This window comes from Mesorhizobium sp. M1312 (assembly GCF_040318115.1).
Lineage (GTDB): Bacteria > Pseudomonadota > Alphaproteobacteria > Rhizobiales > Rhizobiaceae > Mesorhizobium.
On sequence record NZ_JAMYLQ010000035.1, the window covers coordinates 1 to 54,851 of the forward strand.

General features: G+C 62.7%; 59 protein-coding genes. 37 read left to right on the forward strand and 22 right to left on the reverse strand.

What is annotated here, in order from left to right; genetic code table 11:
- The first annotated feature begins 160 nt into the window (after window positions 1–160).
- Entirely contained in the window at window positions 161–886 is a 726-nt protein-coding gene (locus NKH36_RS29260) for an SDR family oxidoreductase (protein ID WP_352963251.1), read from the forward strand.
- A gap of 35 nt (window positions 887–921) precedes the next feature.
- Window positions 922–1,989: an ABC transporter ATP-binding protein gene (locus tag NKH36_RS29265; RefSeq protein WP_352963249.1), complete on the forward strand. Its 1,068-nt coding sequence runs from the start codon at window positions 922–924 to the stop codon at window positions 1,987–1,989.
- Window positions 1,990–2,034: 45 nt separating this feature from the next.
- On the opposite strand, the gene NKH36_RS29270 is transcribed toward NKH36_RS29265, so the two are convergent.
- The 3 genes from NKH36_RS29270 to NKH36_RS29280 all read right to left on the reverse strand — a co-directional run bounded on the left by NKH36_RS29270 (window position 2,035) and on the right by NKH36_RS29280 (window position 4,692).
- The gene (locus tag NKH36_RS29270) at window positions 2,035–2,391 is read right to left on the reverse strand and encodes a DUF488 domain-containing protein (RefSeq protein WP_352965540.1); all 357 of its coding nucleotides are present in this window, start codon (window positions 2,389–2,391) and stop codon (window positions 2,035–2,037) included.
- 45 nt (window positions 2,392–2,436) lie between these two features.
- On the reverse strand, window positions 2,437–3,693 hold the full coding sequence (locus NKH36_RS29275; protein ID WP_352963246.1) for an aminopeptidase: 1,257 nt from the start codon (window positions 3,691–3,693) through the stop codon (window positions 2,437–2,439).
- A gap of 84 nt (window positions 3,694–3,777) precedes the next feature.
- Complete coding sequence (locus tag NKH36_RS29280; RefSeq protein WP_352963244.1) at window positions 3,778–4,692, reverse strand: LysR substrate-binding domain-containing protein; 915 nt, start codon at window positions 4,690–4,692, stop codon at window positions 3,778–3,780.
- A gap of 96 nt (window positions 4,693–4,788) precedes the next feature.
- Here NKH36_RS29280 and NKH36_RS29285 point away from each other — a divergent pair, with 96 nt between their 5' ends.
- The 3 genes from NKH36_RS29285 (at window position 4,789) to sbmA (ending at window position 7,678) form a co-directional block, all read left to right on the forward strand.
- Entirely contained in the window at window positions 4,789–4,998 is a 210-nt protein-coding gene (locus NKH36_RS29285) for a hypothetical protein (protein ID WP_352963242.1), read from the forward strand.
- A gap of 119 nt (window positions 4,999–5,117) precedes the next feature.
- On the forward strand, window positions 5,118–6,278 hold the full coding sequence (locus NKH36_RS29290) for a YbfB/YjiJ family MFS transporter (protein WP_352963240.1): 1,161 nt from the start codon (window positions 5,118–5,120) through the stop codon (window positions 6,276–6,278).
- A gap of 122 nt (window positions 6,279–6,400) precedes the next feature.
- Window positions 6,401–7,678 carry a peptide antibiotic transporter SbmA gene (gene sbmA / locus NKH36_RS29295; RefSeq protein ID WP_352963238.1) on the forward strand — a complete coding sequence of 426 codons (1,278 nt, stop codon included), beginning with the start codon at window positions 6,401–6,403 and terminating at the stop codon, window positions 7,676–7,678.
- A 27-nt stretch (window positions 7,679–7,705) separates the two neighbouring features.
- Here the strand turns inward: sbmA and NKH36_RS29300 are convergent, their stop codons facing one another.
- Window positions 7,706–8,710: a polysaccharide deacetylase family protein gene (locus tag NKH36_RS29300; protein WP_352963237.1), complete on the reverse strand. Its 1,005-nt coding sequence runs from the start codon at window positions 8,708–8,710 to the stop codon at window positions 7,706–7,708.
- Between the two features lie 293 nt (window positions 8,711–9,003).
- Here NKH36_RS29300 and NKH36_RS29305 point away from each other — a divergent pair, with 293 nt between their 5' ends.
- Complete coding sequence (locus tag NKH36_RS29305; protein ID WP_352963235.1) at window positions 9,004–9,669, forward strand: tetratricopeptide repeat protein; 666 nt, start codon at window positions 9,004–9,006, stop codon at window positions 9,667–9,669.
- A gap of 64 nt (window positions 9,670–9,733) precedes the next feature.
- A complete protein-coding gene (gene der, locus NKH36_RS29310) occupies window positions 9,734–11,167 on the forward strand; it encodes a ribosome biogenesis GTPase Der (protein WP_352963232.1) in 1,434 nt (477 codons plus the stop codon).
- A 373-nt stretch (window positions 11,168–11,540) separates the two neighbouring features.
- On the opposite strand, the gene NKH36_RS29315 is transcribed toward der, so the two are convergent.
- Window positions 11,541–12,296 carry an SDR family NAD(P)-dependent oxidoreductase gene (locus NKH36_RS29315; RefSeq protein ID WP_352963230.1) on the reverse strand — a complete coding sequence of 252 codons (756 nt, stop codon included), beginning with the start codon at window positions 12,294–12,296 and terminating at the stop codon, window positions 11,541–11,543.
- A 190-nt stretch (window positions 12,297–12,486) separates the two neighbouring features.
- On the opposite strand from NKH36_RS29315, the gene NKH36_RS29320 reads away from it, so the two are divergent.
- The 12 genes from NKH36_RS29320 (at window position 12,487) to NKH36_RS29375 (ending at window position 20,957) form a co-directional block, all read left to right on the forward strand.
- On the forward strand, window positions 12,487–13,083 hold the full coding sequence (locus tag NKH36_RS29320; RefSeq protein WP_352952978.1) for a L,D-transpeptidase: 597 nt from the start codon (window positions 12,487–12,489) through the stop codon (window positions 13,081–13,083).
- Window positions 13,084–13,282: 199 nt separating this feature from the next.
- Window positions 13,283–13,420, forward strand: a complete 138-nt coding sequence (locus NKH36_RS29325) for an ABC transporter (RefSeq protein WP_127314355.1) — start codon at window positions 13,283–13,285, stop codon at window positions 13,418–13,420.
- Between the two features lie 141 nt (window positions 13,421–13,561).
- Window positions 13,562–14,146, forward strand: coding sequence for a hypothetical protein (locus NKH36_RS29330; RefSeq protein ID WP_352963228.1), 585 nt, complete (start codon window positions 13,562–13,564; stop codon window positions 14,144–14,146).
- Between the two features lie 158 nt (window positions 14,147–14,304).
- Window positions 14,305–14,892 carry a protein-S-isoprenylcysteine O-methyltransferase gene (locus tag NKH36_RS29335; RefSeq protein WP_352963267.1) on the forward strand — a complete coding sequence of 196 codons (588 nt, stop codon included), beginning with the start codon at window positions 14,305–14,307 and terminating at the stop codon, window positions 14,890–14,892.
- Window positions 14,893–14,902: 10 nt separating this feature from the next.
- On the forward strand, window positions 14,903–15,682 hold the full coding sequence (locus NKH36_RS29340) for a hypothetical protein (protein ID WP_352963227.1): 780 nt from the start codon (window positions 14,903–14,905) through the stop codon (window positions 15,680–15,682).
- Complete coding sequence (locus NKH36_RS29345; RefSeq protein WP_502912141.1) at window positions 15,682–16,569, forward strand: SDR family NAD(P)-dependent oxidoreductase; 888 nt, start codon at window positions 15,682–15,684, stop codon at window positions 16,567–16,569. The genes NKH36_RS29340 and NKH36_RS29345 overlap by 1 nt, the downstream gene beginning before the upstream one ends.
- A gap of 256 nt (window positions 16,570–16,825) precedes the next feature.
- Window positions 16,826–18,010 (forward strand): cell wall hydrolase, encoded by a 1,185-nt coding sequence (locus tag NKH36_RS29350; protein WP_352963223.1) that lies wholly within the window; start codon window positions 16,826–16,828, stop codon window positions 18,008–18,010.
- 241 nt (window positions 18,011–18,251) lie between these two features.
- On the forward strand, window positions 18,252–18,650 hold the full coding sequence (locus NKH36_RS29355) for an AtpZ/AtpI family protein (protein ID WP_352963221.1): 399 nt from the start codon (window positions 18,252–18,254) through the stop codon (window positions 18,648–18,650).
- Window positions 18,651–18,720: 70 nt separating this feature from the next.
- Window positions 18,721–19,479, forward strand: coding sequence for a F0F1 ATP synthase subunit A (locus tag NKH36_RS29360; protein ID WP_292508637.1), 759 nt, complete (start codon window positions 18,721–18,723; stop codon window positions 19,477–19,479).
- Between the two features lie 81 nt (window positions 19,480–19,560).
- Complete coding sequence (locus tag NKH36_RS29365; RefSeq protein ID WP_023799397.1) at window positions 19,561–19,785, forward strand: F0F1 ATP synthase subunit C; 225 nt, start codon at window positions 19,561–19,563, stop codon at window positions 19,783–19,785.
- 70 nt (window positions 19,786–19,855) lie between these two features.
- Window positions 19,856–20,455, forward strand: coding sequence for a F0F1 ATP synthase subunit B (locus NKH36_RS29370; protein WP_352963219.1), 600 nt, complete (start codon window positions 19,856–19,858; stop codon window positions 20,453–20,455).
- Window positions 20,456–20,465: 10 nt separating this feature from the next.
- The gene (locus NKH36_RS29375) at window positions 20,466–20,957 is read left to right on the forward strand and encodes a F0F1 ATP synthase subunit B (RefSeq protein WP_352963217.1); all 492 of its coding nucleotides are present in this window, start codon (window positions 20,466–20,468) and stop codon (window positions 20,955–20,957) included.
- Window positions 20,958–21,205: 248 nt separating this feature from the next.
- On the opposite strand, the gene rnhB is transcribed toward NKH36_RS29375, so the two are convergent.
- Window positions 21,206–21,901, reverse strand: coding sequence for a ribonuclease HII (rnhB, locus tag NKH36_RS29380; RefSeq protein ID WP_029355520.1), 696 nt, complete (start codon window positions 21,899–21,901; stop codon window positions 21,206–21,208).
- 155 nt (window positions 21,902–22,056) lie between these two features.
- A complete protein-coding gene (locus tag NKH36_RS29385; RefSeq protein ID WP_352963215.1) occupies window positions 22,057–23,211 on the reverse strand; it encodes a PA0069 family radical SAM protein in 1,155 nt (384 codons plus the stop codon).
- 151 nt (window positions 23,212–23,362) lie between these two features.
- Between NKH36_RS29385 and NKH36_RS29390 the strand changes: the two genes are divergently transcribed.
- The 4 genes from NKH36_RS29390 (at window position 23,363) to NKH36_RS29405 (ending at window position 27,303) form a co-directional block, all read left to right on the forward strand.
- The gene (locus tag NKH36_RS29390; protein WP_352963264.1) at window positions 23,363–23,869 is read left to right on the forward strand and encodes a glycosyltransferase; all 507 of its coding nucleotides are present in this window, start codon (window positions 23,363–23,365) and stop codon (window positions 23,867–23,869) included.
- Window positions 23,870–24,113: 244 nt separating this feature from the next.
- Entirely contained in the window at window positions 24,114–25,049 is a 936-nt protein-coding gene (locus tag NKH36_RS29395) for a cyclase family protein (protein ID WP_352963212.1), read from the forward strand.
- 194 nt (window positions 25,050–25,243) lie between these two features.
- Entirely contained in the window at window positions 25,244–26,071 is an 828-nt protein-coding gene (locus NKH36_RS29400) for an MBL fold metallo-hydrolase (protein ID WP_352963209.1), read from the forward strand.
- A gap of 257 nt (window positions 26,072–26,328) precedes the next feature.
- Window positions 26,329–27,303: a phytanoyl-CoA dioxygenase family protein gene (locus NKH36_RS29405; protein WP_352963208.1), complete on the forward strand. Its 975-nt coding sequence runs from the start codon at window positions 26,329–26,331 to the stop codon at window positions 27,301–27,303.
- Between the two features lie 43 nt (window positions 27,304–27,346).
- Here the strand turns inward: NKH36_RS29405 and moaB are convergent, their stop codons facing one another.
- The 6 genes from moaB to NKH36_RS29435 all read right to left on the reverse strand — a co-directional run bounded on the left by moaB (window position 27,347) and on the right by NKH36_RS29435 (window position 31,063).
- A complete protein-coding gene (moaB, locus tag NKH36_RS29410) occupies window positions 27,347–27,904 on the reverse strand; it encodes a molybdenum cofactor biosynthesis protein B (protein ID WP_352963206.1) in 558 nt (185 codons plus the stop codon).
- The gene (locus tag NKH36_RS29415; RefSeq protein WP_502912136.1) at window positions 27,891–28,805 is read right to left on the reverse strand and encodes a 4-(cytidine 5'-diphospho)-2-C-methyl-D-erythritol kinase; all 915 of its coding nucleotides are present in this window, start codon (window positions 28,803–28,805) and stop codon (window positions 27,891–27,893) included. Before NKH36_RS29415 ends, moaB begins: the two co-directional genes overlap by 14 nt.
- 13 nt (window positions 28,806–28,818) lie before the next feature.
- Complete coding sequence (locus tag NKH36_RS29420; protein WP_352963204.1) at window positions 28,819–29,004, reverse strand: hypothetical protein; 186 nt, start codon at window positions 29,002–29,004, stop codon at window positions 28,819–28,821.
- An 82-nt stretch (window positions 29,005–29,086) separates the two neighbouring features.
- Window positions 29,087–29,953: a S49 family peptidase gene (locus NKH36_RS29425; protein WP_352963201.1), complete on the reverse strand. Its 867-nt coding sequence runs from the start codon at window positions 29,951–29,953 to the stop codon at window positions 29,087–29,089.
- An 85-nt stretch (window positions 29,954–30,038) separates the two neighbouring features.
- Window positions 30,039–30,839, reverse strand: a complete 801-nt coding sequence (locus NKH36_RS29430) for a tRNA1(Val) (adenine(37)-N6)-methyltransferase (protein WP_352963199.1) — start codon at window positions 30,837–30,839, stop codon at window positions 30,039–30,041.
- Window positions 30,839–31,063, reverse strand: a complete 225-nt coding sequence (locus NKH36_RS29435; RefSeq protein WP_027152315.1) for a putative signal transducing protein — start codon at window positions 31,061–31,063, stop codon at window positions 30,839–30,841. Before NKH36_RS29435 ends, NKH36_RS29430 begins: the two co-directional genes overlap by 1 nt.
- Before the next feature lie 162 nt (window positions 31,064–31,225).
- Between NKH36_RS29435 and NKH36_RS29440 the strand changes: the two genes are divergently transcribed.
- Window positions 31,226–32,242 (forward strand): polyprenyl synthetase family protein, encoded by a 1,017-nt coding sequence (locus NKH36_RS29440; RefSeq protein WP_352963198.1) that lies wholly within the window; start codon window positions 31,226–31,228, stop codon window positions 32,240–32,242.
- A gap of 39 nt (window positions 32,243–32,281) precedes the next feature.
- Here NKH36_RS29440 and NKH36_RS29445 read toward each other — a convergent pair whose 3' ends face one another.
- Complete coding sequence (locus NKH36_RS29445; RefSeq protein WP_352963197.1) at window positions 32,282–32,845, reverse strand: MFS transporter; 564 nt, start codon at window positions 32,843–32,845, stop codon at window positions 32,282–32,284.
- Window positions 32,846–33,156: 311 nt separating this feature from the next.
- Here NKH36_RS29445 and NKH36_RS29450 point away from each other — a divergent pair, with 311 nt between their 5' ends.
- The 3 genes from NKH36_RS29450 (at window position 33,157) to glyS (ending at window position 38,994) form a co-directional block, all read left to right on the forward strand.
- The gene (locus NKH36_RS29450; protein WP_352963260.1) at window positions 33,157–34,932 is read left to right on the forward strand and encodes a tetratricopeptide repeat protein; all 1,776 of its coding nucleotides are present in this window, start codon (window positions 33,157–33,159) and stop codon (window positions 34,930–34,932) included.
- A 170-nt stretch (window positions 34,933–35,102) separates the two neighbouring features.
- The gene (locus tag NKH36_RS29455; protein ID WP_502912142.1) at window positions 35,103–36,143 is read left to right on the forward strand and encodes a glycine--tRNA ligase subunit alpha; all 1,041 of its coding nucleotides are present in this window, start codon (window positions 35,103–35,105) and stop codon (window positions 36,141–36,143) included.
- A 403-nt stretch (window positions 36,144–36,546) separates the two neighbouring features.
- Entirely contained in the window at window positions 36,547–38,994 is a 2,448-nt protein-coding gene (gene glyS, locus NKH36_RS29465; protein WP_352963196.1) for a glycine--tRNA ligase subunit beta, read from the forward strand.
- Between the two features lie 40 nt (window positions 38,995–39,034).
- Here the strand turns inward: glyS and NKH36_RS29470 are convergent, their stop codons facing one another.
- A complete protein-coding gene (locus NKH36_RS29470) occupies window positions 39,035–39,478 on the reverse strand; it encodes a hypothetical protein (protein ID WP_352963192.1) in 444 nt (147 codons plus the stop codon).
- 160 nt (window positions 39,479–39,638) lie between these two features.
- Between NKH36_RS29470 and NKH36_RS29475 the strand changes: the two genes are divergently transcribed.
- The 3 genes from NKH36_RS29475 (at window position 39,639) to NKH36_RS29485 (ending at window position 42,819) form a co-directional block, all read left to right on the forward strand.
- On the forward strand, window positions 39,639–40,619 hold the full coding sequence (locus NKH36_RS29475; protein WP_352963189.1) for an L-threonylcarbamoyladenylate synthase: 981 nt from the start codon (window positions 39,639–39,641) through the stop codon (window positions 40,617–40,619).
- Between the two features lie 18 nt (window positions 40,620–40,637).
- A complete protein-coding gene (locus tag NKH36_RS29480) occupies window positions 40,638–42,068 on the forward strand; it encodes an FAD-binding oxidoreductase (RefSeq protein ID WP_352963188.1) in 1,431 nt (476 codons plus the stop codon).
- Between the two features lie 184 nt (window positions 42,069–42,252).
- Window positions 42,253–42,819: a DUF6101 family protein gene (locus tag NKH36_RS29485; RefSeq protein ID WP_135935957.1), complete on the forward strand. Its 567-nt coding sequence runs from the start codon at window positions 42,253–42,255 to the stop codon at window positions 42,817–42,819.
- Here NKH36_RS29485 and ubiA read toward each other — a convergent pair whose 3' ends face one another.
- Complete coding sequence (gene ubiA / locus NKH36_RS29490; protein WP_352963258.1) at window positions 42,820–43,803, reverse strand: 4-hydroxybenzoate octaprenyltransferase; 984 nt, start codon at window positions 43,801–43,803, stop codon at window positions 42,820–42,822.
- Window positions 43,804–43,964: 161 nt separating this feature from the next.
- Between ubiA and purD the strand changes: the two genes are divergently transcribed.
- Window positions 43,965–45,242, forward strand: coding sequence for a phosphoribosylamine--glycine ligase (purD, locus tag NKH36_RS29495; protein WP_352963186.1), 1,278 nt, complete (start codon window positions 43,965–43,967; stop codon window positions 45,240–45,242).
- A 10-nt stretch (window positions 45,243–45,252) separates the two neighbouring features.
- On the opposite strand, the gene NKH36_RS29500 is transcribed toward purD, so the two are convergent.
- Window positions 45,253–46,356, reverse strand: a complete 1,104-nt coding sequence (locus NKH36_RS29500) for a glycoside hydrolase family 25 protein (RefSeq protein ID WP_502912138.1) — start codon at window positions 46,354–46,356, stop codon at window positions 45,253–45,255.
- 169 nt (window positions 46,357–46,525) lie between these two features.
- The gene (locus NKH36_RS29505; RefSeq protein ID WP_352963185.1) at window positions 46,526–46,756 is read right to left on the reverse strand and encodes a hypothetical protein; all 231 of its coding nucleotides are present in this window, start codon (window positions 46,754–46,756) and stop codon (window positions 46,526–46,528) included.
- Between the two features lie 208 nt (window positions 46,757–46,964).
- Here NKH36_RS29505 and NKH36_RS29510 point away from each other — a divergent pair, with 208 nt between their 5' ends.
- Both NKH36_RS29510 and NKH36_RS29515 read left to right on the forward strand, forming a co-directional pair.
- Window positions 46,965–48,734, forward strand: coding sequence for an acyl-CoA dehydrogenase family protein (locus tag NKH36_RS29510; RefSeq protein WP_352963183.1), 1,770 nt, complete (start codon window positions 46,965–46,967; stop codon window positions 48,732–48,734).
- Window positions 48,735–48,787: 53 nt separating this feature from the next.
- A complete protein-coding gene (locus NKH36_RS29515) occupies window positions 48,788–49,543 on the forward strand; it encodes a crotonase/enoyl-CoA hydratase family protein (RefSeq protein ID WP_352963181.1) in 756 nt (251 codons plus the stop codon).
- A 44-nt stretch (window positions 49,544–49,587) separates the two neighbouring features.
- Here NKH36_RS29515 and NKH36_RS29520 read toward each other — a convergent pair whose 3' ends face one another.
- The 3 genes from NKH36_RS29520 to pdxH all read right to left on the reverse strand — a co-directional run bounded on the left by NKH36_RS29520 (window position 49,588) and on the right by pdxH (window position 50,932).
- Window positions 49,588–49,881 carry a type II toxin-antitoxin system RelE/ParE family toxin gene (locus NKH36_RS29520; RefSeq protein WP_352963179.1) on the reverse strand — a complete coding sequence of 98 codons (294 nt, stop codon included), beginning with the start codon at window positions 49,879–49,881 and terminating at the stop codon, window positions 49,588–49,590.
- Window positions 49,878–50,123, reverse strand: coding sequence for a CopG family ribbon-helix-helix protein (locus NKH36_RS29525; protein ID WP_352963176.1), 246 nt, complete (start codon window positions 50,121–50,123; stop codon window positions 49,878–49,880). Before NKH36_RS29525 ends, NKH36_RS29520 begins: the two co-directional genes overlap by 4 nt.
- 191 nt (window positions 50,124–50,314) lie before the next feature.
- Window positions 50,315–50,932, reverse strand: a complete 618-nt coding sequence (pdxH, locus tag NKH36_RS29530; RefSeq protein WP_352963174.1) for a pyridoxamine 5'-phosphate oxidase — start codon at window positions 50,930–50,932, stop codon at window positions 50,315–50,317.
- 40 nt (window positions 50,933–50,972) lie between these two features.
- On the opposite strand from pdxH, the gene NKH36_RS29535 reads away from it, so the two are divergent.
- The 4 genes from NKH36_RS29535 (at window position 50,973) to NKH36_RS29550 (ending at window position 54,155) form a co-directional block, all read left to right on the forward strand.
- Complete coding sequence (locus tag NKH36_RS29535; protein ID WP_352963171.1) at window positions 50,973–51,446, forward strand: RT0821/Lpp0805 family surface protein; 474 nt, start codon at window positions 50,973–50,975, stop codon at window positions 51,444–51,446.
- A 100-nt stretch (window positions 51,447–51,546) separates the two neighbouring features.
- On the forward strand, window positions 51,547–52,467 hold the full coding sequence (locus NKH36_RS29540) for a DnaJ C-terminal domain-containing protein (protein WP_352965563.1): 921 nt from the start codon (window positions 51,547–51,549) through the stop codon (window positions 52,465–52,467).
- 227 nt (window positions 52,468–52,694) lie between these two features.
- The gene (fabI, locus tag NKH36_RS29545) at window positions 52,695–53,513 is read left to right on the forward strand and encodes an enoyl-ACP reductase FabI (RefSeq protein ID WP_352965565.1); all 819 of its coding nucleotides are present in this window, start codon (window positions 52,695–52,697) and stop codon (window positions 53,511–53,513) included.
- 54 nt (window positions 53,514–53,567) lie between these two features.
- On the forward strand, window positions 53,568–54,155 hold the full coding sequence (locus NKH36_RS29550) for a histidine phosphatase family protein (RefSeq protein WP_352965567.1): 588 nt from the start codon (window positions 53,568–53,570) through the stop codon (window positions 54,153–54,155).
- Window positions 54,156–54,575: 420 nt separating this feature from the next.
- On the opposite strand, the gene NKH36_RS29555 is transcribed toward NKH36_RS29550, so the two are convergent.
- Window positions 54,576–54,833 (reverse strand): DUF1344 domain-containing protein, encoded by a 258-nt coding sequence (locus NKH36_RS29555; protein WP_352965596.1) that lies wholly within the window; start codon window positions 54,831–54,833, stop codon window positions 54,576–54,578.
- Between the last annotated feature and the right edge of the window lie 18 nt (window positions 54,834–54,851).

Here is a 54,851-nt window from a genome sequence, read left to right on the forward strand (position 1 = left end):
CGCCCCCCCCAGCCCCGCCCGGCCCGCCCCGCCCCCCCAGCCCCCCCCCCCCCCCCACCCCGCCCCCCCCCCCCCCCGCCCCCCCCCCCCCGCCCCCCCGCCCCCCCCCCCCCCCCCCCCCCCCCACCCCGGATATCGACAATTCCCAAGAGGAAAAGCAATGGCTGGGAAACAGCTCGTAGCAGTGACAGGAGCCAGTTCTGGTATCGGCGAGGCGGTTGCCAAGGTGTTTTCGCGCGCCGGCCACCCTATTCTGATGATGGCCCGCCGCCTGGAACGCATGGAGGCGCTGAACCTGCCCGACAGCATGGCCCGGCAGGTTGATGTCCGGGACCGCGCCGCAATCGCGGCCGCCGTGAAGGAGGCCGAAGCCGAATACGGACCGGTCGACATGCTCTTTGCCAATGCCGGCATCGCGCGCCTTGCCGACATAGGCCGCCAGCCGCCCGAGGAATGGGACGAGATGATCGACATCAACACGAAAGGCGTGCTGAATTCGGTCCACGCCGTGATGTCGGGCATGATGGAGCGCCGTCATGGGACATTGTTCATGATGAGTTCGATCGCTGGCCGGAAGGTCTATCCGGATCATACCGTTTACTGCGGGACGAAATTCTTCGTTCACGCCGTGTCGGAATCGCTGCGCGACTATCTTTCCGACTATGACGTTCGCGTGGTCGTGCTTTCGCCCGGTGTGATCGAAACCGAAGTTCTGAGCGGCGTCCTCGATCCGCAGACGCTAGCCAACTACAAGGCCAACAAGCTCAAGATCGGCGGCGGCATCGGACCGGAGCACGTCGCCGACCTCATGCTGCACACCTACCAGATGCCGCAGAACGCTCTCGTGCAGGAAATCGTCATCACGCCGACCAGGCAGAAATACTGACGACCCGAATCCGGGCTTCTGGAGAGAGATAGAGAATGGCCACCGTTGAATATAGGAACATCGCCAAGAATTTCGGGCATGTCGAGGTGATGAAGGATATCTCCTTCGGCATTGCCGACCGCGAATTCGTCGTCCTTCTTGGGCCGTCCGGCTGCGGAAAGACCACGCTCCTGCGCATGACAGCAGGGCTCGAAAGCGTGACCAACGGCGATCTGTTGATCGGCGACAGGCGGGTCAATGACGTTCACCCGCGCGATCGCGACATCGCGATGGTGTTCCAGAACTACGCGCTCTATCCGACGATGAAGGTGTTCGACAATATCGGCTTCAGTCTCGAAGTGGCGAAAGTACCAAAGGCGGAGATCAGGAAGAAGGTCGAATGGGCGGCCGAAATCCTGAATCTCACGCCCTATCTCGGGCGCTATCCCAAGGAACTGTCGGGTGGCCAGCGCCAGCGCGTCGCCATGGGCCGCGCCATGGTGCGGAATGCCGCCGTTTTCCTCTTTGACGAGCCGCTCTCCAACCTCGACGCGAAGCTGCGCACGCATATGCGCGTGGAAATCCGCCAACTCCACAATCGTCTCGGCACGACCACGATCTACGTCACCCATGACCAGATCGAGGCGATGACGATGGCTGACAAGATCGTGCTGATGCACGCCGGCAGGATCATGCAGATCGGCACGCCCGACGAGGTCTACGAGCGCCCGAACTCGAAATATGTCGCTGATTTCATCGGCTCGCCGTCGATGAACTTCATCGCTGGCGCCGTCGAGACGGCGGGTGGCAGTCCTCGCTTCGTCGCCGAAGGCGTGTCCATCGGCCTCTCACCACAGATCAAGGCGAAGCCAGGCCAAAAGGTCATCATGGGTGTCCGGCCACACGATCTCGGCATTTCGGATACGGGTGAGATCAAAGGCGAGGTCGTGCTGTCCGAGACGACCGGCGCGGATGTCCAGATTCATTTGCGGGTGGCGGGATACGACGCCGTCGCCGTGGTGCCGCGTGACGAGCGCCGCAACGCCGGCGCCGCGATCAACCTTTCGGTACTGCCGGGCAAGGTGCACCTCTTCGATGCGGCCACGGAACTGCGTGTCGCCTGAGATTAGCGACGAAGGCGTGAATACAACCCGGCAGCGCGCGCTGCCTCAGCCCTTTAGGCTGAGATAGTCAGCCAAAGCCACTGCGTTGTTGTGCAACTCGTCCTGGGCGGCGTAGAGCAGCGTCACCCGACCGTTGTCGAGCACGGCACGCAACTGGCCGACCGCGTCGCTGTTCCTGTCGAGCTCGCCGCGATATCGCTGCTGGAATTCCATCCAGCGCGTCGGCTCGTGGCCGAACCATTTGCGCAATTCGGCGCTTGGCGCGATGTTCTTCAGCCAAAGCGTCAGCGCGGCGTCCTCTTTGCCGACGCCGCGCGGCCATACGCGGTCTATGAGCACCCGCTGCCCATCGCCAGGCGAGGGCGGCTCGTAGATGCGCTTGACCTTGATATCGAGTTTCATCGTCAACTCCGGGGTTGACCGCCAAGACGGCTTGCTGGCGGCTCCTTACGCCCACTCGCCCTTACGCATGACCGGTACGCGGCTGCCGTCCTTGCCGACGCCGTCGATGTCGATCTTGTCCGAACCGATCATCCAGTCGATATGGATAAAGCTCTTGTTGCCGCCACGCGCCGCGATCTCGTCCTGGCTGAGCGAGGCGCCGTCGACGAAGCACTTCGAATAGCACTGGCCGAGCGCGATGTGGCAGGCAGCGTTCTCGTCGAACAGCGTATTGAAGAACAACAGCCCACTCGCCGAGATCGGCGAGGAATGCGGCACCAGCGCAACCTCGCCGAGCCGGCGCGCACCCTCGTCGGTGTCGAGCACCTTCTTCAGCACGTCCTCGCCCTTCGAAGCCTTTGCCTCGACGATCCTGCCTCCCTCGAAGCGCACCGAGATCTCGTCGATCAGCGTGCCCTGGTAAGACAACGGCTTGGTCGAGGAGACATGCCCCTCGACGCGTCTTGCATGCGGCGTGGTGAAAACCTCCTCGGTCGGAATGTTCGGGTTGCAGGTGATGCCGTTCCTGGCGGTCGAAGCGCCGCCCATCCACTCATGCCCATCGGCCAGCCCGACGGTCAGGTCGGTGCCGGGTCCGGTGAAATGCAGCGCATGGAAATTATGGCCGTTCAACCACTCGGTGCGGCTGCGAAGAGCCGCATTGTGGGCTGTCCAGTTGCCGATCGGGTCGTCCACATCAACCCGTGAGGCGGCAAAGATGGCGTCGGCGAGTTTTGCCACGGCGACGTCGTCGGTATCGCCCGGAAACACCTGCCTGGCCCAGGCCAGGTCGGGGTAGGCGACGATGTTCCAGTTGATGTCGAAGCCGGTGATCTTTTCCAGCGCCGGCTGGTAGGCGACCGAATTCGCCTTGTTGGCGCGCGCTACTTTCGCCGGATCCTGCGCCGATAGCAGCGACGGATCCTCGCCGCGCACGGCCAGCCGCGCCGCATTGTTGGCGAAGGCCTTTGCCATGCCTTCATAGAGCCAGCCGGCGGCGTGGTCGAAGCCGGCATCGGCGCCATAGCGGAAGCGAGCCAGTGTCATCTCGTCGTCGTTGAAGATCGGCGTCACTAGGCCGGCGCCTGCCTTGTAGGCATGCTCGACGATCCGTCGCGTCAAAGGTAGCGCTGCGATCGACGATGTCAGCACCAGATCCTGCCCCGGCTGCAATTGCAGCCCGACCTTGATGGCGACTTCCGCCAGCCTGTCGAGTTTCACCGGGTCGATCGTTGCGGAAACGCCGCGCGAATGTGTGGTCATGATCCTGCCTGCCGTGATGTTGGGGTCTCATCCTTACATAGACCGGTGCCGTCGGTCTTTCCACCGCGATCGACCGGGCCTGCTTCAGGCCGCGCTGTCGAGCGCGCCGAACTGCGCCATCGTTGCCTCGATCTCTTCGCGGATCCAAATCTTGAAATCGCGCACCTTGCGGCTCTCCCTCTTGCTGGCCGATGTCACCAGCCAGTAGCCCAGCCCGCTCTCAGCGCGCACGCCGAACGGCGCGACCAGCCGGCCGTCGGCGAGCGCGTCAGCCGTCAGCAACTGCCAGGCGAGCATCACGCCATGGCCGGCGATCGCCGATTCCAGGCAAAGCATCGGGTCGGTGAAACGCGCGCCCTTGAGAAAGGTGACGGGCTTTACTCCGGCCGCCTCGAACCAGCTGTCCCAACTGATCATCGACCGCTCGTCAGTGATGGCGCAGGTCTGCGCCAGGTCTTGGATCGACTGCAGTCTGGCGGCGATCGACGGGGCGCAGACCGGAAACACCTCCTGCGCCAGTAGCAGTTCCGCGCGCACGCCCGGCCATTTGCCGTCGCCCATCCGGATGCCGATGTCGATGTCGGAATGGCCGAGATCGGCGATCCGACCCGAAGCGTCGATGCGCAGCAGCACGTTCGGATGGCGGGCGAAATGCCTGGACAGCCTCGGCAGCAGCCATTTCGAGGCGAAAGCCGGTGCGACCGAAACCACCAGCGTGCATTCGCTCTCCTCGTCGGCCAGCGCCACCGCCTGCGCAAGCTCGCGGAAACCGGCGCTGAGCCGCGCTGTGAAGACGACACCGAATTCCGTCAGAACCAGTCCGCCCGGCGTCCGTTCGAACAGCGTCTGGCCGAGCTGCTTTTCGGTGCGCTTGATCTGCTGGCTGACGGCGCTGGCAGAAACGTTGAGCTCGCCGGCGGCTGCGGCGAGCGATCCCAGTCGGGCGACGGTTTCCACGGCGCGCAGGCCGTTGAGGTGGACGCGGTTCAGCATGGCCATACAGTTTTTCTAAACCGCCGCGGTTGAAATCTCAATTGAAACATGGGGCGGGATGGCAGATTTCAAAGAAATAAGCAGACTTGTAGAGGAAATCCGATGAAGATTTTATCGTTGCTCAGGGGCTTTTCCGTTGCCGGCACAGGGCAAAGCCGGTCGCACGAAAGCGAGACCCGATGGGCGACCGATCCGCTGTCGCATCCTGTGCTCGACACCATGTCGGAGCGCGAACTCGGCGACGTGCCGTTCAGGCTGACGGCCCGGCGCACTGCCTACGAGACGGGCACCGGCCAGGTCGGCTGCGGCTGATGAAACAGATTTAGCGAGTCGGCCCCCTCCCGCGGACACGGGCCAATCGCCGTTGCGAGCCGTTCTGGCCCAACACAAGCGGATTGTTGGACGGGCTCGTGCACCTATTGTGCACCGCAATGAAAGCCGCTTCGCCGTCTCCTTTGCGTCTCGCCTTCGCCGGTATGATTGCCCTGGCCGTTGCCATGGGCATCGGCCGCTTCGTCTACACGCCGATCCTACCCGGCATGATGGAGGAACTTGGCCTGTCGCCGGCCGATGCCGGCTGGATCGCATCCGCCAACTATCTCGGCTATCTCATTGGTGCGCTGGCGGCCGTCGGCGGCTGGGCGCACGGTCGCGAGCGCCTGCTGATGCTGGCCGGTCTTGCCGCCACCGCGGTCCTCACCGGGCTGATGGGCCTGGCCGGTACGATGGCGGCCTTTCTCGTCATCCGGTTTCTTGCCGGTCTGGCCAGCGCCTTCGTCTTGGTGTTCATGTCCAGCATCGTTTTCGGCCATCTGGCCGCAGCCGGCCGAAACGACCTGCAGGCGCTGCATTTCGGCGGCGTCGGTCTCGGCATAGCGGCGTCCTCGGCGCTGATGGCAATCCTCGTCACCGAACAAGCCGGTTGGACGGCGGGCTGGTTCTGGTCCGCCGCGATCTCAGCCTGCGCCGTTGCCGTCGTGGCGCTGCTGCTCGGCAGCACTGCGACCGCCAACGGCGCCGATGGTCGCGAACCGGCGCTGCCCAAGGATCGGTCGCTGATGAAGATCATCGTCGCCTATGGGCTGTTCGGCTTCGGCTATATCGTGACGGCGACATTTCTGGTCGCCATCGTCCGGCAGGGCGGCGGAAGCCGCGTCTTCGAAGCCATGGTGTGGATGGTCACCGGTCTTGCCGGGATTCCCTCGGTCTGGCTTTGGCAGAAGATTGCGGGAAAGATCGGGCTCTACCAGGCTTATGCCTTCGGGTGCCTCGTAGAGGTTGTCGGCGTCACTGCAAGCGTCGCGATGGGCGGGCACATTGGGCCGCTGCTCGGCGGGTTTCTGCTTGGCGGGACTTTTATCGCCATTACCGCGCTCGGCCTCCAGACCGGAAGGCAGCTTGCCCCGCAAGCGCCACGCCGGATCTTGGCGTTGATGACGGCCTCCTTCGGTCTCGGTCAGATCATCGGTCCGATCGTCGCCGGGCTGCTTGCCGAAGCCTCGGGCGACTTCTTCCTCGCGTCGATCGTGGCCGCCGCCGTCCTGCTTGTCTCCGGCGCGATCACCTGGTCGGCTGCGCCAAAATCGCCATGATTGTGGTCTTGCTCGGTGCCGGGCATCGCGCACCGGCCATTTTCATTCCGATCGATGTGTGACCTTATGCCCGCTGAACAGCAACGCCGCTGATTTGCGCATCGACCGAGGATTTCCCCACCGTGTTCGTATCCTTCTTCCCGCAGCCGAAGTTGTTTTTTATCTCGGCGGCCGTCTGGAGCCTTCTGCTCGTTATCCTGTGGTTTTTTGGCGGCGAACACCTTGGCACGATGCTTGGGATGCCGCCGGTCGATCCGCAGGCCGCACCCGTCATCAGCCCAATAAGATTCCTGACACCGGCATTCCTCTGGTTTTACGGATATTTCTTCGCGGGTATGGGCGTATTCTACCTTTTTTGGTCGCTGTATGCCCCACACCGTTGGCAGAACTGGTCGATCCTTGGCTCTGCTTTGATTATTTTCGTCACTAATTTCATCGTGCAGATAAGTGTGGCGCTCAATGACTGGCGTGGCATGTTTTACGACATGGTGCAGAAGGCCCTGACCACGCCCGGCTCCGTTACGCCTGCAGAGCTTTACGACGGAGTATGGCAGTTCCTGTCGTTGGCCCTGGTCTATATGACCATCGCCGTCTTGAACGTCTTTTTCGTCAGGCACTATGTGTTTCGCTGGCGCACCGCGATGAACGATTATTTTACGGCTTATTGGCCGAGGCTGCGCCATATCGAAGGGGCGTCGCAGCGCGTTCAGGACGACACGATGCGCTTCTCGGGCACAATGCAGGGGCTCGGAGTGAACTTCATCGACTCCATCATGACCCTGATTGCTTTTCTACCCTTGCTGGCATCCCTTTCTCTCCATGTTCCAACTCTCCCAATAGTCGGAGCAATCCCTTATCCGTTGGTTGTTGCGGCGATCGCGTGGTCGTTGTTTGGCACCGGCTTGTTGGCAGTCGTCGGCGTCAAGCTGCCCGGGCTGGAATTTCGTAATCAGCGTGTTGAAGCCGCTCTGCGCAAGGAACTTGTCCTCGGTGAGGACGATACGGCGCGAGCGCAGCCACCAACGTTGGCCGAGCTTTTCAGAAATGTTCGCAAGAACTATTTCACTCTCTATGCACACTATGTCTATTTCGACATGGTCCGCTATCTATACCTTCAAGTCGACAACGTCTTCGCTACGCTTATTCTCGTTCCAACCTTGGCAATCGGTAAGATAACATTTGGCGTTTTCCAGCAAATTGTCACCGCCTTTTCACAAGTCGCCACTTCGTTCCAATATCTCGTGAATTCCTGGCCGACTATCGTCGAGCTGATATCCATCTACAAGCGCCTGCGCGCCTTCGAGGCGACGCTTGAAGGGGCCCCGCTGCCGGAAATCGATCAGGCCTATTTGGAGCGTGAGCGAGCCGGCTTGCGCCCTGAGGATCAGCCGGTGAGCTAACAATGGCGGGCGGCGAGCGCTTTCGGTTCAGCCGCCCACCGACGCCTGCTTTTCGCCGTCACGTTGGCGCGAAACATAGTCGCGATAGCTGATGCACTCGACATCGGGCTTGGTGCAGACCTCGCCGGCAAAGCGCTCCAGCGCATTCCAGTAGGCGCCGTCATTCATCAGTGTGAAATGGAAGCCGAGTTCCAGCGGAACGCGTTTTCCCTGGTATTGAGCGTCGAAGGCGGCGCGAAAGGCGTCATAGGTCCGGTTGGCGAATTCGTCTGCCTTGCTCGGCCGCTCGAAGCCGCCGGAATGCCTGACATAAAGATTGTAATCCATCGCGATCACCCGCCTTGTGTCGGGACCTTCCGGAATTTGCGGCAGCGAAAAGCGCGTGATGCCGCTCACGTTACGCGGTCGGGCGGGGCCGCGCGACACACCGCTCGCGTCGAACATATAGCCCGCCTTTGGCAGCGCCTCGTAGAGCGCCTTGTTTGCCGACAGATAGGGCGCGCGAAAGCCGACCGCCTTGCGCGCGATTTCGCGCCAGCCTGCGGGTTCGGGGGTAATAGCGTTGATCGAATAGGCGTTTTCGAGAATGCGCTTGAACGAACCGAACTCGCTCAGCCAGTCGGTCTTGCTCCAGCCCTTGCCGTCGAAATGGCCGCAAGCATGGCTGCCGATGTCATGACCTTCCGAGGCAGCAACGTTTATCTGCTCGAGCCGGTCAGCGACCTCCGGTTTCGAGGCGGCAAAGCCTATATTGGATTTGCCTGATGTCTTGCCGGGCGCCGTGTACTCCTTGCGCGTTCCCGGCGAGAGCAGGAAGACGCAGGACACGAAATAAGTGAAATGGGCGCCGGTGCGCGCGGCCAGCGCCCGGCTGCGCTTCCACTGCGAAATATCGCGGGCGCTGTCGAACGAGATGATGACGGCCTGCCTCGGCTTTGCCGGCGCAGGCGCCGCGGGCGGATCGGCAACAGCAGTGCCCGTCGCAGCAAGCGACGCGATCGAAAACGCAACAACGCGGGAGAAACGAGGCATCGACATCTGATCTGGATTTGAGGAGGGTTCGAGCATCGGTTATCGGCGAAATGTGGCGTGGGTGCGGTCGCCTCTTGCGGTCACGTGCTCGGCGATTAGCCGATTTTCCTGTCGAACCCCTTCCATGCCGGCAAAATTTCGCTAAAACGCGGGCTCACGCATCGGCCTGAAAATCGGAATTTGATTTTCAGGAAGCACGATGCGTAGATTCAAAGTGTTAGAGCGTACTTTGTGCGTCCATGGACGCACGTCGCTCTAAACCGCCCCGGACGGGGCAGGAATGGTTTTGATCCATGTCGGACGATAGTTTTATCCGCGAAGTCAACGAAGAGATGCGTCGCGATCAGGCGCATGCGCTGTGGGACCGTTTTGGTCCTGCCTTGCTTGCGCTTGCGATACTGGTGGTGGTCGGCACCGCCGCCTTCGTCGGCTATCGCTATTGGGACGAGACCCGCGCCAATCGCTCGGGCGACGCCTTCTCGCAGGCACTGAAGCTTGCCAACGAGGGCAAGAGCGACGAAGCGCTGACTGCTCTCGCTGCGTTGGAAAAGGATGGCTACGGCGCCTATCCGCTACTCGCCCGCATGCGCGCGGCAACCGTCAAGGCGGATAAGGGCGATTTCGCCGCCGCCGTCAAGGACTTCGACGAGGTCGCCGCAGATACGGACATCCCCGCCGGCCTTCGCGACATGGCGCGCCTCAGGGCAGCACTGCTGCTCGTCGACCACGGCTCCTTCGCCGATGTCTCCAGCCGCGTCGAGGCTCTCACCGCCGATACCAACCCGCTGCGCCACACGGCGCGCGAAGCGCTCGGCCTTGCCGCCTGGAAGGAAGGCAAGGCGACGGACGCACTGAAACTGTTCGACCAGATCGCCTCGGATGACAGCGCCCCGCGCAACGCGCGCGAGCGGGCGACGTTGATGTCCGAGCTGATCCGTGGGTCGGGCAGCGTGTCGTAGTGCATGTTGCCCAAAAGTGCGAAGCGGTTTTGGGGTCAACGAAATGCACAATAGGTAGAGTCCGATGACGTTCAAAGTCGCCATAATCGGCCGGCCTAACGTCGGCAAATCGACCCTTTTCAATCGCCTGGTGGGAAGGAAGCTGGCGCTTGTCGACGACACGCCGGGCGTCACCCGCGACCGTCGCGTCCACGCCGCCAAGCTTTACGATCTGCATTTCGACGTCATCGACACCGCCGGCTTCGAGGATGCTGCTGCTTCGACGCTGCCGGGCCGCATGCGCGCCCAGACCGAGATCGCCATCCGCGAAGCCGACCTGATCTTTTTCACGATCGATGCGAAGTCCGGGCTGATGCCTGACGACAAGACCTTCGCTGAGATCGTGCGCAAGTCCGGCAAACCGGTTGTCGTCGTCGCCAACAAGGCCGAGGCGCGCGGCGCCCAGGGCGGCATGCTGGAGGCTTGGGAACTCGGCCTTGGCGAGCCGATCCCGGTCTCGGCCGAACACGGCCAAGGCCTGCCCGATTTGCGCGATGCGGTGATCGCCGCACTGGGCGAGGCGCGCGCCTTCGGCGAAGAAGACGAGGATGCGGACGAGGAGACCGCCGTCAGCGAGGTGCTGATCGGCGAGGACATCACCGATCCGGATGCCGAGCCGAGCTATGACGATACCAAGCCAATGCGCATCGCCGTCGTCGGTCGCCCAAATGCCGGGAAATCGACACTGATCAATGCGCTGATCGGCGAGGAGCGGCTCTTGACCGGACCGGAAGCCGGCATCACCCGCGATTCCATCTCCGTCGACTGGGACTGGCATGGGCGCCGGCTGAAACTGTTCGACACCGCCGGCATGCGCCGCAAGGCCAGGATTCACGAAAAGCTGGAAGTCATGTCGGTGCAGGACGGCTTGCGCGCCATCCGCTTTGCCGAGATCGTCATCATCGTGCTCGACGCCACCATTCCCTTCGAGAAGCAGGATCTGCAGATCGCCGACCTGATCATCCGCGAGGGCCGCGCACCGGTGATCGCCTTCAACAAATGGGATATGATCGACCATCCCCAGGAACTCCTGGCGGAACTGCGCGAGAAAACCGAGCGGCTGTTGCCGCAGGCGCGCGGCATGCAGGCGGTGCCGGTGTCGGCCGAGACCGGGCGCGGCCTCGACAAGCTGATGGATGCCGTCATCAGGACGCACAGAGTGTGGAACAGCCGCGTCTCGACCGGCAAGCTCAACCGCTGGCTGGAAGGCATCCTGGCGCATCATCCGCCGCCTGCCGTCGCTGGGCGCCGGCTGAAGATCAAATATGTCACGCAGGCCAAGACGCGCCCGCCGGGCTTCGTCGTCTCTTGCTCACGGCCGGACGCGATGCCGCAATCCTATGTCCGCTATCTCTCGAACAGTCTGCGCGAAGCCTTCGACATGCCCGGCGTGCCGATCCGTATCGCCTTGCGCACCTCGGAAAATCCGTTCGCAAGCAAGGCGAAAAAACGCCGCTGAGCGCCGCGTCTTCTGGGTGCTCGCATCAGGCTACGCTCCGCTGGCCGCTCGCGGGCAGCGGCTGCACACTTTCGGGCAGGCGATTCCATCGCCACCTGCACAAAATGCATGTCGCGCAAAAGTGTGCAGCGGTTTTGCGGATAACGACATGCATAAAAACAACAACCTAAAGCGCGTCGCATGAGGCCGGTCAAACGCGACGCGCTTTTAGGATGTCGGCAAAGTCGCGCCGCCACCGGGTCTGGCTCGGCCTCCCTTGCGACGCGGGAACGGAACAGCGCCATCTCAGGCAGTGCGGACAGCCGGCGGTCTGCGGCGTCATCGCCCTGACAGTTAAAGCGCCTCGCATGAATCCCTTCAGCCACGACGCGCTTTAATGGGCGGTGTAGGCTCCGTCCACCAGATGGTAGCTCCCAGTGATAAAGCTGGCCTGATCGGACAGCAGGAAGCACACAAGAGCCGCTACCTCTTCCGGTTTGCCGCGTCTGCCCATCGGCTGAAGGGCTGCCATGCGCCGCGTGGCTAATGCCTCCACTTGCTCCGATAGAAGAGGCGTTTCGATCCAGCCGGGGCCGACGACATTGATCCGGATGCCCATCCTCGCATATTCAATCGCCGCAACCTTGGTGAGTCCAACGACCCCGTGTTTCGCTGCCGTGTAGGCGGACGCAGTCGGCAAGCCGACGGAACCGAGAATCGAGGACATGTTCACGATGGCGCCTCCGCCTCGATCCAGCATGGCGGGGATTTCGTACTTCATGCTGTAGAAAACACCATTTAGATTGACGTTTATCAGCTTGTGCCAGTCGTCGAGCGGATAGTCTGCCGTTGCTTTTCGAACGCCGTCGATGCCTGCATTGTTTACCGCCATATCCAGTCCGCCGCATTTCTGGACAGTGAACTCGATCAGCTTTTCGACGGCGGCCGCATCCGTGACATCGACCGCAAAGTCGTGGGCCCTGCCTCCTTGCGCGCTTATTTCGGCGGCTCTGCAGCGCGCGGCCTCGGCATCAAGGTCGGCGACAACAACCTCGGCTCCTTCCTGCGCGAGTTGCCGTGAAACAGCCGCTCCTATCCCGGAGCCTGCCCCGGTCACGATCGCGACTTTACCATGGAAGTCAGGCTTCATCGTCTCTGTCCTATGCCCATTCTGACATAACCGAACAGAGGCAGACGGTTATCGCAAGAAGTTTCGCTCCAATTCGCTTATCAATCCTGTGAATTCATTTTGCTACCAGACAGCGAGACTTGGCCCGCCGGCCTTGCAATGGTAGAGACGAGGGTGGGCGGTAGATTGACCAGTTTCCTAGCAGGTAGAAATGGATGAACACCACATTGCGCGCCGGGGGCTCGTGCTGGGTAGTCTGGCTCTGATGCTTTCCGGATGTACGTCGACGTTACGACAGGTGACGGAGCCGATTTCATCCGCGTTCGGACCAAGGAATGGCCTCAATCCTCGTTTCCGACGGCGGCATGTGCGGTACGACGGCAACGAGCCGCCTGGAACGATCGTCGTCGATACTTCGCAACGTTTTCTCTATGCCGTCGAGACCGACGGGTGGGCGACGCGCTACGGCGTCGGCGTCGGCGAGCAGGGACTTTCGTTCAAGGGTACAGCGACCGTCGCCCGCAAGGCGGACTGGCCGTCGTGGACACCCACCGCCAACATGATGAGGCGCAAGCCGCGCCTGGTGAAGTATGCAGGGGGGGTCCCTGGCGGACCAAACAACCCGCTTGGTGCACGTGCCCTTTATCTCTATCGCAACGGGCGCGACACCCACTTCCGGATACATGGTACAAACGAGCCATGGACGATAGGCACAGCGGTATCGAACGGGTGCATCCGTTTGATCAATGACGACATCATCGACCTCTACGACCGTACTCCTTTGGGCACGACGGTGGTGGTTATTTGATGGTGGGCAGGCCTGATTTCCGTTGGATGGTGAACCCTGCCAGCACGTCATTGCAAAGGTGCCGCCTGCAACCGGGCGCCGACTGTGGCATTTCTGCACTAGGCTTTGGTGTAGATCGCAGCTAACTTGGCGGGGCTGCATGTCTTTTTATTTGTGGCGATTCTATAGGCTGTTCCGCCCCTGGGGAAAGGATTGCTTGATGAACAGGATGTTGATTGTAATGGTTGCTACCCTCGCCGTTACCAGCCTGAGCGGCTGCGCGAACGGGATCGGTAAAGGGAAGGGGAAGGCTCCTCCGCCGGAACCCGCTGCCGTAGAAGAGCCCGTGATTAAATAAGCACCGGCTTTCGGAGATTTGGGGAAGGGCCGCCAGGCCCTTCCCCATCGATATACAGGGGCCAAGGCCGATTCGCAGCCTACCTGCGGTTAGCGGGCATTGGCTGGTCCTAGGTCTGCGGTCCTCGGAGTTCTGGATGAGATGACGCTTGTAAGTGGCCGTTCAACAATTGTGGCCCTGCTCGCGCTTGTCGCGGCGTCATGTCAGTCGCAGGACAACAAGCCCCAGCCGACTTTTGTGTCCAATGATCGCGCATTGAAACCCGCGGCGATGCCGGCGCGCGCGGCCCAACGGCATTTCATCGAGTTCCGCTCCCGGTACGCCCTTACTTACGGCCATTCCTACGTGATTTTTGGACGATTGAACCAGGCGGGACGGATGGTCAACCCCGAAGTCGCGGGGCTCGCTCCGAAGTCCGATGATCCCAATGTCTATGTTCTCGGCCATTTGGCGCCTGTGCCAGCCTCGACCGGGTGGACGGACGGCGACCTGGAAGATGCCTACCGGTCGGCAAGCTGGCGTGTTTTACTTACCGAAGCCGAATATAGGAAAGTCGTCGCGAGCATACGAAAGCTGCAGGCCAGCTCTCCACTTTGGCACGCCTCGCTCTACAACTGCAACGCATTCGTAGCGGACATCGCCAGATCCATGGGGTATAAGACCCCTGGTACCTGGCTCCGGCCGCAACAATTCATAACCAAGCTTCGGGAGATGAATGGCGGTTGAAATGCGATTGGCAAACCCGCTTTCGCCTCATTCGCCCGGTCAAGTCCGAAAGGAGCGCGCTCTGAATGTCTGTCGGTCGACAATTCGGACGCTGACATCGTTGAGAGGGTTTATCGTGGTCCCAGATCGAGAAAAGGCTCCGGTGACCTGAAGTGACCATTTCTGTAGCTTCACTTGGCGAGATGATATGGGTGACCGGCCTCGTTGCCTGGTATGTGATCCGGTATCCCTTCGAGCGCCGGGCAAGGCGCGTGCGAATTGTAGCTGGCGGCCGCTCAACTTCCGACACCGTCGGGCTTGCATCGGCTCTCCTTGGCTTGGCGATCCTGCCTGGCTTCTATGTCGCCACCGGCATCCCCGCAGCGGCTGACCATCCGGCCAGCGTGTGGTCGGTGGCGCTCGGAACCATCATCTTCTGCTCCGCGCTGTGGATTTTTCGCATGTCCCACAAGGAACTTGGCCGTAACTGGTCGATCACGCTCGAGATTCGCGAACGGCATGAACTGATCAGTGCCGGGCCATACGCTTTGGTCCGTCACCCGATGTACACCTCGTTCATGCTTATGGGGCTCGGCCAGGCCTTTCTGCTGCCGAACTGGGTTGCGGGCATATCGGGTTTGATTGGTTTCGCAGTGCTTTTCCTGCTGAGAGTGGATAAGGAAGAGCGTATGATGCTGGAGAATTTAGGCTCGCAATACCGTGCCTATATGGAAAGGACCAAGCGAATATTCCCTTATCTTTATTAGAGGTCGTTTGATGCGAGGCCGAGCCATCAAGCTTTCGGCGCCCCGGCGCCTTGTTGGCGATCTGATGAGGTTTTCGATCGGCGTGCCACGGGTCGCGGTGCAGCGTCAAATGAACCTCGGCCCGCTCGTAAGGGCTAGAATGACGCAGCAGACCAGGCCCTCGTGGACCGCGATCTTCCTGAAAGGATATGCGCTTCTCGCCCTAGAGATGCCGGAGCTGCGGCGCGCCTATGTCAAGTTGCCCTGGCCGCAGCTTTACGAGTATCCGGCAAGCGTAGCCTCGATTGCCCACGAGCGCGAATATGACGGCGAGCCGGCCGTTCTGCTGAGCCGCATCAAGTGCCCGGAGCGCTACTCTATCACGGAACTTGAGGGATCCATCCACGCGGCTCGATCGCGGCCGATCCTGGAGGTCCCTGAATTCCGGCGTGCCTTGCGGATGGCAGGTGCGCCCGCGCCAGTCAGGTGGCTGCTTATGTGGCTAGCGTTGAACATCGCCCGGCAAAGGGCAAATTACTTCGGTACCTTCCAACTGTCCGTCTATTCTGGTCTCGGTGCTGAATCACTCAACCCGCTGACACCACTGACCACGCTTCTAAACTACGGTCCGATCGGCAAAGACGGATCGGTGAATGTCCGCATCCACTACGATCACCGGGTAATGGATGGAGCGAACGTCGCACGAGCACTGGAGAGATTCGAAAAGATTCTGAACGGCACTGTCGCCAATGAAGTGGTGCTGCTCGGCCAAAGTGTTTCCGCTCCTGCAAGACAGAGGAACGCGACGTGATTTCGCACCGTGAATTCCGGCCAGCCGTCGTGGTGATTGGCGGCTCGGGTGGAATTGGCCGGGCAATTGCGAGCGTCGCTGCACGGGAGCACGGCGCGGTTGTGCTGGTTGCCCGCTCGCCCGAGGGTTTGGCCGCCGCGGCGTCTGAGGTTCGGGAGGCGGGTGGCGAGGCATTCACGCTCGAGTTGGATCTCGTGGCAGGCGATGCGCCAACGCGCCTGGAGGGCTTTCTGTCCGCACACGGCCTGGTCTGTGATGTCCTGGTCAACAGCGCCGGCTATGGCCTGCGGGGCGCCGCGACAGCGCTGCCTATTGATGGTCAACTCGGCATCATCGATCTCAACATACATTCCCTCACAGAACTGACCCTCCATTTTCTGCCGGGAATGGTGGCGCGCCGACGGGGCGGGGTGCTCAATCTCAGTTCCGTGGCCGGGTTCCTTCCCGGGCCTTACATGGCTCTGTACTTCGCTAGCAAAGGTTTCGTGCGCGTCTTCTCAGAGGCGCTTCACCAGGAATTGCGCCGAACCGGTGTGACGGTCACATGCGTGGCACCAGGCCCGGTGTCGACGGAGTTTCTCGCAAGGTCAGGCGCCAATCAGACGGTGCTCTTCAACATCTTGCCCAAAGTGGATCCGGAGTATGTGGCCGAACGGGCGTGGCGAGGGTTCAAATCCGGACGTCGCCTCGTCGTGCCGGGAATCTCGGCCAAGTTGGCTGCCCTTGCGGCATCGCTCCTGCCTTCCGCAGCGCTGCTGCCCCTGGTCGGCCGGCTGCAACGCGGCGGCAATGATCAATGTCCTTGCGGTTCAGGCATGAAGTTCAAGAAATGCTGCGGTACCCGCCAGATCCAGCTGCGCCGGGGCCCTCGGGGAATTATCCCCTGACCGGACCAGCACGCCACCGAAAAACCTCATTGAAGCAAGAGACCGCTCGCCGATGACGGGCCGTTAAGCATGTTCATGGCATAGAGAATTCCTCCATCTCTGAACAGCGCTCTGCGGAGCGGCCATTGGACCGTTGGAGCCGTTTCCAACAAAGCCTTTGAAATGATTGGCGCTGTCGAGCTCCGTTAACGCCCCATCAAGGTTAATGCATCATCGTGCCTCTCCAGTGGGGTCCGTTGCGTTTCGGGAGAGTTCCGTGCATCGACGTGTTTTGAAGCGGCTTGTCGCTTTCGCCGGTGAGAAAAGACGTTCCTTTCTGTCTCCCCTGGTCATTGGACTTGGCATTTGGGTCGGCTTTCCCAATGTCATTGCCTACCAGGACATGACGAGCCTGGTTTCGGGCCTCAAGGCGCCGAACGCCCGCTGGAACGCCTACGTCGAGAAATCCGTCGCCGGCTCGGTCCATGCCGCCGAAATGCCTTTCCTCGATTCCGACACCACCGGCTCGATCTCGGGTTCCGGCGTCCGGTTGCCCGGCATCGGCGCGGTGTCATTTCGCGGCAAGGGCAGCGTGGCCAGCACGACGCCCGACGAGGACCGCATCATGCGCGCCGACAAGAAGGGCCGCATCATCATCGTCTCGCCGGTCGCACCGCCGAAGAACTTCAACGCCGGCTCGATTTTCGAGCGCACCTCCTCGCTGCTTCGCCCGAGCATGGACAGCGGGCTGAAAATGGCTTTCGCCAAGCCCGAGATCAAAGGCAAGGAGATCCAGATTGCCGCCGCGTTTCATAGGCGAGTCGACAAGAAGCCGGATCCTGGCGTGCCGGCCATGCTGGCCGCGCTGGTCAACAACGACCGTCCCGACGTCCTGGCGACCGCCTACGCAGCGGCCGCGCCCGACTATGCGCAGGCTTCGCCCTTCGAGGCCTTGCTTCAGGACGAGAAGCCGAACGATGGCCGTTTCATTCCGCCGGTTGCCAAGGGCGATCATTCGTGGATGCAAACTCCGCTGCCGGCGAGCGTCTTCTCCAAGCCGGAACAGACTTGCCTCGCCAACGGCATCTATTTCGAGGCGCGCGGTGAGTCCCTGCGCGGCCAGGCCGCCGTCGCCCAGGTCATCCTCAATCGCGTTCGCAATCCGGCCTATCCGAACTCGATCTGCGGCGTCGTCTATCAGAACGACAAGTGGTTCAACCGTTGCCAGTTTTCCTTCGCTTGCGACGGCAGGAAGAAACGCATCCAGAGCCCGGCCCACTACAAGACGGCACAGGATATCGCCATGGCGGTCACTGCCGGCAAGATCTTCATCCCGGAAGTGGGATCGTCGACCCATTACTACGCCAACTACGTCAACCCGGGTTGGGCGCGGACGATGAAAAAAATGACCAAGATCGGCCTGCACATCTTCTACCGCACCTATGGCGGCGGCTGGAGCTGAGCGCTCCGGCAAGGCCCGGCCGCGGTCGATCGAAGACCCGTCGCCGGAGGGATTCGGTCGCGGCACGCCAGCGGCAGTAGCGGGCACGATGTCGCACCCTGGCAAGCAACTGATTCAAATAGGGAAAATACTTAAGGCTGAAGTCCCGCCCGTGGCTTGACGGGCGCGGACCCTCTAACTATGTTGCCGGCGACTTAAGAGCGGACGGACGGCGACGATCTGACCGGGCAAGGGGGTTGCGATGGCCGACAAGAATGGGCCAGACGGAACCGGAGAAACCGGCCGCGGCAAACAGCGTCAAGACGACATCCGCGACGACGATCTTGAGCGCCGCCGGCGCGATCTTGAAGCATCGCTTGCGACAAGGCGGCCGGGCCGGCTCGAGGGGAAAGACGACGCGAAAGCGGGCAGTGCGGCCGGATATGGCCAGGCGCTCAAGCTATCCAGCGAGTTCATCGCCGGGATAGTGGTTGGTGCTGGTCTCGGCTGGATCATCGACCGTGTGGCGGGGACATCGCCATGGGGTCTGATCGTTTTTTTGCTGCTGGGTTTTGGCGCCGGCGTGCTCAACGTCCTGCGTTCCGCAGGGCTTATGGCGGAATTCGGACAGGGCAACAAAACCCGCGATCCGAAAGAATGAACTTGAGGCGCCGCTTGCCGGCGCAGTGACAGGACACTAAAGCCGCGTGCGGCTTTGATGGGGATTTAAAGTGGCTGCTGACAAGGTCGATCCGATCCACCAGTTCCATATCAACAAGCTGATTCCGATTGAGATCGGCGGCTACGACCTGTCCTTCACCAATTCGGCGCTCTTCATGGTCGCGACCGTGGTCGTCGCATCGGCGTTCCTCTATCTCAGCACCTCGAGCCGCAGCCTCGTCCCCACCCGTCTTCAGTCGGTCTCGGAAATGGCCTACGAATTCGTTGGGAACATGCTGAGGGACGCAGCCGGAACCCAAGGCATGAAGTTCTTCCCCTTGGTGTTTTCGCTGTTCATGTTCGTGCTCGTTGCCAATCTGCTCGGTCTTTTCCCATATTTCTTCACCGTCACCAGCCACATCATCGTCACCTTCGGCCTTGCCGCGCTGGTGATCGGAACCGTCGTCGTCTACGGTTTCATGAAGCATGGTCTTGGTTTTCTGAAACTGTTCGTGCCGCATGGCGTGCCGATTTACCTGCTGCCGCTGGTGGTGCTGATCGAGGTGATTTCCTTCGTTTCGCGCCCGGTCAGCCTCTCGGTTCGTCTGTTCGCCAACATGCTGGCCGGCCACATCACGCTGAAGGTGTTTTCGGGCTTCGTGGTGAGCTTGAGCGCGCTTGGCACGCTTGGCATTGCCGGATCGGTCCTGCCGCTGGCAATGGCCGTGGCGCTGACGGCGCTGGAATTGCTGGTAGCCTTCCTGCAGGCCTACGTCTTTGCCGTGCTGACCTGCATGTATCTGAACGACGCCTTGCATCCCGGGCACTGACCCAGGTTGACCCAAGAGTCTCCGGCCCTGCTGCCGGGATAGAAATCGCAACGGAATTTTAGTTCCAAAGGAGTTGAACACATGGAAGCAGAAGCAGCAAAGTTCATCGGCGCCGGCATCGCATGCCTCGGCATGGGTGGCGCCGGTATTGGCCTCGGCAACATCTTCGGCAGCTATCTGGCGGGCGCATTGCGCAACCCGTCGGCCGCGGATGGCCAGTTCGGCCGTCTGATCTTCGGCTTCGCCGTGACTGAAGCGCTGGGCATCTTCTCCCTTCTCATCGCGCTTCTGGCCCTGTTCGGCTGAGCCCCAGCTAACTTTGGGAATTGGACGGCCGGCCGCAATCGGCGGCGGGCCTGATATCAGGGGATAGTCCATGTTCGTGACATCTGCCTTTGCGCAAGAGTCCGCCCCCGCCGTCGAAGGCGGCCATACCGGCACGGAAGGCGATACGCATTCCGGCACCGGCGTGCCTGCCGAGGCGCACGGCGTGTTCCCGCCATTCGATCCGGCGACATTTCCGTCGCAGCTTCTGTGGCTGGCGATCACCTTCGGGCTGTTCTACCTGTTCCTGAAGAAAGTGGTGATGCCGCGTGTCGGCGGCATCATCGATGTCCGCAACGACCGCATCACGCAGGACCTCGACCATGCCGCCAGGCTGAAGGGCGAGGCCGATGCCGCCGTTGCCGCCTATGAGCAGGAACTGGCGGAGGCCAAGACCAAGGCCAATGCGATCGGCCAGCAGGCCAACGATGCCGCCAAGGCGGAGGCCGAGGCCGCCCGCAAGAAGATCGAGGCTGCTCTTGACCAGAAGCTTGGCGACGCCGAGGCTCGCATTTCATCCATCAAGGCCAATGCCATGAAGGAAGTCGGCACGATCGCCGAGGACACCGCTTCGGCCATCGTCGAGGCGCTTGTCGGCGGCAAGGCCAGCAAGGCCGAGATCGCGGCAGCCGTCAAATCAGTGGCCCGGTGAGGAACGCATCATGGACGCCACATCACTCGCGACACTTTGGGCCACCGTTGCCCTCGTCATTTTCCTGGCCATTGCCGTCTACATCAAGGTGCCTAAGCTGATCGCCAAGGCGCTCGACGCCCGCGCCGACAAGATCAGCAACGAGCTTGAAGACGCGCGCCGGCTGCGCGAGGAGGCCCAGCAATTGCTCGGCCAATACCAGCGCAAGCGCAAGGAAGCCGAGCAGGAGGCCACCGACATCGTCGCCGCCGCCAAGCGCGAGGCCGACATGCTGGCTGCCGAGGCGCATAAGAAGACCGAAGACTATGTTGCCCGGCGCACCGCGCTTGCCGAGCAGAAGATCGGTCAGGCCGAGCGCGAGGCGATCAGCGAGGTGCGCGCCAGCGCCGTCGATATTGCCGTCGAAGCCGCACGCACGCTGCTCGCCGGCAAGATCGACGCAAAGGCCGGCGCCGACCTGTTCAAGGCCTCGCTTCAGGACGTGAAGTCCAAGCTGAATTAAGCGATTTTATCGAGAAATTCATCGAAAGCCGCCTGGGAAACCTGGGGGCTTTTTTGCGCATTGGCGAAAGCGGCTGAGCGCGTAATCTCCCCCCTTGAAGGGGAGATGGCCGGCAGGCCAGAGGGGGTAGCCGCGCGTGAAGCGCCAACCTTCCCTTTTGTCCCACATGGCGTCGCGCCAGCCGAGGCGACCCCCTCTGTCGCCTTCGGCGACATCTCCCCCTCGAGGGGGAAGATTGGCGCTCGCCCTCAATCCAGGCCCGAAAGGCTCTCTTCATCGAGCACCTCGGTTCCACCAAGCCGGAACGGTGCGAAGGACGCGCGGTGCAGCCGCGCCACCGGTCCATGCATCTCGATCGCGGTGCGGTGGCGGACCGTGGCGTACCCCATATGGAGTTCGAACCCGTAATGCGCGTGATGGCTGCCGCAGCCGCACATCATCCGGTCGCGCATCACCTTGGCGACGATCGAGGCGGCGGCGATCGACTGCGAGCGCTGGTCGCCCTTGATCAGCGCTCTGCCTTCGCATGGCAGTCCGGGTGGCACGTCGCGCCCGTCGGCCAGGGCCAGCTTTGGCTGCACCGAGAGCCCGACCAGAGCGCGACGCATCGCCTCCAGGCTGGCCTTGAGAATATTGCTGCCATCGATGCCTTCCGCGCTGACCGAAGCCATCGACACGCCAAGAGCGGAGCCGAGGATTTTCAGGAACAGCGCCTCGCGCTGCAGATGGCTGAGGCGCTTGGAATCGTCGAGCCCGTCGGGAATGTTGGCGGGATCGAGCACCACCGCTGCCGCCACAACCGGCCCGGCGAGCGGGCCGCGGCCGGCCTCGTCCATTCCCGCCACCGGCCACAGGCCTTCAGCCATCGCCTTCGTCTCGAAGGAGAAATCGGGTCTCTCAACGATTTCGAAGAGAAGCGGAGAATCAGAACGCGCGCGAGCCATGTTGCGGCGAGGTTCGCATCGGCTCCGATTCTCCGCAAGCCCCTCCGGGTCGGGTGAGGCACCGGACCCGGAGGGCACCGTCTGCAAGCCCGGGGACAGGACAGGCCGGACGGGATTTTTTCATGTGCCGCCGGCGACGGCGGCACATGATGTCTTCATAGCAACATCAGTTGCTCGGTTGCCTTCGCGGCGACGACGAACTGGTCGGTCCTGAGCGACCGCCGTTCTGCGTTGAGGCCAAGCCGTTTGGCGGCGATCTCGAAGCGCCGGCCGATCTGCCAGGCATAGGGGCCGGCGCCTTTCATGCGCTTGCCCCAATCCGAATCGTAATCCTTGCCGTCGCGCATTGAGCGGATCAGCGACATGACATGACGGTAGCGGTCCGGATAATGGCGCAGCAGCCAATCCTTGAAGATCGGCGCCACCTCCAGCGGCAGGCGCAGCACGACATAGCCGGCCTCGCGCGCTCCTGCCGCACGTGCCGAATCGAGGATGCGTTCCATCTCCTGATCGGTCAGGCCGGGGATGATCGGAGCGACCATGACCGAGGCTGGAATGCCGGCAGCCGAAAGCTGCCTGATCGCCTCCAGCCGCTTGGTCGGCGTCGACGCGCGCGGCTCCATCGTTCTGGCCAGCATGCGGTCGAGCGTCGTCACCGATAGCGCCACCTTGGCCAGCCCGCGTTCGGCCATGCGCGACAGAATGTCGATGTCGCGCGTCACCAGCGCGGATTTGGTGACGATGCCGACCGGATGGCCGCGCGCCTCCAGCACTTCGAGGATCTCGCGCATGATCCGGTACTGCTTCTCGATCGGCTGGTAGGGATCGGTGTTGGTGCCGATGGCAATGGTGCGCGGCTGGTAGCCGTCCTTCGACAGTTCCTTGTCGAGCAGCCGCGCCGCATCCGGCTTGGCGAACAGCTTCGATTCGAAATCCAGCCCCGGCGACAGGCCCATGAAACTGTGCGTCGGCCGGGCGAAGCAATAGACGCAGCCATGCTCGCAGCCGCGATAGGGATTGATCGAGCGGTCGAAGGAAATGTCGGGCGATTCGTTGCGGGTAATGATGGTGCGCGGCTTTTCGACCTGCACCTCGGTCTTGAACGGCGGCAGCTCCTCCAGCGAATTCCAGCCATCGTCGAACACATGCCGGCTGACCGGTTCGAACCGGCCGGACGGATTGATGCCGGCGGACCGGCCGCGATTGCGCTCCGGGCGGACACGGACGCCACTCTGCTCGATCATTGCATTGGCCATCTCGGCTCTTCCAGCCCCGAAGGCGGCAATGTCGGCACGCACGATCTGTTCCATTTTCGCCCTCTCCCAGGGACTGTCGGCTGGCTGTCGAATCGCTCTGCTCATGAAAATAATCCTATTCTATCCTAGGGAACAAATCAAGAACATTCTTATGATGCGTCGCAAAAACTGGCGCTGCGCCCGGCTTTCCGCTATTCGGCTAACGATGCTCAGCGTTCTCATCCAGACCCTGAATGACGAAGAGAGACTTGCCCGCACGCTCGCCTCGCTGATCGGCGGCGCGGTCGAGGGCGTGGTGCGCGATGTCATCGTCTGCGACACCGGCTCGACGGACCAGACGCACCGCGTTGCCGAACATGCCGGCTGCCTTTATGTGGCGAGCGGCGGCATTGCTGCCGGCATCAGGCAGGCCAAGGGCGACTGGCTGCTGCTGCTGGAGCCGGGCGCGCGATTGGCGGAGGGCTGGATCGACGAGGTCGTTGCCCACACGGCTCGGCAAACCATGCCGGCGCGGTTCTCGCGGGCGCGCGGCAGTCGCGTGCCGCTCCTGTCGCGGGTGTTTTCGGGAAACCGGGCACTGTGCGAAGGGCTGGTGATCAGCAAGCGTCAGGCCGCGGCCTTAGCGAAAAACGCCCGCAGCGCCGAGGCCATCGCCCGCGGCCTCGCGACCAAGAGGCTCGACGCCGAGATCTGGGTGGCGCCGGTGAAGTGAGGGTCCTCTCTCGCGGTAAGCGGGCGCGGAAAGGGCGCGTATTTCGCCGAAGGGATTCCAGATCGTCTTTTTATCAGACCGGTAGCTTGTCTGGATTAGGCGGCGCGCAAAGTCGTTGGCGGGAAACGGTCTGGCGGGGCCGTATTGGCGCGACACTCCTGGAAGGAATGCATATGGGGAATGCATATGCTTGTCGTCCTGCGGGAAACTCGCGATACTCCGCGACATTTCGGGGAGATTGCAGATGAATGTATCTCAATTCGTTCGTATCGCCTTACTCGGAGCCGCTTGGTCAGTACCGACGATCGCGGTGGCGCAGGAGTCGTCGCTTTGGTCGGTTTATGAGAACACGCTCAAATCGGCCAAGTACATCGATCTGACCCATGCCTTCGAGCCGGTGCAGCCCGTATGGCCGGGCTTCGCCAATGCCAAGTTCAAACCGGCTGTCGCCGGGAAGGATATCGAGGGCTACGTCAAGGCCGGCGAAGAGTTCACCTACGACAAGCATGGCTTCGTCGCGAGCGCCTACGAGTTGTCGACGGACCAATATGGCACGCAGCTTGATCCACCCTCCCACTGGAACCCACTCGGTGCAACGATCAGCGACCTGCCGGCCACTTATGCCGTGCGACCGCTCGTCGTGATCGACATCAGCGGCAAGGTGCAGACTGACGAAGGCTATCACCTCCAGGTCGCCGACATCGAAGAGTGGGAAAAAGAGCACGGCCGGATACCGGAGGGTTCGGTCGTGTTCGTGCGTTCGGACTGGTACAAGAAATGGTCCGATGCCGCCCGCTTCAACCAGAAGCCGTTTCCAGGCGTCAGTTTGGATGCACTGAAGTTCCTGCATCTGGAGCGGAAGATTCTGTTTCATGGTCATGAGCCGCTCGACACCGACACCACGCCCAATCTCGAAGGCGAACATTGGCTGCTTCACAACGATTTCACGCAGGCAGAAGGCGTTGCAAACCTCGACAAGGTGCCAGAGGCCGGGGCGTTGGTCACAATCGGCTTTGCCAAGCCGCTTGGCGGGTCAGGCGGATATGCGCGTTACGTCGCTATTGCACCCGCCGACTGGACGGAGGGCGTTTCGGTCATCGAAGCGCCTGGTGCGCCGCTTTCCCGGAAAAAGGCGCCGCTCAAGCGCGACGAGAACGGCGTCTTCCGTCCGACGCCCTGATCACTGGCGATGTCAGTCGGGAGGCCGGCCATGGCGCGTCCCATTCCGCGCGATTTGCCGCGCAAGTCGGGACAAAAGGTCCAGACTACCAACCCCTCTGGCGCTCGCGAAAACGTGACTGTCACGACGATAGCCATCACGATTGCTAACGCTATCGTGGCATGAGCGCGCCGATCCTGCCACGGGAGGCAGTCATGCTCCGCCTATCTGCCGCCGTTCTGCTGACCCTGGCTTTCTGGCCATTCACCGCGTCGGCCCAGGAACAGCCGCCGCCGTCGAGATGCGTTGCGATCGCCCAAGGGCTGCCGTCGGCCACCTATGCCAGCTTCACAGCGCCAAAGGCGCAGACGCCTCTGCTGGCCGAGGCTTTCGCCGACGGCGACGTTACGATCACTTATGCCGGCCATTCGACCTACATCATCGAGACACCTGCCGGCGTCAGGGTCGCCACCGACTTTTCCGGCGTCTACGGCGCTGACCCGCTGCCGCGCGTGGTGACCATGAACAAGGCCCACCGCACCCATTATTCGGATCATCCGGATCCCGGCATCGAATATGTGCTGCGCGGCTGGAATCCGGACGGCGGTCCGGCGCGCCACGCGCTTGTCGTGGACGATGTCTACATCCGCAACGTGCCGACGGATATCCGCAATGGCGGCGATCTCGGCAAGGACGGCAATTCCATCTTCATCTTCGAAGTAGCGGGACTCTGTATCGGCCATCTCGGCCATCTGCACCACCGGCTCGAGGACGCGCATTACGGCGCCATCGGCCGGCTCGACATCCTTATGGTGCCTATCGACGGCGGCATGACGCTGTCGCTCGACCGGATGACTGAAATCACCGCGCGGCTCTATTCCTCGATGATCCTGCCGATGCATCGCCATTCGACCCCGATCAGCGAATTCACAGGCAGGATGGGCGACGATTTCGCGGTGGAATTCCTCTCCGGCCGGTCGCTGACCGTTTCACTGAAGACCCTGCCCGACCGGCCGACGATCATCATTCTCGACGGGGTTTGATCGCTTCGTCGCGATCTTCTCCGCCGCGCACGGCCTCTTCGTTCCACCCGCTCGAAACACTCGCTGCCGCGAAATCAACGAGCCTTAATGCTCTGTCAAGCTTGCCAGAAAGTTTGCGACAGCTCCTTTCATTGTGCATTGCACAAAATCTGACCGGAGGTTACCACCCTTTGATGCGGGGCGGATGGGTTTGGGTAACGCCTGAGCGGTGATCGGCCGACGCTTCGTCGACGCGGCCCTTATAGCTGAGGATGCTGATGACCCTTTCAAGTCCTGACCAATCCGGTGCTGCAAGCCTCGAATCGATCGCCCGAAACGGCAGCCTGCTGCGCCGCATTGCCGTGCGGATTCCGACCTATCTGTCCGATCTTCGCGAGAATCCGGCATGGCTGCCGATGTTCATGCTGGCGCGCACCATGCCGGGGCGGCGGTTGCATTGGCGTGGCGCAAAACCGGTTCGACCGGCACAACAAGCTGAGGACACGATGTTCACCGGCGTCGATCGTGATGCGGTGGTCGGCGCGCTCCGCTCGGATGGCCTCTTTTCCGGGCTTGCCCTGCCGTCGTCGGTCCACCAGGAGATCGCCAGCTTTGCGCGGCGCACGCCTTGCTTCGGCAATTTCGATCGTCGGCTGGAGTTCCTGCCGGCCAAGCACGCAGAGGCTGAGAAGCACTTCGGCCGTCCCTTGCTCAGCGGCCACTTTTTCGAGCGAATCCTCGACTGTAGCGCTGCGCTTACCGTGCAGCGCGATCCGCTGCTTCTCGACATCGCCGCCCATTACCTCGGCAGCCAGGCGAAGCTGATCACCACGCGCGTCTGGTGGAGCTTTCCGACGAGCTCCGTCTCCGACGCCGAGAAGAACCTGGCGTCGCTTGGCAAATACCACTTCGATCTCGACGATTGGCGGATGCTGAAATTCTTCTTCTATCTCAATCCGGTCGATGCCGAGACCGGCCCGCATGTCTATGTCCGCGGCAGCCACAACCGCCGCGCCCTCAAGCACCAGTTGACGCTCCTCGTAGGCCATCCCGCGGAAGAGGTTCTGAACGTCTACGGCGCGCAGAGCCCGATTACGCTGACCGGCGAGGCAGGTTTGGGCTTTGTCGAGGATCCCTTCGGCTTCCACATGGGCACAGTGCCTACGCGCAAGCCGCGGCTGATGATGGAAGTTGGCTTCGGCGTTTCGCCGCCCTCGCGCCGGCGGTTCCACGGCGAGCCGGTTATTCGCTGATTTTTGGCGCTGATTTTCCCGAACAGCCTCTTGGGAATCTGGCCTAACTTGTCTTGGTGCCGCCGCGCCGCAGATGTTCGTCCAGGCGCGGCATGATCTCGACGAAGTTGCAGGGCATGTGCCGGTAGTCGAGCTGCGGCTTCAGAATGCCGTCCCAGGCGTCCTTGCAGGCACCGGGCGAGCCGGGCAGCACGAAAACGAAGGTCGCGTTGACGACGCCGCCGGTCACCCGGCTCTGGATCGTCGAAGTGCCGATCTTGTCGTAGGAAATGCGGTGGAACACTTCGGAAAAGCCGTCCATGCGCTTTTCGAAGACCGGCTCCAGCGCCTCCGGCGTCACGTCGCGGCCGGTAAAGCCGGTGCCGCCGGTGGTGATGACGACATCGATCGCTTCGTCCCTCGACCAGCCCAGAACCTTGTCTCGGATTTTCTCGCGGTCGTCGGTGACGATGTCGCGGGCGGCGAGTAAATGCCCGGCCTCCACGATGCGGTCGGCCAGCGTCTGGCCGGATTTGTCGTCGGCGAGGCTGCGCGTATCGGAAACGGTCAGCACCGCGATGCGCACGGGAATAAAGGAACGGCTCTCGTCAATCCAGGCCATGCGTGTCAGCCTCCGATGGCATGCTACGCGTTGCGGCGACGAACCAGTCGGGATGGCGGCTGCGGATATCGACGGCCGCGCGCTTGGCGACATTGCCGGTCTCGAAAAGCCCGAAGCAGGTCGCACCGGAACCCGACATCCGCGAGAACCCCGCTCCGGCCTTGTTGAGCACCGAAAGCGCCTTGTCGATAGCGGGTTGGATCGCGCGCGCCGCGGGCTCGAGATCGTTGCGGGTGATCTCCAGCCAGTTGCGGATGCCGTGGAAGTCGAGCGTGCGCGGCAGCGGCGGCAGCCCCCCATTGTCGCGATCAGAAAGCGCATTGAACACCTCGGCCGTGGAGACGGCGATGCCGGGATTGACGAGAACCAGCCCGAGTGCGGGAAAGCCGGGCACGGCCGACAATTCGTCGCCCACGCCGCGCGCGACCAGCGGCTTTGCCGTAAGGCACATGGGAACGTCGGCGCCCAGCGAGAGGCCGATCCGCGCCAGTTCGGCGTCGTCGAGGTCCAGTCTCCATGTCTCAGCCAACCCGCGCAGCACCGTTGCGGCGTCGCTCGACCCGCCGCCGACGCCGGACGCGACCGGCAGGTTCTTTTCGAGCCTGATGGCAACCGGCGGTGTGTGCCGCTGACCAGCCTGCTTTCGCAACGCGTCGCGTGCTTTCGCGACCAGGTTGCTGTCGTCGAGCGGGACCGCGGAGGCGTATCGGCCCGACACGGAAAACCCGTCGCTGTTCGCAAGCTCGATCTCGACCCTGTCGCCGAAACGCGTGAACACCGCCAGGCTCTCGATCATGTGATAGCCGTCGGCGCGCCTGCCGGTGACGTGCAGCGCGAGATTTATCTTGGCATGCGCATGCAATGCCCGGACGTTGATGCCGGAATCCACGGTGTCAGTCACGAGAGGGATGATGTCAGTCCTTGGCCAGACGGTATTCGCCGGTCTTCGGGTCCTTGACCAGTGTGCCCATTGTGCCGTTGGTCGCCTGCTTTTCGGTGCGCCGTATCTTGGCCGTCACGCGCTCGGCTTCGCTGACGAAGGAGCGATAGCCAAAATAGGCGAGCAGGCCGACTGCGATGAAGAAAATGATCTGTGGCATGTCAAACTCCTCCCTCGCAAGACCGGCTGCGACGGCCGGTCGGGCCGGTCAAGCTTTCAAGTTAAACGCTTTCGCCGGTTTTTCAAAGCCCGAAGCGCGCCCACAGTGCGCGCTCTTCCGCCGCATCGATCACACCGCTTGCGGCAGCCGCGACGATCTCGGGCGCCGAAAAGCCCCCTCTGCTTGAGCCGAACCAGCCGAACCGGCCGAACAGGCCGCGCGGCGCCGTGATCAGTTTGAGCTGGGTTTTTGGCCCGAAGCGGGTCTTCAGCACGCTGCGCATATCGCCGAGCGCATCGACAAGGCCGAGTTCCAGCCCCTTCTTACCGGTCCAGAACAGGCCGGTGAACAGGTCCGGGTCGTCCTTGAGCTTGGGCCCGCGCCGGTCCTTGACGAGGTCGATGAAGGTCTCGTGGACATCGAGCTGCAGCGCCTTCAGCCGCTCGATATCTTCCTTCTTCTCGGGCTTAAACGGATCGAGCACCGCCTTGTTCTGGCCGGCAGTATGGACGCGGCGCTCGACGCCGATCTTCTTCAACAGCTCGGGAAAGCCGAACGAGGCCGACACCACGCCGATCGAACCGACGATGGAGGACGGATCGGCAAAGATCTCGTCGCCGGCGATCGCGATCATGTAGCCGCCCGAAGCCGCCACGTCCTCGACGAAGACCAGAACCTTTTTGTTCTTCTCGGTCGCCAGGTCGCGGATGCGTCTGAAGATCAGCCGCGACTGCACCGGCGAGCCGCCTGGCGAATTGATCGAAATGGCGACCACGGGCGCATCGAAGGAAAACGCCTTCTCGATAGGACCGGCGGTGGACGCGAGCGACAGGCTCGGCCGGAACTGGCCGCCGCCGGGCATGATCGTGCCGTGCAGCCGGATGACGGGAATGACGACGATGTCGGAGCGCCAGGATTTCGGCAGCAGGCGGTTGAGGAAGCGTTTCACGGGGTCTCCGGTCAAATTGGCTTGAAAGCATGTAGGGATTCGCCGGCCAACGGCAATGCCGCGCCGCCGGCCGGTAGAAAAAGGCTCAGTCGCCGAACAGCGAAGCCAGCCCGTTGTTGATCATCTCGGTCCGCTCCGTTGGGCCATCGCCCGATTGTGCATGCAGCATCAGCGGCGGGCGGATCGACAGTTTTCCGCGGGCGCCGAGTACTGCCCTGACGACGATGCGGATCGCCGCTGCCTCGGGGCGAGGGTGGACGGCCAGCATCTCGGCGTCGCCGAAGCGGCCTGATATCGCATCGAGGATGGCGCCGAGCTGATCGGGCCTAGCAATCACGGCAAGACCGCCGCGCGGCCTGACCACAGCAGCCGCACTTCGGATCCAGCTGTCGAACAGCCCATGCTCCGTGACATGTGCCGCCCTTCTGAGCGGGTCCGGCGTGGCGCGATCCTCGGCGGCGTTGAAGGGCGGGTTCATGATGACGAAATCGAAGGAGTTGTCGGCAATGCCAGCGGATGTTCGCGCTTGGCCCGACAGCGCGACGTCGGCCGCGAGCACCGAGGCGCGGTCGTTGAGATGCGCATTGCCGGGATGGGCAAGCGTCGTTGCGGCGAAGGCAGCCATCTCAGGAGACCGTTCGATGAGCACGGCCTCGGCATCAGGACAGCGCGAGAGCACGGCCAGGCCTGCGGCGCCAGCACCCGCGCCGAAATCGGCAAGGCGCCCGGTGAAGGAGGACGGCACGGCAGCGGCCAGCATCATGGCGTCCATGCCGGCGCGATGGCCGGCCTGTTTCGGCTGCACCAGCCAGAACCGCCCGCGATGGAAAGCATCGACTGTATGGGCCGGCGTATCCTGGACAAGGGTGGCGCGCGCCGCGGACATTATTTCTGGCGCATCTCGTTGGCGATGCCGGCATCGGTCAGGATGCGCCGCGCCGCATCGGCTTGGTCGGCGTCGACCATAATGCGCCTGGGCAGGATGCCGATCGAACCGTCGAGCACGCTCATGTTCTGGTCGGCGACGAAGCAGCCAATGCCGGCATCGCGCATCAGCGATTCGACAAAGGAGATGATCACGGCATCATTGGTGCGGATAAGCTCTATCATCGGACGAAACTCGCAGGTTGCAGCGTCTATGTAAACGTGGGTGCCTCCCGTCGCCACCTCGACCGCGCCAAATCGCCTCTTGCCGTGCCTGTAGGTACCGCCCTAGAGTCTGCAGCGGTATCGGGGTGCCGTCGTGCGCGTGACTTAAGACGGGAGTTTGTCGTGGGTGTCGTTCTCAACATCGAAAACGGGAAGCGGGAAGCCGCATCCATCAAGGATCTTATCGATCTGACGGCGACGGATATGGGGCGCGTCAACAAATTGATCCTGTCGAAGGCCGGTTCCGACGTCGAGATGATCCCGGAGATTGCCAACCACCTGATTTCTTCGGGTGGCAAGCGGCTGAGGCCGATGCTGACGCTCGCCTCAGCCCAGATGTTCGGCTATTCCGGCGAGGGCCATGTCAAGCTCGCCACATCAGTCGAGTTCATGCATACGGCCACGCTGCTCCACGACGATGTCGTCGACGAGAGCGGCATGCGGCGCGGCAAGAAGACCGCCCGCATGATCTGGGGCAATCAGGCGAGCGTGCTGGTCGGCGATTTCCTGCTTGGCCAGGCTTTCCGCATGATGGTCGATGTCGGTTCGCTGGAAGCGCTCGACATCCTGTCCAGCGCCGCCTCGATCATTGCCGAGGGCGAGGTGATGCAGCTCGCCGCCGCCAAAAACCTCGAGACCACCGAGGATGAGCATTTCGCGGTGATCAAGGCCAAGACCGCGGCCCTGTTCTCCGCCGCCGCCGAGGTCGGTCCGGTCATCGCCCAGGCGACGCGAAACGATCGCGCGGCGTTGCGCTCCTATGGCATGAACCTCGGGCTTGCCTTCCAGCTGATCGACGATGCGCTGGATTATGGCGGTACCAGCAAGGATCTGGGCAAGAATGTCGGCGACGACTTCCGCGAAGGCAAGGTGACGCTGCCAGTGATCCTGGCCTACCGGCGCGGCACCAAGGCCGAGCGCACCTTCTGGAAGCGCGCCATCGAGGACAATGTCACCGACGACGCCGCGCTGGAAAAGGCGCTCGGGTTGATGACCCGCCACGGCGCGATCGCCGACACCATCGGGCGCGCCGGCCATTTCGGCGAGATCGCCCGCGACGCGTTGGCGCCGCTCGAAGCGACGCCGCAGAAATCGGCGCTGCTCGACGTCATCGATTTCTGCATCAGCCGGGTGAACTGAAAGACATCGCCGACATTTGGCCGGCACGGCACCTGCCCGTCATCTTGGTTTCCCCGGAAGAACCATTGCAGCGAGCAGGCTGAAAACGATGCCTGCCGCAGCGAGCCAGAAGGCGACCTGGATGCCATCGGCGACAGCGACCTTCAAGGCATCGCCCGTCAATCCGCCGACATGGCGGTGGGCAATCGCGATCAACACCGCCATGCCGATCGCATTGCCGACATTGAGCATGGTGGAGGCCATCCCCGACGCGACACCTTGCTCGTCATGGGAAACACCCGAAGCGGCGGCGATCCACAGGGCAGTCCAGACGATGCCTTGCCCGACGCCCGAGATGATCAAGCCGGGTACGAAGGACAGATAGCTGCTGTCGGCGTCTGCACCTGATACCATCAGGGCGGTCCCGGTCGCGCCGAAGACCATGCCGCCGACCAACGTGGCGCGTGTCGAAAAACGCGTTGCCAGACGTTCGCCGAATTGCGTGCCGGCCGCGATGGCGACTGATGGTACAAGGGACGCAAGACCGGCCTGCAAGGCGGTGAAGCCATGCACGTTCTGCAGCAGCACGGTGAGGAAGTAGGGCAGGGCACCGAAAGTCCCCATGTAGCGGCATCCTTCTGCACGGTTCCACGCATCATTCCGCTGCGGAAACTTTCGACGCCCGCCGCTTACGGATCGCTTACGGCATCGGGGTGCCGGTCCTGCAGCAGGACAAGCCGGCAGCGCGTCAGGCCGGCAAAGCGCGGTTGACGGTCGCAGTTGGGCGCTCCTGGCGTGGTTTTTAATCGCATGACCCGATTGTGAATTCGGGCCGGGTTGAAGCGTGACCCCAAAAAGGCCATGCTTTGCCTGGAAAAGATCGAGTGTACGGCGATCCCGCTGACGCGGGCATGGCTTTGACTGAAAGGGATACGATGCGGCAAGGATGTGCGCGCTGGCTGACAGGGCTGGCAATTGTGACGGGCATGGCGATCTCCGGTCTGCCTGCCCATGCCAAAGAGACCACTGAGCCAGTCAATATCACATCGTTCTCGGGGGCCTATCTTGCCGCGCGGGTCGCCGAAGGCGACAATGATCTCGACAGCGCCATCGCCTACTACAAGCAGGCACTCGCCTTCGCTCCCGGTGATACCTCGTTGCAGCAAAGCCTGATGCTGTCGCTGATCGCGCAAGGGCGCTTCGAAGAATCCCTGGTCTATGCCGACAAGCTCAAGACGGTTCCCGACGTCGAGCGGTTCTCGCGCCTGGCGCTGGCCGTCGGTTCCTTTCACAAGAAGGACTTTTCCAAGGCCGAATACTGGCTCAAGCTTTCGCTCGAATCCGATCTCGACCGGCTGATCTCCGGTATTATGACCGGCTGGGCCAAGCAGGGCGCCGGCGACCCCAGCGAGGCCATGGCCTCCATCGACAAGCTGCAGGGTCCGGACTGGTTCGGTCTCTTCAAATCCTTCCATCGCGCGCTGATTGCCGGTGCGTCGGGCCGGCCCGAAAAGGCGGACGCGATCTACGCCGCCACATTGCAGGACACCGCGACCGGTAGCGCCGCGCCCGAAACCTGGATGCGCAATGCGCAGGCCTATGCCGCCTTCCTTGCCCGCAAGGGCGACAAGGACAAAGCGCTGTCCGTGCTCGATCAGGCCGAGGCATTTGCACCCGGCAAGGTCGAGATATCAGCGCTTCGCGACAGGATCTCCAAGGGCGAGGAGGTCGAACCCTTCGTTGCCGGCCCGTCCGACGGCGCCTCGGAAATTCTGCTCGATCTCGCCACCGCGCTCAATCGCGGCGGCGGTGAGCCGTTCGTCCGCCTCTATCTGCAATATGCCCTGGCACTGCGGCCCGACAGCGACGCGGCCCTTGTCCAGCTCGCCGCCGTTTCCGAGCAGTTGAAGGACGGCGAGGGCGCCATCGCCTTCTATCGCCGCATCCCGGCCAGTTCGCCGCTGAAGCCGCTTTCGGAACTGCAGCTCGGCCTCAACCTTGCCGATCTCGACCGCTATGACGAGGCCATCGCCCATCTCAAGGCCCTCGTCGAAGCGCATCCCGACGATATGCGCGCCTATCAGGCGCTCGGTGGCGTCTATGCCTCGAAGGAGGATTTCCGCTCCGCGGCCGGTCTCTATGACAAGGCGGTGGCCGTGCTGAAGGCCCCGACCCGCGCCGACTGGAACATTTTCTACCAGCGCGGCATCGCCTATGAGCGGCTGAAGGAGTGGCCCAAGGCCGAGCCGAATTTCCGCAAGGCGCTGGAATTGTTCCCGGACCAGCCGCAGGTTCTGAACTATCTCGGCTATTCCTGGGTGGACATGAACATCAACCTCGAGGAAGGCCTTCAGATGATCCAGAAGGCCGTCGACCTCAGGCCGAGTGACGGCTACATCGTCGATTCGCTGGGCTGGGCCTATTTCCGCCTGGGCAGGTTTGAAGACGCTGTGCGCGAAATGGAGCGTGCCGTGTCGCTGAAGCCGGAAGATCCGGTGCTGAACGATCACCTCGGCGATGCCTATTGGCGTGTCGGCCGCAGGCTGGAAGCGACCTTCCAGTGGAATCAGGCCCGCGACCTGAAGCCGGACCCCGACGCGCTCGCCGCCTTGCAGCAGAAACTGCTGAAGGGTCTGCCGCCGATCGAATCCAACACGGCGCAGGAAACCCCGAAGGTCAAGCCCGAACCGGCGCCCGCGCCAAAGGGCTGACCCTTCGCCTTGACGCTTGGCGGGCGGCGCTCTAGAGCCTGATCCCGAACCGAAGGTCAGCGCAGCAAAAAGTTGCAGACTTTTCGCACAAGATCATGCGGCCTCATCCAACAGGTGCCGCATCCCGCCGCTCCGTCGAGGCCGCCGTGACCGTTGATATCCCAGCCGATATGCATCCCAGCCGCTCGTTCCAGGGGCTGATCCTGACCTTGCATAACTACTGGGCGGACTATGGCTGCGTCGTTCTCCAACCCTATGACATGGAAGTCGGCGCCGGCACGTTCCACCCGGCGACGACACTGCGCGCGCTCGGGCCAAAGCGCTGGAACGCGGCTTATGTGCAGCCTTCGCGCCGGCCCAAGGACGGGCGCTACGGCGAGAACCCGAACCGGCTGCAGCACTACTACCAATATCAGGTGATCCTGAAGCCGAACCCGCCTAATCTGCAGGAACTTTATCTCGGCTCGCTGGCGGCCATCGGCGTCGATCCGCTTCTGCATGACATCCGCTTCGTCGAGGACGACTGGGAAAGCCCGACGCTCGGCGCCTGGGGGCTGGGCTGGGAGTGCTGGTGCGACGGCATGGAGGTCTCGCAGTTCACCTATTTCCAGCAGGTCTGCGGCATCGAATGCGCGCCGGTGGCGGGCGAGCTCACCTACGGACTGGAGCGGCTGGCCATGTATGTGCAAGGCCTCGACAATGTCTACGACCTCAACTTCAACGGCCGCGAGGGCGCCGACAAGGTGACCTATGGCGACGTCTTCCTGCAGGCCGAGCAGGAATATTCGCGCCACAATTTCGAATTCGCCAATACGGCGATGCTGCTCCGGCATTTCGAGGACGCCGAAGCCGAGTGCAAGGCGCTGCTCGATGCCGGCGCGCCTTTCTCCCCCCTCGAGGGGGAGATGCCCGCGAGGGCAGAGGGGGTTGCCTCAGAAGGCACCGCAAGTAAGACGTCGAGCACTGTCCGAGCGACCCCTCCCGGCCAGACTTTGTCTGGCCGCCCTCCCCTCAAGGGGGAGGGGAACCACCGGATGGTGTTTCCCGCCTACGACCAGTGCATCAAGGCCAGCCACGTCTTCAACCTGCTCGACGCGCGTGGCGTGATCTCGGTCACCGAGCGGCAGAGCTATATCTTGCGGGTGCGCAATCTGGCGAAAGCCTGCGGCGAGGCGTTTTTGCTGACGCAGGCCGGCGGGCTAGCGGCTTAGCTCCAGAGACCGTTGGCGATTTCGACTGAAGCGCTGATTGGCAATACGCATTGGCCGCTGGAGCCAGCCATTGTCCGCAGCGCTTGCCTAACGCCGGGCATCGTGAACGTGCCATGAGCCTGCGCCGCGAAACAGGCGCTGAGCGCGAGGATCTGGAGGAATGTCGATGCCGTCTTCATGGTCGTTCAGCCAATAGTTCTCTGCCTGAGCGTTGGTCGCTTCAGCGCCGCGTTCGGTTCATGGAAATCTTTGACCCAAGGACGGATAGCCCCGCATCGACCCGACAGGCAGCGGAATATTTTTGGAAATCGTTGGTAGACACGCCGATTGCATGGGGAAGGGTGACAGCGGCCAGCCGAGTTGCTATGCCCCGCCCGGACCATTTGCCGCGTGAGCACAATCAATGCCCGACCTGCTTTTAGAACTCCGTTCGGAAGAGATTCCCGCGCGCATGCAGCGCAAGGCGGCGGGCGACTTGAAGAAGATGATGACGGACGGCCTGTTCGAGGCCGGGCTGACCTATGAGGCGGCGCGCGAATATTGGACGCCGCGCCGGTTGGCGCTCGACATTCGTGGCGTGACCGCGCGCTCGAAGGACATCAGCGAGGAGATCAAGGGACCCTCGACCAAGGCGCCCGAACCGGCGGTCCAGGGTTTTCTGCGCAAGGCCGGGCTTTCCTCGATCGCCGAGGCGCATGTCCATGCCGATCCGAAGAAGGGCGACTTCTATGTCGCCCATATCGCGAAGCCGGGCCGGGCGGCGGAAGAAATCATCGCCGAACTGGTGCCGGGGATCATCCGCGGCTTTCCATGGCCGAAATCGATGCGCTGGGGGTCGGCCTCGGCGAAACCCGGATCGTTGCGCTGGGTGCGGCCGCTGCAATCCATCCTCTGCACCTTCGGCCCGGAGACCGAGGAGCCGGTTGTCGTCGACTTCGAGATCGACGGCATCCGCTCGGGCAATGTCACCTACGGCCACCGTTTTCATGCGCCGGACGCGATCACCGTGCGCCGTTTCGAAGACTATGCCGCCAAGCTGGAGACGGCGATGGTCGTGCTCGACGCCGACCGGCGCAAGGAGATCATTCTTTCCGACGCCAGGAATCTCGCTTTCGCCAACGGGCTCGACCTTGTCGAGGACGAGGGGCTGCTCGAGGAAGTCTCAGGCCTGGTCGAATGGCCTGTCGTGCTGATGGGCGAATTCGAGCAGGACTTTCTCGCCATTCCAGCCGAGGTGATCCGGCTGACCATCCGCGCCAACCAGAAGTGCTTTGTGACGCGGCCGCAGGACGTCGGTGAAGCGCTTTCCAACCGCTTCATCCTGACCGCCAATATCGAAGCAAGCGACGGCGGCAAGGAGATCGCCCACGGCAACGGCAAGGTGGTGCGCGCCCGCCTGTCCGACGCGCTCTATTTCTGGAAGACCGACCAGGGCGACCTGCCCGACCTCGACCAGTTGCAGGCATCGGCGGAAAAGTTCGGGCTCGTTCTCAAGAAGCCGCTTGACCAGCGTATGGCCCGCCTCGACCATCTCGGCGTGACGTTCCATGCCAAGCTCGGGACGCAGGGTGAGCGGGTTGAGCGGATTAAGAGGCTGGCTGGCGAGATCGCTGACACCTTGTCGAAGCAGCCGAATTTCTTCGATGGCAAGCTTCTGTCCGCCGACGATCTGAACGTCGAGCAGAAATATCTCCGCGAGCGCGCCGAGCGTGCTGCCGTCCTGGCTAAAGCCGATCTCACCACCGAAGTGGTCGGCGAGTTCCCGGAATTGCAGGGCGCCATGGGTCGCAAATATGCGTTGCTGCAGGGCGAGCATCCTTCGGTAGCAGCGGCCATCGAGGAACACTACAAGCCGCAGGGCCCGTCGGATCGCGTGCCGACCGATGCGGTTTCGATTGCCGTCGCACTGGCGGACAAGCTCGACACCTTGGTGGGATTCTGGGCGATCGATGAAAAGCCGACGGGGTCGAAGGATCCATTTGCGCTGCGAAGAGCGGCGTTGGGAGTGATCAGGATTTTGGTTGAAAATGGGGTGAGGCTGGAATTGGTCGACAGCTTGGAATCCCAAATTCCGGCAGTCCATCGAGCCATGAAGAATTCCGCTCCAAACCTTTCGATTGGGAGGGGAATGCGGCAGGTAGCAGGCAGGAAAGTTGGCGTCGAGGTGATCGACCTCCTTGCCTTCTTCCACGACCGCCTGAAGGTTTATCTGCGCGACCAAGGTGCCCGGCACGACCTCATCGACGCTGTACTGGCGGCGGGTTCGCGCCCAATCTCCCCCCTAGAGGGGGAGATGTCGGCGAAGCCGACAGAGGGGGGCGCTGTCCCGCCATCGTCTCAAAATTCTGCCGGGGAAGGGCGCTCTACGGCGCCCCCCTTCGCCCTGCCGGGCATCTCCCCCACAGGGGGGGAGATCGGCCAATCGTCCAATGACGATCTCCTTCAAATCGTCCGCCGCGTCCAAGCGCTTGGCTCCTTCCTCGACACCGAGGACGGCAAGAACCTGCTTGCCGGCACCAAGCGTGCGGCCAACATCCTGGCCGCCGAGGAGAAGAAGAAAACGACGGTTGCCGAACGTGTTGAGCCGGCTCTATTCCGGGAAGATGCCGAGAAAGCGCTGTTTGCCGCGGTGAATCAGGCCGAGAGAGAAGCCGGCGAAGCGATTCAAAACCAAGACTTTTCCGCCGCCATGCTGACGCTTAGCGCGTTGCGTGAACCGGTTGATTCATTCTTTGAACGCGTTCTTGTGAATGATGAGGACCAGGCCGTGCGCGCCAACCGCCTGGCACTGCTGGCACGCATCCGGGCGGCGACTGACCAGGTTGCGGATTTCTCGAAAATCGCCGGCTGAGGCTTGGCAATTAGGCGAGCGTCGTCCTGGCCTCGAACCGCTATCTGGCCTGGTCGATCTCGGGAATGGGCGCCGGCTGCGGCGTTGCGGGCTCAGGCGGGCTGTTCGTCGCCGTTATCTTTTTGTCGGATCTGGTGGCCGCCCCAGGTGCTGCGGCAGGTGCGGCGCTGGGAGCCGGCTTTGCGAAGGCGTCGCCGACGATGCCGCCGCGAATGATCATCGGGCTTTGCATGAAATCATGCTTGGGCTTGGGCTGGCTCGGAATCGCAGCAACTTTTTCATAGGTGACATCGGGCACTGGTTCGCCGAGCGCCACGATCGATGGCGTCGAGGAGCTCTCAGCCACCTTCACCGGTTCAGGCGCGCCGAGCCTGATGACGGACGGCGTCGAGGATGGTGCACTAAGAACAACGAAGGACGAAGCCTTTGCTCCGCCCGCCGCCAGCGTGAGACCAAGCGCTCCCAGGATACGCACCCAGACCATGACAAATTCCCCTTGCCCAACAAGCCGGCAACATATCGTGCGGGAATTGATGCGGGCTTGCGGGGAAAGATAGCATTTTAGCGATTGGTAATTCGCTAACCCCCGGACTTGCCCCGTAAACGCCACCGTATTACGCACCCACATCTGTGAGGTGATGAGAGTGGCTGAGATACTTGCCGCCGGCGAGGCGATGGAGCGGGCGCTGGCGCTGCTCGAAGGCGGCGATGTCGTCGCCATTCCGACGGAAACCGTCTACGGGCTGGCCGCCAACGCCACCAATGGCGCTGGCGTGGCGCGCATCTTCGAGGTCAAGGGCCGGCCGCGCTTCAACCCGCTGATCGCCCATGTCGCCGATCTGGCGATGGCCGAGCGCATCGCACTGTTCGACCCGCTGTCGAAAAGACTGGTGCAGACATTCTGGCCGGGACCGCTGACGCTGGTGCTGCCGCAGCGGCCTGGCAACGGCATTCATCCGCTGGTCACGGCCGGGCTCGATACGATTGCGCTGCGCATGCCGAAAGGCTTTGGCGGCGAACTGATCGCCAGGCTCGGCCGCCCGCTTGCAGCGCCCAGCGCCAATTCTTCAGGCAGGATCAGCGCAACGACGGCCGAGGCGGTGGCGGCGGATCTCGGTGCAAAAATCAAGCTGGTGGTCGATGGCGGCGCGACGTCGGTCGGGCTCGAATCGACGATCGTCAAGATCGAGGGCGGAAAGCTGCGGCTGCTGCGGCCCGGAGGCATTGCCGCCGAGGAGATCGAAGCGGCCGCCGGCATGACGCTGCTGCGCGGTGCGGCGGGCATCGAGGCGCCGGGCATGCTCGCCTCGCACTACGCGCCGGGTGCTGCGGTGCGGGTCAACGCCGCAAAAGTCGCAAAGGGCGAAGCCTTGCTGGCGTTCGGCCCCCGCCGAGCCGAAGGCTGGCAAGGTGCTGCCGCCTTGCGCAACCTGTCCGAAACCGGCGACCTCCGCGAGGCGGCGGCCAACCTCTTTGCCCACATGCAGGATCTCGATCGCAGCGGCGCCAAGACAATCGCCGTCGAGCCGATCCCGTTCGATGGGCTGGGCGAGGCGATCAACGACCGGCTTTCGCGCGCCGCCGCCCCTCGTGACCAGGCCGCCCCGCGTGACAAGATCGATTGAGCACCATAGTTTCCACCTATGAACGACATATCCCGGGATATCGACCCCGCCCTGATCGACCGCTTTGCGGCCATCGTCGGCGACAAATATGCGCTTCGCGACCAGCAGGATATCGCGCCCTACCTCGCGGAGAGGCGCGGCCGGTGGCATGGCCGAACGGCGCTGGTTCTGAGGCCCGGCAGCGTCGACGAGGTCAGCCGCATCATGCGGGTGGCGACCGAGACGGGAACGCCGGTCGTGCCGCAAAGCGGCAACACCGGGCTGGTCGGCGCGCAGGTGCCGGATATGTCCGGCCGCGAGATCGTGCTGTCGCTGTCGCGGCTGAACCGCATCCGCGAGATCGACGTCCTGTCCAACACGGTCACCGTCGAGGCCGGCGTCATCCTGCAGACGCTGCAGGAAGCGGCCGATGCCGCCGACCGGCTGTTTCCGCTGTCGCTTGCCGCGCAAGGCTGCTGCCAGATCGGCGGCAATCTCTCTTCCAATGCCGGCGGCACCGGCGTTCTTGCCTACGGCAATGCGCGTGAGCTCTGCCTCGGCGTCGAAGTGGTGCTGCCGACCGGCGAGGTGTTCGACGATCTGCGCAAGTTGAAAAAGGACAACACCGGCTACGATCTGAAGAACCTGTTTGTCGGCGCTGAAGGCACGCTCGGCGTCATCACCGCCGCCGTGCTCAAGCTTTTCCCCAAGCCCAAGGGGCGCGAGGTGGCCTTTGCCGGCCTGTCGTCACCTGAGGCGGCACTGTCTCTGTTCAGCCTGGCGATGGATCGCGCCGGGGCCGCACTCACCGCTTTCGAACTGATCGGACAGAGGCCCTACGATTTTACGCTTCTGCACGCGCCAGGCGTCGTGCGGCCGCTGTCCGGGGATTGGCCGTGGTATGTGCTGATGCAGATCTCGTCGGGGCGCTCGGCGGAGGATGCGAGGGGCCTGATCGAGGAGGTGCTCTCAGCCGGCCTCGAGCAGGGGATCGTCGGCGATGCGGTGATTGCGGCGAGCATCGCGCAGGGCGATGCCTTCTGGAATTTCCGCGAGGTGCTGCCCGAGGCGCAGAAGCCCGAAGGCGCCTCGATCAAGCACGACATCTCGGTGCCGGTGGCGGCCATCTCGCAATTCATCGAAAGGGCGGCCTGCGCCGTTCAGTCGGTCAGCCCCGGTGCGCGCGAGGTGTGTTTCGGCCACATGGGCGACGGCAATCTCCACTACAATATCTCCCGGCCGGTCGGCGGCGATGACGAGGCATTTCTCGGGCTCTATCACGTCATGAACAAGGCCGTGCACGATGTCGTGCGCAGCTTTCACGGCTCGATCTCGGCAGAGCACGGCATTGGCCAGCTGAAGCGGGATGAATTGATCGCGACAGCGCCGCCGATGGCGATCGATTTGATGCGCAGGGTGAAGACGGCCTTCGACCCGGCCGGCATCATGAATCCCGGTAAGGTTATCTGATCCTTTCGCCGTCTTGTGAATGGTTGCATTCCGATAACCATCCCCCTGAGATCAGCAAAATTTAACCGACTTTCTTAAGCGCTGCGATAAGAAGCCCGCGCTAATGTTTCTCCACAACGAGGCTGGAAAAACCGGCCCGGAGAACCGGAAGACCGGCTCTCAGGAGAGACAGGAAAGGCACAATATGAACACTGGACTGAAGCCAGTCTGGGCCGGGCGCAACATGCGTCTCGACCCATTCCGCCTGCCGCAGGTGGTGAGCTACGCCACGCGCGACGATTATGGCGACGTTACCTTCACCATCGACCATCGTGGCGCCGTCATTCGCCGCATGCTGGAGATGAGCGGCGTGCCGGCGTTCATCGCTCTGCCCGCCAACGCGTTTCGTGGCGTGGCCGCCCGCGCGATGGAGGATCCGGATGGCAATGTCACGGTGACGCTGGAGCTTCTGCACAATGATCCGATGCTGTCGGTGCCCCTGCTGGTGGCCGACGATCTCGAGGATGTCGCCGCCGACTGGCGCGCCTGGGCCGATGCCTACCGTCTGCCGATGCTTCTGATCGAATCGGACGGCATCGCCCGCACGCTGGAGGAATCGCTTGGCGCCGCCATCAAGACATTGCCGGCGCAGAACCGTCGCAAGGGTCGGGTTTCGACGACGCGTCGTCCGCGCTTCCTCGCTCGCCGCAGGGCCGGCGACCTCGGCCTCAGGCTGGTGATTGGCGGCCAGGAGATCATTTCGCGCGAATAGCTACACCAGCGGCTTTAGCGCCACCCACAGCGCACCGCCGATCAGGCCAAGGAAGATCAGCCAGCCGACCTGGTTGTTCGACCTGAACAAAAGCATGCACTGGTCCGGATCGTCGATGTCCAGCACTGCTATCTGCCGCGCCATATGGGCGCCGGCGGCGATCAGCCCGGCTAGCGCCGGCACCGGCGCCTGCGCCGACGCGAAGGCAATGGCGAAGCAAACCAGCGCCCCGCCATAAAGCCCGACGAGCCAGGTCTTGGTGTTGTCGCCGAACAGGCGTGCGGTCGAGCGCACGCCGACGATGGCGTCGTCCTCCTTGTCCTGATGCGCATAGATCGTATCGTAGCCGATCACCCACAGGATCGAGCCGATATAGAGCATGACGGGCGGGCCATCGAGATCGCCGAACTCGACCGCCCATCCCATCAGCGCACCCCAGGAAAAAGCAAGGCCGAGAACCAGTTGCGGCCAGTTGGTATACCGCTTCATGAATGGGTAGATGGCGACGACGGCGAGCGAGCAGATGCCGAGCAGGATGGCAAAGCCGTTGAACTGCAAAAGCACAGCGAGTCCAATCAAGGCCTGGATAACGAGAAACGCCCAGGCCTGCCGGCGCGTGACCTTTCCCGCCGGCAGCGGCCGCGAGCGCGTACGTTCCACCTGGTTGTCGATGTCCTGGTCGACCAGATCGTTATAGGTGCAGCCGGCGCCGCGCATGGCGATGGCTCCGATCAGGAACAGCACGAGATACCATGGCGCTGGCAGCAGCGTGAGCAGTGGATCAGTCGGGCGTGGATAGGCACTCGCGGCAAGGGCTGCCGACCACCAGCACGGCCACAACAACAACTGCCAGCCGATCGGCCGGTCCCACCGGGCAAGCTGCGCATAGGGCCACAGCCAGCGCGGCAGAATGCGATAAACCCAGTGGCCGCTCGGCGCATCGGCGACGCGGCCCTGGGCAGCTTTCGATTGGAGGGGTTCCATCGTGCTGAAGTGGCAGCAGCGGCGAACGCCGTCAAGCATCAAGCAGGCCGACCTATTCCCGTTCCCGTGTGGAATTGCTCTCAAACTCTCCCAAATGTCTTGACCCGTTGTCCGGGGCGCAATAGCGCAGTCCTGATCGTGGAATGGCAAGGGATCTGGGCATGCGTGTTTTGTTGATCGGCTCCGGCGGCCGCGAACATGCGCTGGCCTGGAAGATCGCGGCCTCGCCCCTGCTGACGAAGCTTTACGCGGCGCCGGGCAATCCAGGCATCGGCCAAGAAGCCGAGCTGGTGACGTTAGACATTGCCGATCATGCGGCGGTGGCCCGGTTCTGCACGGAGAAAAAGATCGACCTCGTCGTGGTCGGGCCGGAAGGACCGCTGGTCGACGGCATTGCAGACGACCTCCGCGCTGAAAACATCCGCGTCTTCGGCCCGTCCAGGGCGGCGGCGCGGCTGGAAGGCTCGAAGGGTTTCACCAAGGACCTTTGCGCGAAATACGATATCCCGACCGCCGCCTATGGCCGTTTCGGCGACCTGGCGTCGGCCAGGGCCTATGTCGAAAAGACGGGCGCGCCGATCGTCATCAAGGCCGACGGCCTCGCCGCCGGCAAGGGCGTCACGGTCGCGATGACGTTGGCCGAGGCGCTGGCCGCACTCGATGCCTGTTTCGACGGGTCCTTCGGGCAGGCCGGCGCGGAGGTGGTGGTCGAGGAGTTTCTCACCGGGGAGGAGGCGAGCTTCTTTTGCCTGTGCGACGGTGTCACCGCGCTGCCGTTCGGCACCGCACAGGACCACAAGCGCGTCGGCGACGGCGACATCGGCCCGAACACCGGCGGCATGGGCGCCTATTCGCCGGCCCCGGTGATGACGCCGGAGATGATCGATCGCACCGTGCGCGAAATCGTCGAGCCAACCATGCGCGGCATGGCCGAACTTGGCGCGCCGTTTTCCGGCGTGCTGTTTGCCGGGCTGATGATATCAGGCGAGGGGCCGAAACTGATCGAATACAACACCCGTTTCGGCGACCCGGAATGCCAGGTGCTGATGATGCGGCTGAAGGACGATCTCCTGGTCTTGCTCAACGCTTCTGCCGACGGGCAGCTTGCACATACCTCAGTGCGCTGGCGCAACGAGGCGGCGCTCACCGTGGTGATGGCGGCAAGGGGCTACCCCGGCACGCCGGAAAAGGGCTCGGTCATCCGCGGCGTCGAAGAGGCCGCGGGCGATGGCGTCGAGATCTTTCACGCCGGCACCGCCATCGACAGCGGCGCGCTGGTCGCCAATGGCGGCCGTGTGCTCGACGTCACGGCTGTCGGCGGCACGGTCGGCGAGGCGCAGAGACGAGCCTATGCCGCGCTCGACCGGCTCGATTGGCCGCAAGGCTTCTGCCGCCGCGACATCGGCTGGCAGGCCGTGGCCCGCGAGCAGGCGCGCTGACCAACAACGGTTAGCGCGGGCTACGGTCTAACTCGGTCGACGCGGTGCTGACCGGATCGGTGGGCGCGACTTCAACGGCCGATGCGGAGGGCTTATCCTTTCGAAGCCACGCCACATAGTCGGCGATCCGGCGCGGAAGACGCAGCGCTGTCCCTACGGCAGGCATTTGCAAGCTGCCGCGGAACTTGGACCAGCCCGCGCTGAACGCGGCGACCAGCTCGGTGAAGCTCGGCGGCGGCGCAACGGTGGCGTAGGTAAGGGCGCCATTGCCGGCCAGCCCGGCTTCACGCGAGAGAGGCACCGGTATCGAGGCGAGGTAATCCGGCTGCGCGTCGATCAGGCCGCCAAAGGGCCAATGCGCGCGCAATGTGGCGGCATCCATCGGTGCGACATTAACGTCAATGTCGTTGGGTGTGCCAGCCACCCGGTAGGGGCAGCGGAACCGGCCGCAATTGGCTTTTGCCGAAAACTGCCAGAGTGCGTAGCGTTGCCAGTTGCCCATCGGAAAATGCACGCCGATGTCCGGCTTGTAGCGCGCATACCAGAGCGGCAGCCGCGACAGGAGCCGGTATTTGTACTTGTTGTCGGCGATGTGCTTGGCGGTCTTGCCGTTGGTATAGAGCACCGGAAAGCGGCCCAGCCGCCGATGCACATGGCGGACGAATTCCTCTGCATCCTCGAGCGACATCCATTTCGTGGGGTCGTCATCCTCGATGTCGAGGGCAAGCAGGTCATCCGGACCAGGTTTCGCGAAATTGATAAAATTATTTGCCTGTCCCACCGGGTTGCCGGGGCGGGCGAGATGATAGGCGCCCCATTTCAGGCCGAGCGCCTTGGCCACCACCTTGCGCGTCTGGAACAGTTCCTGTGCCACCGCATGGCGCTTCCACAGCGCCTTGCAGAGCCGCGTCTCGGTCTCGTCGCCGAAACAGAAATAGGCTGGCGGCATCCCGTCGGACGCCTTGTTGATGAAGCCGACGATCCGCTTGTCGGTCGCAAGTTCAGCCCAATCGATGGAATTGTATTCGTAGGCGTCGATCACCAGCGCCCGGTCGGCAGCCTTCCACGGCGCGGAGAAATCCGAGGCTTGTGTCGGCTCCAACGCCATTGTCATCGCGGTCGCGACGACGAGAAGTCCTAGGCGGCGGAGAGGGTGCGCCGGCGGCTTCAAACAGCAGATCCTTGCTGGCCAAAGCTTAATCCTGAACCGCCATGGTTAAGGAAATGCTTTCGGTGGCCCGAGGCGACCGTCGCGATTGTGCCGGGGATGGCTTTGCTGGTCATCAACGGAGGGAGAGCGGCTGGAACGGGTCGGGCGCCGGCGCTTGCGCCAGCGTTCCCTCAGCCTCGCGCTTGCGGTGATGGGCCAGCGAGCATTGCGGCGAACACAGAATGCCGCGATCCGACCAATAGGCGGCGCCGTCGTCGATCTTGCCCCGATGGTGCCAAAAACCTGCCGCTCGATAGGGCAGGCCGCATTCGATGCAGCGATAGGCGTCAGGTCTGGCGAGCACGGGCGGTCCAATCCGGTATTCTTGATCTGTCGCCGGTCGACTTGTCCGGCTTTTTTCGATTTTAGCGTGAACAGCTCCAATTGCAAAATCCGCGTGACAAAATTTGACGTTTACGTAAAAGAAGGTTGGAGAGGCGACCCAAAAGCGAATGGTTTTGTGTCGGCACGGATATTAAGTTGCCCTGCCGGACAGAGGAGGAGCGAGCGGCATGTATCGGGCACCGGTCGAGGAAATCGCCTTCACGCTGAAGCATGTGGCCGGCCTGAAGCCAGCGCTTGACGCCGGCACCTTTGGCGATCTTGGCGAAGACATCGTCGACGCCATTCTGGCGGAAGCCGGCCGGTTCGCCACAGAGGAGGTCGCGCCCCTCTACAAGATCGGCGATGAACAAGGCGCGGTGCTGAGCAGCGCTGCCGTCACCATGCCGCCCGGCTGGAAGGCGCTTTATCGCCGCTGGATCGACGGCGGCTGGAACGCGCTGGCCGCACCGGAGGAATTCGGCGGCCAGGCGCTGCCGACCATGCTTGGCGTCGCCGCGCTCGAAATGTGGAATTCCGCCGCCATGGCCTTCGGCATCGGCCCGACGCTGACCATGGGCGCGGTCGAAGCACTCGACAAGCACGCCTCACCGGCGCTGAAGGCCAAATACCTGGAAAAACTCGTCTCCGGCGAATGGATGGGCACGATGAACCTGACTGAGCCGCAGGCGGGCTCGGATCTGAATGCCTTGCGCGCCCGCGCCGAGCCGGCCGGCGACGGCACCTACCGCATCTTCGGCCAGAAGATTTTCATCACCTATGGCGAGCACGATTTCACCGACAACATCATCCATCTGGTGCTGGCGCGGCTGCCGGACGCGCCGGCCGGCACGCGTGGCCTTTCGCTGTTCCTGGTGCCGAAATTCCTTGTCGGCGACGATGGCGCGCTGGGCGCACGTAACGACGTCTTCTGCTCGGGGCTGGAGCACAAATTGGGTATCCACGCCTCGCCGACCTGCACAATGATCTATGGCGATGGTTTCGAAGGGATCACCCCTGGCGCGATCGGCTGGCTGATCGGCGAGGAAAACAAGGGCCTCGCCTGCATGTTCACCATGATGAATAATGCGCGGCTCGCCGTCGGCATGCAGGGGGTGGCAGTCGCCGAAACGGCCACGCAGAAGGCGCTCGCCTATGCCAATGACCGCCGGCAAGGCAAGGCTGCAAGCTATGATGGCAACGGCATGGCGCCGATCGTCCATCACCCGGACGTGCAGCGCAATCTCCTGACTATGAAGGCGATGACCCAGATTGCGCGCTCCATCAGCTATTCCTGTGCACATGCCATTGACCACGCGCGGGTATCCGTCGGCGATGAAGCCGCCCACTGGCAGGAGCGTGCCAATCTGTTGACGCCACTGGCCAAGGCCTTTTCCACCGATGTCGGCGTTGAGGTCGCCTCGCTCGGGCTGCAGGTTCATGGTGGCATGGGTTTCATCGAGGAGACCGGTGCGGCAGCACTTTATCGCGACGCGCGCATCGCGCCGATCTACGAAGGCACCAACGGCATCCAGGCGATCGACCTGATGGTGCGCAAGCTGCCGCTTGGCGGTGGCGAGCATGTGCATGGTTACATCGCCGAATTGAAAGCCGTCGCCAATCAGGTGCGGACCTCCAATCTTCAAGGTTTTGGCCGCACCGCCGACGGTCTCGACCAGGCGCTCGACGACCTCGGCCAAGCGACGCGTTTCCTGCAAGGGCTGCTTGCCGACGGGCGCTCGGACGAGGCGCTGGCCGGTGCGACGCCGTATCTGCGACTGATCTCGCTTGCGGCGGGCGGGGCCTATCTGGCACGCGGCGCGCTTGCCGACCAAAGCCGCATCGCCCTTTGCCGTTTCTTCGCCGAAAACCTTCTTGGCGAGGCGGGCGCGCTGAAGGAGCGCGTCATCGGCGGCGCCGAAAGCCTTGCCGCTGCCGGCAAGACACTGATTTCTGCCTGACAGCAACAAGGTTGCCGTTTCACAAAAGCCCGACGTTTCACAAAGGATAACCCGTGACAGACCATATCCTCGTCGAGCGCCAGGGCGCTATCCAGATCATCCGCATGAACCGTCCGGACAAGAGGAACGCCTTGACGCGCGCCATGTATGCGAAAATGTCGGCGGCGCTTGCCGAGGGCGACGCCGATCCGGCGATCCGCGTCCATGTCTTCTTCGGCGTTTCAGGCGCCTTCTCGTCCGGCAACGACCTTGCCGATTTCATGGTCGTCGCCACCGGCGGCGAGGGCGGCACCGAGGTCTGGGATTTCCTGATGGCACTGGCCAGGACGGAAAAGCCCATGGTTTCCGGCGTCGATGGCATCGCGGTCGGCATCGGCACCACACTCAACCTGCATTGCGACCTGACCTTCGCCACGCCGCGCACAATGTTCCGCACGCCCTTCGTCGATCTCGGCTTGGTCCCCGAGGCGGGGTCGAGCCTGCTTGCGCCGCAGATTCTCGGCCGGCAAGGCGCCTTCGCGCTGCTTGGCCTCGGCGAAGGTTTTTCTGCCGAGCGGGCGAAAGCTGCCGGACTGATCTACGCGGTGGTCGAGGAGAACGAGCTCGAAGCTTCCGTCCTGGCAGCGGCCAGTCAGATCGCGGCCAAGCCGCCGCAAGCGCTGAAGATCGCGCGTGACCTAATGCGCGGCTCGCGTGAAGATCTTGTTGCCCGCATCGGCCAGGAAAGCGAGCATTTCCGCGAGCGGCTCAAATCCGACGAGGCCCGCGCGGCCTTGATGGCCTTCATGGCCAGGAAGAAGGTAGGCTGAAGGCGGTGTGTTCTGATGACGCAGGCCCGTGAGATTGGGCGATTTTAGAGGGCCTGCGGCCACCGTTGGGCAGCATGCATGACGGTGAGGACTTCGACAGTGTCGCCGTTGACGCGATAGGGCACGATATACGCAATATCGACCAAAACGAGCTCTCGCGTCGCCTTGATGCGCCCGACGCGCCCCATGGCCGGTTGCTCGGCGAGATGTTCTGCCGCCGTCACGATGCGCGCAATGACTCGGGCGGCCGCCTCGGGGTTGTCCTTCTCGATGGGTGCGCCGATTTCCTCAAGCCGATTCAGCGCCCGCTTGGTCCAGCGGATTCTTTTGCGGCTCATCCTTGGCGGGCGGACTTGACGTATTTTCCGACAACAGCAGCTACATCACGGTCACTGGCAAAATCGCCGCGCTCGGCTTCGGCCAACCCGGCCCCTATCTCGGCGAGTTGCCATTCCTCACGGGCTACAAAGTCCTCAATAGCCTGCGCAGCCACATAGGAGCGCGAGCGGTCGAGCTTTTCGGCAAGCTGATCAAGCCTGTTTGCGGTTTCGTCCGGGACACGCACGGTAAAAGCAGTCATGCTCATAACTTTCCTTGGTTCACTATGAATATTGGTGAACCAAGGTGGTTCGTCAAGGATTGCCCAGGAGTATCCCTGGGGCACCCCCTGACGTCAGTTACCTCAACGCCCGCCGGCGCCGTGTATTGGCGATGCCAATTTGCCGCGCGTCCAGTTCTCCCCTTGGTGAAGCTGCTTAAGGGACCATCCCATCAGGGATAAAGCCTCGTCTTGTCCCAACCGCCCTTTGCGTTGCGGGAAAAGACGACGCGGTCGTGCAGCCGGAAAGGCCGGTCGTGCCAGAACTCGATCGTCTGCGGCACGATACGGAAGCCCGACCAGTGTTTGGGCCGTGGGATCTCGCCGATTGCATAGCGCGCCGTGTATTCGGCAACGGCTTTTTCCAGTGCGAAGCGGCTCTCCAGCGGCCGCGATTGCTTCGACGCCCAGGCGCCGATGCGGCTGCCGCGCGGGCGCGTCGCATAATAGGCGTCAGCTTCAGCCTCGGTGACGATCTCCACCGGCCCGCGCACGCGAACCTGCCGGCGCAGCGATTTCCAGTGGAAGCACATCGCCGCCTTCATGCTGCCAAGAATCTCACGGCTCTTGGCGCTCTCGAAATTCGTGTAGAAGACAAATCCGCTTTCATCGAACCCCTTGAGCAGCACCATCCGCACATTCGGCATGCCCTCGGCATCGACGGTCGCCAGCGCCACGCTGTCGGGATCGTTGATCTCACTCTTCGTCGCGTCGTCAAGCCATGCGGCAAAGAGGCGGAATGGCTCGGCAGCCTCGGTAAAGTCACCGCTTGTTAACTCAGTTTCGCTCATAGTTTTCCCAAATTCTATTGCCGGCTGGGGAGATTGCCGATTGTCGCGTATCGCGCAACCTTTTGACAGCAGGCAATGGAGCCTTATTGCTTCGGCCAGCGCCCAGGCTGCGGTCAAGATCGCGATCGTGCTGGTAGCCTTGCCGCTTGCCGGCTGCGGTGCCGGCGGCTTCAGTTTGGAGCAGGCGGAGGTCGACCGTACGATCCTGACCAGCAGCACGCCTGCTGCTGCCTCGCCGATCGATCAGGATCGCGCCTCGGACCAGGCGACGATCCGCAACGCGGTGTCTTCCGCCGATATCCAGGAACTGGGCGGGCAGGCCGTTCCCTGGGCGAATTCCGACACCGGGTCGCGCGGCTCGATCACCGAACTGGCGGAGTCTAGGGACAACGGCCAGCTTTGCCGCCACTTCACCGCGTCGCGCGAAAGCTTCGACGGCGTAGCCCTGTTCAAGGGCGAGGTGTGCCTGGCCGGCGCCGGCGCCTGGCGGATGCAGGACTTCAAAGCGCTCTGATTTTCCGCCATCATATGACCGCGCGCCACTGGAATTTGTTCCTATGCGAGCGCATATAGGTGGCAATCGTGGAATCAACTCCTTCTCCAGGGCAGGAAGCATGCGCGACCCCTATGAGGTGCTGGGCGTTGCCAAGAACGCATCGGCCAAGGACATAAAATCGGCGTACCGCAAACTCGCCAAGGAGTATCATCCGGACCAGAATCCGGATCCCAAGGCGAAGGAGCGGTTTGCCGCGGCCAACCAGGCTTACGAGATCGTCGGCGACGAGAAGAACCGTGCGGCTTTCGATCGCGGCGAGATCGACGCCGACGGCAAGCCGCGTTTCCAGGGCTTCGAAGGTGCCGCGGGCGGCGCCGATCCGTTCGCCGGCTTCCGTCGGCAGCAAGGACCGGGCGGCTCGCGCTTCGAGTTTCGCTCAAGCCGTCCGGGCGGCGATCCGTTCGACGGCAACAGCGACATCTTCAGCCAGATTTTCGGCGAGACCTTCTCTCGCGGTGCCGGCACGGGCGCCGGCCGGCAGGCGCCGTCCGGCGCCGACCTGAACGTGACGCTCGACGTCACCCTCGAGGAAGCGGCAACCGCGGAGAAGGTGACGGCGATGTTCCCCGACGGACGCAAGGTCGCCGTCAAGCTGCCAGCCTATGTCGAGGATGGCCAGACCATCCGGCTGAAAGGCCAGGGCGAGCAAGGGCCGGGGCAGCCGGGCGACGCTCTGGTCAAAATCCGCTTCCGCCGCCATCCGCGCTATCGTGTCGAAGGCCGCGACCTCCATGCCGACCTGCCGGTTGCACTGGCGGATGCCGTGCTGGGTGCCAAGGTGGCGGTCGAAACGCCGACCGGCAAGCTTGCGGTCAATGTTCCCGCCTGGTCGAGCTCGGACAAGGTCCTGCGGCTGAAGGGCAGGGGCCTGCCGGAAAAAGTTGGCGGACACGGTGATCTCTACGCCCATGTGCGGCTGATGCTGCCTGAAGGGGGCGACAGCGATCTCGAAGCGCTGATGCGCAACCGGAAACGCTAGCGCACGACCCTAAATCGAGGGTCAGCGTCGCAAAATCGGAATCGATTTCGCTGGGGATCATGCGCAAGATTAGGTGTTTCAGTGCCGTTTGCGCGTCCAAAAAGGACGCGCGGCGCTGTGGGGCGATGGTTTTGTCCCCTGAACTGTCCGTGTTGAGCGCTTGAAGGGGCTCTGTGCCTGTGCGATAGCCACTCCACAAAGCAGAAGATCTTGCGGAGAGCGCTCACATGGCGGGTGGACAAGGCATTATGGCCGGCAAGCGCGGGCTTGTCCTTGGCGTCGCGAACAATCGGTCGATCGCCTATGGCATAGCCAAAGCTTGCGTCGACCACGGCGCCGAGATTGCGCTGACCTATCAGGGTGAGGCGTTCAAGAAGCGCGTCGAGCCGCTGGCGGCGGAACTCAACGCCCATGTCGCCGGCCATTGCGATGTGACCGATCCGGCAACGCTCGATGCGGTCTTCGACGACATCGCCAAGCATTGGGGCAAGCTCGATTTCCTCGTGCACGCCATCGCCTTTTCCGACAAGGACGAGCTGACAGGCCGCTATGTCGAGACGACGCGCGACAATTTCCTGCGCACGATGGACATTTCGGTGTTTTCCTTCACCACCATCGCCAAGCGCGCCGAGGCGCTGATGACCGATGGCGGCTCGCTGCTGACGCTGACCTATTACGGTGCGGAAAAAGTGATGCCGCACTACAACGTCATGGGTGTCGCCAAGGCGGCGCTCGAAGCCAGCGTGCGCTATCTGGCCGTGGACCTTGGCGCCAAGAAAATCCGCGTCAACGCCATCTCCGCCGGTCCGATCAAGACGCTGGCTGCCTCCGGCATCGGCGATTTCCGCTACATTTTGAAGTGGAACGAATACAATTCGCCGCTGAAGCAGACGGTGACGCAAGAGGAAGTCGGCGATTCAGCCGTCTATTTCCTGTCCAACCTTTCGCGCGGCGTCACCGGCGAGATCCACCATGTCGATTCCGGTTACCATGTCGTCGGCATGAAGGCGGTCGACGCGCCCGATATTTCGACCGTCAAGGAATAACCCCTCGAACTCTCCCGCCTCCAGCCTGCTCTCGACCGCTCTCCGGATGACCTGATGTATCCGCTCGTCTACATCGCGCGCCACGGCCAGACGGTGTGGAACGCCGAGTCCCGGCTGCAAGGACAGGCCGACACCGATCTCAACCCGCTTGGCTGGGAGCAGGCGACCCGCAACGGCCATCGGCTTGCCGAATTCGTTGATAACCCCGAGGATTTCGACTTTGTCGCCAGTCCGATGCGGCGGACGCGCCAGACCATGGAGCGCATTCGCATGGCGATGGGGCTTGATCCCCAAGCTTACCGCACCGATCCGCGCCTTGTCGAAATGAGTTTCGGCGACTGGCAGGGTTTCACCTTTCCCGAACTCGAGGCCCGGCATCTGGGCTCGGGCAGGGAGAGGCGCCTCGACAAATGGAATTTCCTGCCGCCCGGCGAGGGCGCCGAAAGCTATCAAATGCTGCTCGAGCGGGTAAAGCCGTGGTTCGACGCGCTGGACCGCCAGACGGTCTGCGTGACCCATGGCGGCGTCGTGCGCGCCCTGTTCCGCATGGTGCTGGGAATGCCCCAGAAAGAAGCCGCAAACCTGAATGTGCCGCAGGATCGCTTGCTCAGGCTACAGGGACGACGCCTGGAGTGGCTCTAGCGGCGAAATCCAATCATTCGGAACGACCTTGTTCAGCCCTTCTCGCCGTCGCTTCACACCGGCCGGCAAAGCCGTCCGACGTGCTGACATTGAGGACACCTGCCGATCTTGACGCCGTGGCGACGATCGTCGCGGCCCCGATCCGGTCGAGAGCTGCGAACAAGCTCCGGGTCGATGGAGCTCCGGGCATGAGTCAGGCCGAGATCTAGCCGGAACTCTTCACCGGCCATTTCGACGATGGAGCCGCCCATCTGCCGAGCATGCGTGGTGCACTGCCCGACGGAGTGTGTCGTGAACAAAGGCCTGAAGTCGGCTGAATGAGTTTTGACCAAGACCGTGATCCCGAACCGGGGGTTCGGACAAGATTGTAGGTCACCCGACCTTCATCCCGGCTTTCGGGGCAGGTCAGCCGGAAAGCCTCTATTCGGTTGAATCCGGCAATTGCATGTCGGTGATCACGTTCTCGCCGTTTGTCTCGTCGTAGGCGATCACGATATCCATGCCAGGTTTCAGCGCATCGAGAGCGGGTTCGGCATTCAGCTTGTAGGACTTGCCGTCGTCGAGTGTCAGCGTCAACGTGTCCTTATCGACCTCTTTGATCAGGCCTTCGGTTTGGCCGGCGAAGGCGGCAGTGGAAATCAGCAACATGGCGGCAACGGCGCCGATCGGGATACGCATCATCGTCCTCTTATCATT

Coding starts and splice junctions, on each gene's coding strand:
- NKH36_RS29260 (WP_352963251.1), top strand. CDS start 161: ATGGCTGGGAAACAGCTCGTAGCAGTGACAGGAGCCAGTTCTGGTATC.
- NKH36_RS29265 (WP_352963249.1), top strand. CDS start 922: ATGGCCACCGTTGAATATAGGAACATCGCCAAGAATTTCGGGCATGTC.
- NKH36_RS29270 (WP_352965540.1), bottom strand. CDS start 2,391: ATGAAACTCGATATCAAGGTCAAGCGCATCTACGAGCCGCCCTCGCCT.
- NKH36_RS29275 (WP_352963246.1), bottom strand. CDS start 3,693: ATGACCACACATTCGCGCGGCGTTTCCGCAACGATCGACCCGGTGAAA.
- NKH36_RS29280 (WP_352963244.1), bottom strand. CDS start 4,692: ATGGCCATGCTGAACCGCGTCCACCTCAACGGCCTGCGCGCCGTGGAA.
- NKH36_RS29285 (WP_352963242.1), top strand. CDS start 4,789: ATGAAGATTTTATCGTTGCTCAGGGGCTTTTCCGTTGCCGGCACAGGG.
- NKH36_RS29290 (WP_352963240.1), top strand. CDS start 5,118: ATGAAAGCCGCTTCGCCGTCTCCTTTGCGTCTCGCCTTCGCCGGTATG.
- NKH36_RS29300 (WP_352963237.1), bottom strand. CDS start 8,710: ATGCCTCGTTTCTCCCGCGTTGTTGCGTTTTCGATCGCGTCGCTTGCT.
- NKH36_RS29305 (WP_352963235.1), top strand. CDS start 9,004: ATGTCGGACGATAGTTTTATCCGCGAAGTCAACGAAGAGATGCGTCGC.
- der (WP_352963232.1), top strand. CDS start 9,734: ATGACGTTCAAAGTCGCCATAATCGGCCGGCCTAACGTCGGCAAATCG.
- NKH36_RS29315 (WP_352963230.1), bottom strand. CDS start 12,296: ATGAAGCCTGACTTCCATGGTAAAGTCGCGATCGTGACCGGGGCAGGC.
- NKH36_RS29320 (WP_352952978.1), top strand. CDS start 12,487: ATGGATGAACACCACATTGCGCGCCGGGGGCTCGTGCTGGGTAGTCTG.
- NKH36_RS29325 (WP_127314355.1), top strand. CDS start 13,283: ATGAACAGGATGTTGATTGTAATGGTTGCTACCCTCGCCGTTACCAGC.
- NKH36_RS29330 (WP_352963228.1), top strand. CDS start 13,562: ATGACGCTTGTAAGTGGCCGTTCAACAATTGTGGCCCTGCTCGCGCTT.
- NKH36_RS29340 (WP_352963227.1), top strand. CDS start 14,903: ATGCGAGGCCGAGCCATCAAGCTTTCGGCGCCCCGGCGCCTTGTTGGC.
- NKH36_RS29355 (WP_352963221.1), top strand. CDS start 18,252: ATGGCCGACAAGAATGGGCCAGACGGAACCGGAGAAACCGGCCGCGGC.
- NKH36_RS29365 (WP_023799397.1), top strand. CDS start 19,561: ATGGAAGCAGAAGCAGCAAAGTTCATCGGCGCCGGCATCGCATGCCTC.
- NKH36_RS29370 (WP_352963219.1), top strand. CDS start 19,856: ATGTTCGTGACATCTGCCTTTGCGCAAGAGTCCGCCCCCGCCGTCGAA.
- NKH36_RS29375 (WP_352963217.1), top strand. CDS start 20,466: ATGGACGCCACATCACTCGCGACACTTTGGGCCACCGTTGCCCTCGTC.
- rnhB (WP_029355520.1), bottom strand. CDS start 21,901: ATGGCTCGCGCGCGTTCTGATTCTCCGCTTCTCTTCGAAATCGTTGAG.
- NKH36_RS29385 (WP_352963215.1), bottom strand. CDS start 23,211: ATGGAACAGATCGTGCGTGCCGACATTGCCGCCTTCGGGGCTGGAAGA.
- NKH36_RS29390 (WP_352963264.1), top strand. CDS start 23,363: ATGCTCAGCGTTCTCATCCAGACCCTGAATGACGAAGAGAGACTTGCC.
- NKH36_RS29395 (WP_352963212.1), top strand. CDS start 24,114: ATGAATGTATCTCAATTCGTTCGTATCGCCTTACTCGGAGCCGCTTGG.
- NKH36_RS29400 (WP_352963209.1), top strand. CDS start 25,244: ATGCTCCGCCTATCTGCCGCCGTTCTGCTGACCCTGGCTTTCTGGCCA.
- NKH36_RS29405 (WP_352963208.1), top strand. CDS start 26,329: ATGACCCTTTCAAGTCCTGACCAATCCGGTGCTGCAAGCCTCGAATCG.
- moaB (WP_352963206.1), bottom strand. CDS start 27,904: ATGGCCTGGATTGACGAGAGCCGTTCCTTTATTCCCGTGCGCATCGCG.
- NKH36_RS29420 (WP_352963204.1), bottom strand. CDS start 29,004: ATGCCACAGATCATTTTCTTCATCGCAGTCGGCCTGCTCGCCTATTTT.
- NKH36_RS29430 (WP_352963199.1), bottom strand. CDS start 30,839: ATGTCCGCGGCGCGCGCCACCCTTGTCCAGGATACGCCGGCCCATACA.
- NKH36_RS29435 (WP_027152315.1), bottom strand. CDS start 31,063: ATGATAGAGCTTATCCGCACCAATGATGCCGTGATCATCTCCTTTGTC.
- NKH36_RS29445 (WP_352963197.1), bottom strand. CDS start 32,845: ATGGGGACTTTCGGTGCCCTGCCCTACTTCCTCACCGTGCTGCTGCAG.
- NKH36_RS29450 (WP_352963260.1), top strand. CDS start 33,157: ATGCGGCAAGGATGTGCGCGCTGGCTGACAGGGCTGGCAATTGTGACG.
- NKH36_RS29455 (WP_502912142.1), top strand. CDS start 35,103: ATGCATCCCAGCCGCTCGTTCCAGGGGCTGATCCTGACCTTGCATAAC.
- glyS (WP_352963196.1), top strand. CDS start 36,547: ATGCCCGACCTGCTTTTAGAACTCCGTTCGGAAGAGATTCCCGCGCGC.
- NKH36_RS29470 (WP_352963192.1), bottom strand. CDS start 39,478: ATGGTCTGGGTGCGTATCCTGGGAGCGCTTGGTCTCACGCTGGCGGCG.
- NKH36_RS29480 (WP_352963188.1), top strand. CDS start 40,638: ATGAACGACATATCCCGGGATATCGACCCCGCCCTGATCGACCGCTTT.
- NKH36_RS29485 (WP_135935957.1), top strand. CDS start 42,253: ATGAACACTGGACTGAAGCCAGTCTGGGCCGGGCGCAACATGCGTCTC.
- ubiA (WP_352963258.1), bottom strand. CDS start 43,803: ATGGAACCCCTCCAATCGAAAGCTGCCCAGGGCCGCGTCGCCGATGCG.
- purD (WP_352963186.1), top strand. CDS start 43,965: ATGCGTGTTTTGTTGATCGGCTCCGGCGGCCGCGAACATGCGCTGGCC.
- NKH36_RS29500 (WP_502912138.1), bottom strand. CDS start 46,356: ATGACAATGGCGTTGGAGCCGACACAAGCCTCGGATTTCTCCGCGCCG.
- NKH36_RS29510 (WP_352963183.1), top strand. CDS start 46,965: ATGTATCGGGCACCGGTCGAGGAAATCGCCTTCACGCTGAAGCATGTG.
- NKH36_RS29520 (WP_352963179.1), bottom strand. CDS start 49,881: ATGAGCCGCAAAAGAATCCGCTGGACCAAGCGGGCGCTGAATCGGCTT.
- NKH36_RS29525 (WP_352963176.1), bottom strand. CDS start 50,123: ATGACTGCTTTTACCGTGCGTGTCCCGGACGAAACCGCAAACAGGCTT.
- pdxH (WP_352963174.1), bottom strand. CDS start 50,932: ATGAGCGAAACTGAGTTAACAAGCGGTGACTTTACCGAGGCTGCCGAG.
- NKH36_RS29540 (WP_352965563.1), top strand. CDS start 51,547: ATGCGCGACCCCTATGAGGTGCTGGGCGTTGCCAAGAACGCATCGGCC.
- fabI (WP_352965565.1), top strand. CDS start 52,695: ATGGCGGGTGGACAAGGCATTATGGCCGGCAAGCGCGGGCTTGTCCTT.
- NKH36_RS29550 (WP_352965567.1), top strand. CDS start 53,568: ATGTATCCGCTCGTCTACATCGCGCGCCACGGCCAGACGGTGTGGAAC.
- NKH36_RS29555 (WP_352965596.1), bottom strand. CDS start 54,833: ATGCGTATCCCGATCGGCGCCGTTGCCGCCATGTTGCTGATTTCCACT.